Consider the following 57671-nt stretch of genomic DNA (forward strand, 5'->3'; position numbering starts at 1 on the left):
TCCATACAACACAGACAAAAATAAAAAAGTACATTGGCACACTATTGAGTTCTCAGACAACAACCACACCACCATCCATGAAACACAACATTGTTGCGTCCATAAACAAGTGAATGGAAAGTCAAAAAATAATTTTGAATGTCACCGGAGTGTTTTCCTACCGCCATCTCACCAGAACCTCATGCTCTGTGCGGGGCGTTGTCGGTCTCGCTGACTCACATAAAGTTACACGCCACCCACAACCAACACAAATCCCCAGCACAACGCCTAAAAACGTTCGATTCTTAATTGCTTGTTTTGATGCCAAGCCATCGACTCAAGCCATTTGATTGCAGATTGGTTCTCCGCGCCAAGGTTGGAAGCAGAAGCGCGGCGAGGATATATGCGCCTACCGCCACGGCGGCCTGGCGTTGATAGTTCTCAAACCCAATCCCAATAAGTATGTAGCCTTCCAAAGCCAAGCCGGCCACGATTAGCGCGATAGCCCAGATGCTGAATGACAGCGTTCCCAAACCGAGCATCACCAAGGCAATCAGAAGGTAGGCAGAACCCAAAGCGGTAAACCATCGCAGGTTCGGGACACTCAGTCCAATAAGAATCATGAGTCCCGGGATCACCGCATTAATCACAATCGAATAGTGCGCCCAGGTCTTACGCGTTCCGCCAAAGGTGACGTACTCCCGAAGGCTGTCCGACATGACTGGCTCAAAAACGATGAAGAGCGCAACGGAGGCAACAAGAGCCAACATCCGCACTGTCTCTACCCACTCACCGTTAAAGAATGCACCCATAGCACCGGTGATGATCGCACTCACTATAGCAATAGCCAGCATGTAACCCCACGCCCTCACCTGTGGTCCAATAATGAGCTGTCCCTCGATAGTGTTAGGCCACCAACCATCTTTGGTGCGGCCCTCCGACTGATTCAGCAGTTCACCCATCCTCGAGGATGATCGCTCAGGCATCTGGTGCTGAGGAATGATGATTGCTGCGGCAATGATTGGATAAAGCGCGATGAACAGCCAAGGAACCGGTTGGTGTATGAGCAGTATCGCAAAAATGGCCAGTGCAAAGAGCGTGTTTTCTATACGGCGCTGAAGATTCCAGTCGCGCGATGTAAGTCCTAATGATTTGAAGCCATCAACCACCGGTTTATGCGCCGCGAAGAGAATACACACAAAGTAATAAAGCCAGGCCAAGTAGCCTTCGTAGGTGTAGGCAAAAAGTGAAAGCCCTAGAAAACCGAGTGCGATCAAGAGGCGTGGAACCTCGATAAGCTCCCATATCAAGCGCAGACTCATCCCAATCCCTCCTCACCGAGAGCGAGGATGGCTTTTTCTAGGCTGACTTCATTAACACGGACGCCGAGGTCGCCGGCTGCGTCGAAGACATGGTCGGCGCCAAGATCCATCGCATCCACAATCGCCTTATCACCAAGGCTTCCCGATTCCCACTTCAAAGCACTGAGCTGCAAGCGGTTAAGTAGCCGATCGAGGTTTTCAGGATGGCCGGAAATCTCCAAGATACCATCGATAAGCTCAGCCACCTCACCGTGCCGCATGCCGTTGAGCATAAGCACAGTATCCAAATGCCCCGCCAGTTCATTGAGGTGATGGGTAGAAATCACAATGGTGCGGCCGTGCTCCTCACGGAGTACATCATAGAAGACCTGGCGTTTGTGGACGTCAAGTCCCAAATAGGGTTCATCGAGAAGCATCAGCTCACAGCCCGACGCCACCGCCAAGATAATCCCCATCGCTGACTTCTGCCCACGTGAGAGAGAAGAGTAGTTCTTGGACGGCAGCTCAAAGCGATCTTGTAGTTCCTCGGCACGCTCGGTATTCCATGTCGACCAGCGAGCCTGGCCCAGCCGCATCAGCTTTTTGATATTCCATCCATCAATGAGCGGATTATCAATGCCCATCAAGATGGTTCGATCCATGACTTGGCGGTTATCAAAAGGCTTTTGCCCAAAGACTAATAAGCCCGCTGGTTGCTGCTGACCAGCAATCTTTCGCAATAGTGTGGTCTTACCAATGCCATTGGGCCCCACTACACCATGGGTTAAGCCCCGCTCTAACGCGAAATCGGTTGAGCTAATGATTGTTTCCATGTTGTGTTCCCATCCATCGGTCATTTATAGAGGCCTCGGCTTTCTGCGACTCTTTCAATCAAATCCATCAGTGCTTCGCGGGAGTAATTAAGCCGCACTGCTTCATCCACCAAGGGGGCAACATAATCTGCTGCAAACTCACTCCGGCGCCGTTGGCGAATATTCTCCGTCGCGCCATCCGCGACAAACATGCCAATGCCACGGCGTTTATCCAATACACCGACATCAACCAAGAGGTTTAAACCTTTACGGGCGGTTGCCGGGTTGATGGAATGAAAATCAGCCAACTCATTCGTTGATGGCGCGCGTGCGCCTTCAGAGAGCACGCCATCCACGATTGAATCCTCAACCAAAGAGGCAATCTGCCGAAAGAGCGGTTGAGTCGAATTATCCATTGCCATAGTCACATGCCTGTCTCTGTTCCATACGGAGCACCCACCTGGTTGGTTAGTTACTCGTGTAACCAACCGTATAACTATCGCGAGCAGTGCGCAAGGTTTTACTTATGATCGACATAAATTCAAGGACCCTTTGCCGGTCACTTACCGGTTGCAGCGCATTAACCAGCAGATTCAGCGACGGATATCGACGTAGTGTGACAGATGAGGCAAACTAGAAGAATACAAATAAAATTTAGAATCAAATGAACGGAACTTAGGAGCCATGCTTGAACGCACAGTTGTCTTTGTTGACACCTCTTATTTATTGGCCAGCTTTTACAATTCGTGGGAAATCGGTGCCCGCGCCCAATTAGAAATCGACTTACCCGAGGTAGTAAGCACTTTGCGTTCTATGATTGAGAACCAAATTGGCCATCCTGTCCATCGCCAAAACTGGTATGACGGCATTCCGGACACCGGTCCGCACCGCTACCAGCGCGCGCTACGCACCTGTGATGGCGTGCAGCTTCGCACCGGTCAGCTCATCGAATGGGGCGAGCGCCGCACGCAAAAGGCAGTGGATACGCGCCTGGTTGCAGATATGGTCGTCACCGCGATGAATCAGCATTTCACCGACTTTGTGCTGGTCTCCGGTGACGCCGACATGATCCCGGGCGTTACCGAGGCCACCAATAATGGCGTACGCGTGCACCTTTATGGTTTCGGCTGGGATTCCATGTCCTCAGCCCTGCGCCACACTTGTGACACGACCACTATTTTGGATCCCCGCGAAGATTTCCACGACGCGATGGAAATCCAGGTTTTAGAGGGCCCGATTCCGCCGGTCGTCCCAGAGACCGAAGACGTCATCGCGGTTGACGATGAATGCGACGAGCCCTCCGAGGTCGAAGCAGCCTTTTCTTCCACACCAAAAATTCCGGAGGATACGGAAGCGGAGACACTCGCAGAAGCATCGCTTAACGATGCCGAGTTGGCCGAGCAAGGCATCGACTCCACCCCGAGCCCGGTTCCTGGCCCCTCGGCCGCAACACCGAGCCCACAGCCAGCCTCATCACCTGCCGAAGCTGCAGCAGAAACACCTGCACCTTCCGCCGAAGAAGCGGTGCCCTCTTCCGATGCACAATCAGTGGATGAGTCTCCGGCTGAGAAGTCCGCACGTGAAGAATCCACAGCAGACGAATCCTCCGCTAAGAACGAAACCCCGTCTGAGAACAATACCGAAGAGACGACGGAGTCATCTGCAGAAGAAGATGCAACTCCAAAGCCGGGTTCCATACCGAAGCCGGAGGCGCCGAAGCCAGGCGCACCGCCAAAGCCTTCCATGATGGCGCCACGCCGCAAGTTGCGCTCACGCTATGTGCCACTTCCTGAAGAGGTTTGGTCATCATCTGGTTTCCAGACCCCATTCGATGTGGGGCAACAGTATGCCAGCTGGTGGTTTGATAATGCTGCGACCGCTGACCAGCGCGACCAGGCGCATATCCTCTCCGGCGGTGGTCTTCCACCGGAGATCGACCGTCCGCTGCTGCAATTCGCCTGCGAGACGCTACATGAGTACACGTTGACTGAAACTCAGCGGGTCAATCTGCGCGATGGATTCCATTCCGGCATTCGCGGAGTACTCATCAACATCACCCGCAATAGCTAGCACCAGCATAAAAGCAGCGAGGCACCCGACTTACTGGGTATCTCGCTGCTTTTATGTGTTCTTAGGGGGCGGCACGTACTAGCCGAGGGTTACTTCTTATCCCCGGGCTCGTCATTGACTGCCTTCTTGGCTTCAGCCAGCACCTGTTCAATTTCAGCATCGTGTACATCACCGGATGCGGTGTTGTCTGGAGCATCGCTGGCGACCTCCGGCTCAATGGCTTCATCGGAAGGCGCAGCCTTATCAGCCGCCTTAGACTTACCATCTGCCTTGGCCTTGCCATTCTTCTTAGCCTTGTCAGCCACCTTGGACTTGTCATCCGCACTAGCCTTATCGGCTGACTCAGCCTTTGGCGCTGCTCCGTCCTTTCCGGACGCAGCATCCTTACCAGCGGTAAGTTCCTTATCCTTGTTCATGGAGGCACGGATTTCATCCAGACGGGATTTAGCCTGCATATCTTCAGTGGATGCTAGCGCTTCCTGGATACGGCTGCCGCCAGTTGCCTGGTATAGCTCCTGCGCACCAAGCGCATTAGAGTAGCGCTTCTCAATCTTCGCGCGCACCGAATCCAATGACGGCGTGGATCCATCTGGGGTCAGATCCTGCATGGAAGACAAAGCCTCGGAGCTCTTTTCCTGCATGGCCGCCTGGTCAGCCTGCGCCATGAGCTGATCAACTTCTGCCAGCTGCTCGCGCAGACGCATCTCGGACTGCTTCTGCTGCTCCTGCGCCTTGGCGGCTGCCTGGGTAGCAGCCTCGTGCTGGGTCTTCACCTGCTCCAGCTCCTGGTCGGTAGACACCAGCTGGGAAGCGACAACTTCAGCGGCATTATTGTATTCCTGCGCCTTGGTGGAATCGCCCTCAGCGGTGGCCTTATCAGCCAACTCCAGCGCACGTCGCACCTGAGTCTGCAGGTCATCCTGTGACTTGAGCAAACGGTTCATGCGCAGCTCCAGCTGACGCTGATTGCCGATAATCTCCGAAGCCTGCTCAGTAATCTCCTGATGTTGCTTCTTCGCTGAATCTACGGCTTGCTTAATCTGCACCTTCGGATCAGCATTTTCATCGATTTTGTGATCGAAGGAAGCCATCAAATGCTTCCAGCCTTTTGAAAACGGGTTAGCCATAGCTCGTTTCACTCCTTGCGGTCAGAATTTGTTGGGAATATAAAAAAGACGCTTTCTTGCGAGTGTAGCGATACTCACAAGAAAGCGTCGAGCTAAATCAACAATTAGCCCTGATTCTTACGCTGCGCATCCAGCTCGCGGACCTTATCCATATCCAAGTCACGAACCTGCTTGATCAGATCTTCAAATGCTGCAGGAGGCAGAGCACCCGCCTGGTTGAAGACCTCAATGCCATCGCGGTAAACCATCAAGGTCGGGATGGCCTGAATCTGCAATTCACCAGCCAAGTCCTGGTTATTTTCGGTGTCTAGCTTGGCAAAGGTGATGTCCCCATGCTCTTCGGATGCCTTGTCAAAGACGGGCGCGAAGCGCTTGCATGGACCGCACCATTCTGCCCATGCGTCAACGATAACAATGCCGTCGCCGGCGGTGGTGTCTTCAAAGTTGCCCTTGGTTACTTCAACGGTTGCCATGATTGCTCCTTTTTAAAGCCTTGAAGCGTCGTATCACGCTTTAAGGGGTGTTTTCGCTTTCTATGTGGCATCAACGCTACAGAAGTCTCAGCTATTCCCGCCACACACCCCTTGCCAGATACCCTAGGGGGGTATAAGGTTAGAAGTGTAAGGCAATCCATCCACTACTTCCAAGGAGCATCACCGAAATGTCTACCCAGAATTTCACCGTTGAAGGCATGACCTGCGGGCACTGCGAAATGTCCGTCCAGGAAGAAATAGCAGAAATCGCCGGCGTCACGGGCGTAAACGCCGACCACAAGACCGGCCAGGTCACCGTCGAGGGCGACAACTACACCCGCGAGGACATCAACGCTGCGGTCACTGAAGCTGGCTACACACTCGTCTAAACTCCCTCCCACATACAGAAGGTTCGTGATTTTCACATGACCACCCATATTGATCTTGGCGTGACAGGCATGACCTGCACGTCGTGTTCATCTCGAGTGGAGCGCAAGCTCAATAAAGTCGACGGAGTCACCGCCACGGTGAATTACGCAACCGAATCCGCCTCCGTCGACTATGACCCCGCGCTCACCGCACCCGATGACCTCATCAAAGTCATCCAAGGCGCAGGCTACGACGCTTTTGCCGCCGCCGACGACACATCCGATGAGACAAGTGACGGTGCCGCGCCTGCCGATGACAACCCCCGCGACCGCGTCGATGCCGCCCGTGATGAAGAGGCCGCGCACCTCAAGCGCCTGACCATCATGTCCGCCGCGCTGTCACTGCCAATCATGGCCATTTCCATGATTCCTGCTCTGCAATTCGATTATTGGCAGTGGGTCTCCGCCATTTTGGCCACCATCGTCTTCATCAATGGCGGCGCACCGTTCCACAAGGCCACCTGGGTCAACCTCAAGCATGGTTCTTTCACCATGGACACGCTGATTACGATGGGCACCTCGGCGGCTTATTTCTGGTCGCTGTATGTGATGCTCTTCGGCAGCGCCGGCGAGCCCGGCATGCGCATGCACATGGAGTTTTTCTCCAATAATGCCGAGATGGACCACATTTACCTCGAGTCGGTCGGCATGGTGATCACTTTCCTGCTGCTTGGCCGCTATTTTGAGGTCAAGGCCAAGGGCCAGTCCTCCGAAGCGCTGCGCACGCTGTTGAATTTGGGTGCCAAGGAAGCATCCTTGCTTGTCGATGGCAAAGAAACCCGCATCCCAATTTCCGACCTCCAAATCGGAGATGAGTTCATTGTTCGCCCCGGCGAGAAGATCGCCACCGATGGCGAGGTCATAGATGGTTACTCAGCCGTCGATGAATCTATGCTCACGGGCGAATCCGTCCCCGTGGAAGTCGAGCCAGGCCGCAAAGTCACCGGTGCATCTATCAATACCTCGGGCCGTCTCATCGTCCGTGCAACCCGCGTCGGTTCTGATACGACACTGGCACAAATGGCGAAGCTGGTGACCGAAGCTCAATCCACCAAGGCACCAGTTCAGCGCCTGGTCGACCGCATCGCGCAGGTCTTCGTCCCTGCCGTCATCATCATCGCAGCCATCACGCTGATTGCGCATTTGGCGCTGTCTGATGGCGTCGCCCCAGCGTTTGTCGCCGCCGTCGCCGTGCTCATTATTGCGTGTCCTTGCGCCATGGGTCTTGCTACCCCGACCGCAATTTTGGTGGGCACTGGCCGCGGCGCCCAGCTCGGCCTTCTCATCAAGGGTCCGGAAACCTTGGAGTCCACCAAGAAGGTTGACACCATTGTTTTGGACAAGACCGGCACCGTCACCACGGGTGTCATGAGCGTTGATGAGGTTCACGCCGCTCCCGGCTTCGATACCGATGACGTCGCCCAGCTCGCCGCCGCTGTCGAGGCAGGTTCGGAGCATCCGATTGCTCAGGCCATCGTCAAGCATGCGCCCAATCACCCTGCGGTAACGGACTTTTCCTCCCAACCCGGCCACGGTGTCAGCGGCACCGTTGATGGCCACCGCGTCTCCGTCGGTCGGGCTAAGGATTTGGGCACGCTTGCCGATGCCTTCGCCCACGCTGAATCCACCGGCGGCACCCCCATTGCCGTCGAGGTCGATGGCGCCATCGCAGGCATCATTACCGTGCGCGATACCATCAAGGACTCTTCTGCTGAAGCGATTGCCCAGCTCAAGGAGCTTGGCCTCACGCCTTATCTGCTGACTGGTGATAATGAGGGCGCTGCCCGCAACGTGGCCGCACAGGTTGGTATCGACCCTAACAATGTCTTTGCTGGCGTTATGCCCGATGACAAAGTCTCAACCGTCGCTCGCTTGCAGGAAGAAGGAAAGGTCGTGGCCATGGTAGGCGATGGTGTCAATGATGCCGCCGCTCTTGCCCAGTCCGACCTGGGACTCGCGATGGGCGCGGGTACCGACGTTGCCATCGAAGCCTCCGACATCACCCTGATGAACTCGGACCTACGCTCCGCGGCACACTCTATTCGCCTTTCGCGCAAGACTTTCTCGACTATCAAGGGAAATTTATTCTGGGCATTTGCCTACAACGTCATCCTCATCCCGGTCGCGGCACTTGGCTTCCTCAACCCGCTCTTTGCGGGTTTGGCCATGGCGTTTAGCTCCGTGTTCGTGGTTGGCAACTCCCTGCGGCTGCGCGCATTCACCCCCAAGTAGGTATTAGCCCATTGGGCAGAAACTGACCCGCGTGTTTAGTATCAACGCCCATGACGCACACCACATCAACTCCGCTGACACGCAATGAGCGCCTCGACCGCCTGCCCGTGACGCCCAAGCACAAGAAACTCTTGTGGGGCTCCGGCATCGGCTGGGCGCTCGATGCTATGGACGTCGGGCTCATCTCTTTCATCATGGCGGCACTCGCCGTGCATTGGAACTTAGAGTCCTCACAGACGTCATGGATTGCCACTGCCGGATTCGTTGGCATGGCAATCGGTGCAACATTGGGCGGGCTTCTGGCAGATAAATTCGGCCGCCGCCACGTCTTCGCACTCACCCTGTTGGTTTATGGTCTCGCGACCGGTGCATCTGCGCTCGCAACCGGGCTCGGCCTGCTCATTGTGCTGCGTTTTATCGTCGGTCTCGGCCTCGGCGCTGAATTGCCCGTGGCTTCCACGTTGATATCTGAGTTCGCGCCGCGCAAAATCCGCGGCCGCATGGTCGTGCTCCTCGAAGCTTTCTGGGCATTCGGCTGGATTGCCGCCGCGATTATCGGCACCTTCGTGGTGGGTGCCTCCGAATCAGGCTGGCGCTGGGCGCTAGCAATCGGCATGGTTCCAGCGTTCTACGCCCTCTACGTGCGCATGGCACTGCCCGAATCAGTGCGCTTCCTCGAATCGAAGAACCGCCACGAAGAAGCCGAATCGATTGTTTCTTCCTTCGAAGAATCCGCCCAAGACGTTCCGCCCGAAGATGACGAACACGTTGAGGAAGTCTCCGGCGACGTGCGCGAAACCTCTATCTTCTCCCCCACCATGCGCGCACGCACCATCGCGCTGTGGATCGTGTGGTTTTGTATCAATCTTTCCTACTATGGGGCATTCATCTGGATTCCATCGCTTTTGGTTGCCGATGGCTTCACCCTCGTTAAGTCCTTCACCTTCACCCTAATCATCACGCTCGCGCAGCTGCCTGGCTACGCTGTCGCCGCGTGGCTCATCGAAGTCTGGGGCCGACGCATCACGCTCGCCGTCTTCCTTGCCGGCTCCGCCGTCTCCGCTTATGCATTCGGTATGGCCGATACCGAAATGACCATCATCATCGCCGGCTGTTTCCTGTCCTTCTTTAACCTCGGCGCATGGGGCGCGCTGTATGCCATCGGACCTGAGCTCTATCCCACCCACATCCGTGGCGCAGGCACCGGTGCAGCGGCAGGCTTCGGACGCATTGCCTCGATTATCTCGCCGATTATCGTTCCACCGATTCTCGCCGTTGCCGGCGCCGGCTGGCTCTTTGCGCTCTTTGCCTCCGCCTTCGCCATCGCCGCTATCGCGGCATTCACTTTGCCTGAAAACAAAGGAAAAGCCCTCGCCGGCTAAACGACCAGGGCTACCACGCAGGAGCGCTTCAGCCCCGGCGTTTAGTGCATCTGCTGTGCTTTGATCCACGCAGCGCTCATTATTGAAATTATCCGAAAAGTCGCGCGAAGAAGCCTTTACGTGGGGCAAGCTTCGCCAATTCGTTTAGATCACGTGGCATGTTCTGCAAAACAGTGTGCTCGTTCGTACGGGTGACGGTGATGCTCTGATGTGTTGGAGTTTCACGGCGCAGTGTTGGAATACTCATCCCCTTCTCCTTCCCTCTCGTTCTGTGCGTATGAAACTCAGAATGCCACCTCTGAGCAGGGAAATCACCGTTGCATAGCCATTCCTAACTGTGCAGATCCTTAGATAGGTAAGGCTTTGCCAACCGGGTTGAGCTGCATAAATGCAAAAAGTCGCTGCGCAATCGGGGGTTCTTCTCCCCAACCACGCAACGACGTGTGACAAACTCCACAAAGTTCGCCGATTTCTGCTGGATGTTATCCGTGCGCCATGTTCACAAACTTCGAATAGTGCAGCTGGTGTGCCACCTGGACCGTGTCAATCGGTCCGCCACGGTGCTTTGCCAAGATGATGTCCGCCTCACCGGCACGTTCACTATCGCGGTCCTGAGAGTCAGGGCGGTACAGCAGCATAACCATATCGGCGTCCTGCTCCAGCGAGCCTGACTCACGAAGGTCAGCCAATTGCGGCTTTTTATCCGTACGTGATTCCGGACCACGGTTCAGCTGTGAAATCGCAATAACCGGGACTTCCAGCTCTTTAGCCAGAAGCTTCAACTGTCGCGAGAACTCCGAGACCTCTTGCTGACGTGACTCAACCTTCTTACCCGAGCTCATCAGCTGCAGATAGTCCAGCACCACCAAGTCCAGTCCATGCTGTTGCTTCAGACGGCGCGCCTTGGTGCGAATCTCCATCATGGTCAGGTTCGGAGAGTCATCAATAAACAACGGCGCATCCTGAATGCGATTGAGCGTATCCGTGAGCTTCTCCCAGTCCTCATTCGAGACCTTGCCCGAACGCATATCAGACAGCTTGACCTCAGATTCCGCAGAGAGCATACGCATAACAATCTCCGAGGCGCTCATTTCCAACGAGAACACCACTGATGCCTTATTCAAATGTAGCGAGCAGGAGCGCATGAAATCCAACGCCAGCGTGGACTTACCCACACCCGGTCGGGCCGCGATAATAATCATCTGGCCCGCGTGTAAACCATTGGTCAGATTATCCAGATCAATGAAACCTGTTGGCACACCTGATTCCAAGCCACCGTTATTCTGCAGAGCCGTTAGCTCATCGATGGTCGGGATAATCAGGTCACCAATGACCTTGTAGTCCTCAGTCGTCTTCTTCTGAGCAATCTTGAAGACTTCCTGCTGCGCCAGGTCTAGGACTGCCTCAATTTCGGCGTCCTCATCGCCGTTGAAGCCCAACTGCACCACGCGAGTACCAGCATCCACCAGCTTGCGTAGCAGCGCCTTCTCCGCCACGATTTCGGCGTAATAGCGGGCATTCGCTGCCGTCGGCACCGTAGACAACAGCGTGTGCAGATATGGCGCGCCACCGACGCGCTCCAGATTCTGCTGTTTATCCAGACGGCTCGAGACGATGACTGGGTCGATATCCGTGCCGGTAGAGTACAAGTCCAGCATCGCACTATAAATCAGCTGGTGTGCCGGGTAGTAGAAATCCTCAGGGTCTACCTCATCAATGACCTCAATAACCGTCGCCGGCGAGAGCAACATCGCACCCAGCACGCCCTGCTCCGCGTCCTTATCTGAGGGTGGCTGGCGGAACTCTCCATAGCGTTGCGGCGCCTCGAGTTCATCACGCTTGCCATACTTACGCTTTCCCCCGCCATAGTTGCTGCGTGGCGCATCAAAATCTTGCGGTGGCTCCGGGCCGAATTCGGGTGCCGGCTCCTCCGGTGGAAGGTAGCCATCATCAAAACTTGCTCCCATACTTGATGTCATGCCCTGACCTTTCTCATGCCCATCTGCCTTACTTCTTAAAGGCTAATACATCCATCGGACAATGCACTTGTTCAACCACCCTGGGGACAATTGCACACAGTTATCCACAGACCCCTGTGGAATGCGCAGGTGAACAGCACCTTACAGCGAACCGGACCTGGGAATAGATCTGTACCAAAATATCGCTCACCAGCACGTTCAAACATAACACCAGCTCAGCGACTGTTTTGTGAGCAAACGCAAGCAATCAAATGCGCGTAAAAGCCGCGCTGCCTGCTTGTTCCCATGAGGCAAACCTTCAATGAAGGGTCCTGGAACGAGAAATTATCCCCACAAGTTATCCTCAGATTTGCGGAGTTATCCACAGGTATCCACAGCCACCCGTAGAGTGAAAACGCGCACAGGCCCTTGGGATGTCACCACCCACCTCACATAGGTGTGTGACTCCAAGAGCCTGCGCGCAATGCTGTTGTCGTTGGGTCTTTAATTCATTATCGAATTATGACCGTCGAAGCGGCTTTAATTAAGCAGCGACGACCGAGAAATTAATCTTGCCGAGTACGTCGGCGTGCAGCCTGACCTCGACCTGGTAGTTGCCAGTCTTCTTGACAAGACCCTTTGGCAAGTCGATGATTCGCTTGTCCAAGTTAGGGCCGCCAGCGTTCTTGACTGCTGCAACAATGTCATCAGCGGTGACAGAACCGAAGAGCTTGCCCTTGTCAGAGGTCTTAACCTCAACAATGACCTTCTCCAGCTGCTCGAGCTGATTGCGGACCTCACGTGCATGATCCAAGTCGCGGATTGCGCGAGCTTCCTGTGCACGCTTGATGCCTTCGATCTGCTTCTCAGCACCGCGGGTAGCAACAATTGCCAAACCGCGTGGAAGCAGGTAGTTACGTCCGTAACCGTTCTTAACCTCAACGACTTCGCCTGGAGCGCCGAGGTTATCAACGGCAGCGGTGAGGATCAGCTTCATGATCCCTGCCTTTCACTTATATGTGTTCTAAGTTGAATGTTGATTTTCACTAACAGTTTTTAGAACGGGGGCTCGTCGTCTCCACCGAATCCACCAGCTGGTGGGGCAGAGTTCCAAGGGTCATTAGCTGGCGCAGACTGGTTTCCGGATGAATTCTGGTTTCCACCGAATCCACCTTGGTTACCACCTTGTGCTCCGCCGAAGCCGCCAGAGTTGCCTCCACCGGAATTGCCTCCGCCGAAGTTACCGCCGGATCCACCCTCACGTGGGTTCCGGTTTACTTGCGCGGTGGCATAGCGTAGCGATGGCCCGACCTCATCTACGTCTACTTCAAAGACCGTCCGGTTCTCGCCCTCACGGGTCTGGAAAGAGCGCGACTTGAGGCGTCCGGTAACGATAATGCGCATGCCCTTCGAAAGGGTCTCTGCCACATTCTCAGCTGCCTGGCGCCACACGTTGCAGGTCAAAAACATAGCTTCGCCGTCTTCCCACTGATTAGTCTGTGAGTTGAAGCGACGAGGGGTGGACGCTACGCGAAAGTTCGCGACTGGTGCACCCGACGGGGTAAAACGCAGTTCTGGGTCAGCAACGATGTTGCCTACGACCGTGATATTGGTATCGCCCTGTGCCATGGTAGTGCTCTCTCCTTCGAGAATCGGATTATTGAGTTAAGCCCCAGTATCCGCTATTTGCTGTCGGTGCGCAGAACCTTGGTTCGCAGAATAGAGTCGTTCAGGTTCAGGCGACGGTCGAACTCAAGCACGGTCGCAGACTCGCACTCCAGGTTAACGACAGCGTAAACGCCTTCTTCCTTCTTGTTGATTGGGTACAGCAAGCGACGCTTGCCCCACACATCAACGTTCTCGACCTTGCCGCCTTCAGAGCGAACGGTCTCGAGGAACTTGTCTAGGGACGGGGTTACAGTGCGTTCATCTTGGCTCGGATCCAAAATGATCATGACTTCGTAGTGACGCACGGACCTCATCACCTCCTATGGTCTAGTAGTTTCGGCCACATCACCTTTGCGGACATGGCAGGAGGGTACGTTGCGTCAAGCAACCTCACCAGCGTACCGCATGGCCGCACGGATCGAAAATCCCCCTATACCAGCACAAACTTACATCCATGTCATCTGGTCCTAATAGCCATGCGCGGTTGCTGCATAAAACACCGCGCAAATCACGGGGATGATGGTAATAAACAGCAGCGCCAAAAGACCCAGGGCTATCGGCTGGCGGCGATCGGTGCCACGTTGGAAGGTGTAGTAGGCCCCAATCACGCACAAGAAGCCCAACGCAATCGACACAATCCCGATGATGGTCACAACACTCATAATTCCCATTATTACCCATGACATGGAAAAGGCCCCTTTCACCAGCTACAAGATGAAAGGGGCCGAAGTCCTATACGCGCTTATTGAAAGATGTCTTGGAAATCGCCAATGACGTCATCTATCGATGGCGCCTGCGGCACGTCACCGCCGCCGTCACCAGTGTCCCCGCCACCGGCGTCGCCACCAGTATCACCGCCACCGGTATCACCGCCAGCATCATCGCCGTTGCCATTTCCGTTGCCGTCGCCGTCACCGCCTTCAGCGTCATCGGCGGCCTCATCGGAGTCCTCTGCATCGCCGCCACCATCGGTTGGCGCCGGTGCACTGTTCCACGATGGGTCCCAGACGGTCGCATTGGTCATGCTATTGGAGCCATAACGTACTGGCGTTGCGGTCGGGAAGGATTCCCATTCGGCATCAGCCAGCGACGTGTCCAGAACCTGCTTCCAGATTTGGGTTGCCGCGCCCGAGCCGTACATCACGCCGCCCCACGCGTTATTAATCGCCGAGGCATTATCTGCCGTACCAACCCACACCGAGGTCGCCAACTGCGGCGTCGAGCCCACCATCCAGGTGTCCTTATTCAAACCAGTGTCACCCAGCTGGTGCGTACCGGTCTTCGCCGCCGATTCACGGCCGCCCGCCAGCGCACCATTGGACCACGCAGCAATCGGCTTCATGGCCTGAATAACGTTATCCGCAACCTGCTCAGAGACTCGACGCTCACCCTCATCAATTGGGTGCTCATACAGTACTTCGCCGGTATTGGTCTCTACGCGCTCCACGAAGTAGGGGTCATGCCACACGCCACGGTTGGTCAACGTTGCCATCGCCACAGCCATATCCAGTGGGCGGGACTGGTACTGGCCCAAGATGATGCCCTCATAAGGCTGCTCACCATTTTCAGTCAAGGTACGTTCAATGCCCGGCAGGGATTCTGCAACGCCCAACGCATAAGCCATATCAGCGGTGTCCTGGGTGGTATTTTCCAGGTCCGCCTGCAGGCGCATAAACGAGGTGTTGTAGGAGTTCTTCAACGCTTCCTCAATAGAACACACGCCACAGGTGGTGCCGCTGACGTTGCCAATAGTGGCATCGCCAACCTGGTACGGGCCCGAAGAGTAGTTCGTGCTCAGCGGGATACCCTGCTGGAGTGCTGCTGCCAAACCCATGATCTTAAAGACCGAACCGGTCTCGGTCGGGCCATTGGCATAGTCCCAGCCTTCAGCTTCATTACCGCCGAAGTAGCCACGCACCGCGCCTGTCGATGGATCGATCGTCACCGCCGCAGCCCGCGCGTCTTCTTGCAGGGGCGCCAGGTTGGCATCGACTGCTTCGACACTCGCATTCTGCACGTTCGGGTCAATCGTGGTGGTAATCCGCAGACCACGGGTATTGACGTCTTCTTCAGTGATGCCAACTTCTTCGAGTTCCGCCACCACCTGGTTCTTAATGTGCGCATTCGCGCCGGTCGCCTGCGTATAGGCAGAAAAACCGGAGGGCTCTTCGGTGTGCGGGAATTGCATGCCAGAGCGCTCTTCGGCAGGCAAATGATCCATCTCCACCATGCCATCGAGCACGTAATTCCAGCGCTGCTCCGACTGATCCGGGTTCACCGCCGGATCCCAGTTGCTCGGCGCCTGAATAATGCCCGCCAACATGGCGCCCTCTTCAACAGTGAGTTCCTCGACGTCCTTATCGAAGTACGCCACCGATGCCGCCTGGATGCCATAAGCATTACGTCCGAAATACACAGTGTTGAGGTACGCGTTGAGGATGTCTTCCTTCGGCCATTCATTGGTCATCTTGATGGAATACACCAGCTCGCGTGCCTTACGAATATAGGACAGCTCATTGCCCACCAGCGTGTTTTTCACGTATTGCTGCGTGATCGTCGAACCGCCGCCCGCTGTTTCATTACCCGTGATCTGGCCCAGCACCGCACGCATCAGACCAGTGAAGGAAAAGCCCGAGTTCGTCCAAAAATCTCGGTCCTCGGCTGCCAGCACGGCATTTTCCACATGATCCGGGATCGCTTCCAGGCTCACCTGCGTGCGGTTGCCTTCCGGCGGCACAATCCGCGCAATCTGCGTGGTGTTATCGTTGGCGTAGATCGAAGAAATCTGGTTATTCGCCAGCTCTTCCGGCTCCGGCACCTCATACTGCGAGTATGCGTACGCAAACATTCCGCCCGGAATGGCCACTACTAACGCAACAATGATCAGCACAATCCACGGCCACCGACGCTGGGACTTCTTTGCCCGACGTCGACCGCCCTTGGATGGGGCCGATTGACTTTTATCGCTCACCTAAACGCGCCTTACTTCGTCATCTAACTCGTTTTATCTGGTCTAACGTTAACACTTTCTATAGGCCACTTCGGACGTTAGAAGATGGTTCCATCGGCAAGCAAGGCATACTTCTACCGTATGCACGGTAAACTCCAAGCCTTCCGACACAAACTGTGCTATCTCCGTCTCGCTGCGCGCGCTTCCCGCACGCCGGCCTAGCTCCTCGCCATATACCCAGCGTGTGTTGCGCAAAGCGCCATCACACAGCGGGCACGGACGGTTGACCGCAACGCCATGGTGGGTGGCGGCTGCACGCAGCAAGAAATCAGCGTCACACACCTCTTCAGGCGCGATTCGCCCCGCGCGGAGCTCGCGCAAGGTTGCGGCGCGTTCCCATTCGTGCGACACCGTGTGTTTATATGCCACGGATGTTAGACCACTCACCTTTACCACCTTAATATCGTCTTCTTTATCGATCCACCTCGCCGCAAAGTAGCACCATAGAGACCATTGTCCTTAGGGTTAGGAGTTCAAGGATTAACTAAAATCAATCTCCAAGGAGCATGCCCTAATGGCCTCTAAAGTAAAGGTTGCCGTCGTCGGTATTGGCAACTGTGCGACCTCGCTGATTCAAGGCGTGGAGTACTATCGCAACGCTTCAACCGATGAGAAAATTCCCGGGCTCATGCACGCGCAGCTCGGTGACTACCATGTCGGCGATATCGAGTTCGTTGCCGCCTTCGACGTTGATGCGGCCAAGGTGGGCCAAGATCTTTCCGATGCCACCCGTGCCTCCCACAATTGCACCATCACCATCGCCGAGGTCCCGCACCTTGGTGTCACCGTGCAGCGCGGCGTTACTTTGGATGGCTTGGGCACGCACTACCTGCAGTCCATTGAAGAATCCGATGCTGAGCCTGTCGATGTCGCCCAGGCGCTGAAGGATTCCGGCGCCGAGGTTGTCGTGTCCTACCTGCCGGTGGGCTCCGAAGATGCCGATAAGTTCTACGCCCAAGCGGCTATCGATGCCGGCTGTGGCTTCGTCAATGCCCTACCGGTGTTTATTGCTTCCGATCCTGAGTGGGCGCAGAAGTTCACTGATGCTGGATTGCCAATTGTCGGCGATGACATCAAGTCCCAGGTGGGCGCCACCATCACCCACCGCGTGATGGCCAAGCTCTTTGAAGACCGCGGCGTGCGCCTCGATCGCACCATGCAGCTCAATGTCGGCGGCAACATGGATTTCAAGAACATGCTCGACCGCAACCGTCTGGAATCAAAGAAAGTCTCCAAGACTCAGGCTGTGACCTCCAACCTGCAGGATTCCCCGCTGGCGGGCAAGAAGCAGGACCGCAACGTTCACATCGGCCCATCCGACTACGTCGAGTGGCTCGATGACCGTAAGTGGGCGTATGTCCGCCTCGAAGGCTCCGCTTTTGGTGACGTCCCGCTGAACCTGGAGTACAAGCTCGAGGTGTGGGATTCGCCGAACTCCGCCGGCATCATCATCGACGCCGTCCGTGCCGCGAAAATCGCGCTTGACCGTGGTATCGCCGGCCCCATCCTGCCAGCTTCGGCGTACCTGATGAAGTCCCCACCGGTGCAGATGCCTGACGATGAAGCCCGCGCTGCCCTCGAAGCCTTCATCACTGGCTCCGAGTCTTAAACCACTCGCGCGACGCACCTAGCGCGCACGCCGGCCGCACGACGCCACGTGCGCATCGCGCCCTGCGTGCGCATCGCATCTCACGTGCGCACCCCCGCTTAACCCACGCACTTCGGACAGATTCCCACATGGGCAAACCCGTAATTGCGTGGGTTATGTTGTACTTGAAATTATTTAGGGCTCGAAACCTAACGTTTTGGCCAATTAACTACAAATTGCCGTTTGAGGCCGTTATTATAGTTTTATGAACGAACCTAATCAAAACTCCCCATCAACTTTTGACGAAGCCCTCGAGGTTGCATCGCAGATTCAACCCGCGATGAATAAATTAGTCGTGATTTTCCAGCGCACCACCGAAGGTGGATCGTTAACGACGTCGCAGGTCTCCATCATGAACCAACTCAAAGCGCGCGGCGCGGCACGTGTTAGCCAAGTCGCTGCCGCTGAACTTATCCGTATGCCGACCGCCTCGAATGCGCTTTATCAGCTCGAGCAGCGTGGCTATATTGAACGCACCCGGGATGAAAAAGATCGCCGCGGCGTGATGGTGCAGCTGACTAAGAAGGGCACTGCCGAGCTCGAGCGCGTGAGCCAGGAACGTGCTGCGGCCCTCGCGGAGATTCTGCGTTGGTTGGATGCTGATGGGCTGAACACCGCGCGCGAGGTATCTGGGTTGATTAATAAGCTCGCAGAAATCTACCGACCAACTCAGGATTCACCAAAATCTTAAGTGCGTTTGTAGGATAGGAATTATCATCGCCCTTTTACGCGTCGTTTAATTCTTTTCTATGACTCAATCTTCCTCGCGAGCTTTTCGCATCCTGATTTCCTGGACACCTGCATCCGGAGATACCGAGCCGATCCGCTTTGCGGCATGGTTGGCTCGCACCACCGAGATTGAAGTTCGCGTGGTCTCGGCATTTGTGCAGCCCTGGCATGAGGTCTCGCTGCAAAAGCTGGGTGGTAAATACCACGATTGGTTCAAAGAGGAATCCCGCGCCTGCCGCCAGGCAGTCAAGGACACTCTCGTCGCTGCCGGCATTGAGCGTTCGCAGTGGAACGAAACTTATTCGGTGCTCATGGATGGCCCGTCGAAGCCACAGCTGCTGACGCAAGCCGCCGAGGAATTCGACGCCGACCTGATTTTGCTGGGCTCCAACCAAGGCGCGGCCAAAGGCCGCTTTCTGGCCGGATCCACCGCCGATAGTTTACTGCACTACTCCCCCACTCCCGTGGGGTTGAGCCCGCGTGCTGTGAAATTGTCCAAGCACGGCGTGACACGGCTAAACTTCGCGCTGACTGAGGAACAAGACCTAGATGATGTGCCTGCGCTTTTCGATGCCGCCTCCCTCGCCGCCACCTGGAATGTTCCACTGCGTATCGTCGTCTTTTCTTCCAATGGTCTCGTCGCAGCACCCATGAACGCGAACCATGACGTGGCACTTGAACTCACCTCCCAATGGCGGGAACATTCCTTAGGCCTATTGGATGTGGCGCGCGAACGCGTGGTGTCGCAATTTCCGGATCTTGAGATCACCTCAGAGATTGGTTCCGGCAAAGGCTGGCGCGCCGCTGTTGATTCCCTCAAGTGGAAGAAAGGCGACCTCATCTGTATCGGTTCCACCCCGATGGGCCCGATTGAACGGGTCTTTATTGGCTCACGCGCAACGGAGTTATTGCCGCATCTTTCGGTGCCGATCATCGTTTGGCCAAGCAGCGCTTGCCCACAGTAGGGTTATAAACTATGAGCGCACGACGGTTTGATTTCACCGGCCCCGATCATCCAGAAAATGATCTTTCCACGGATGCGGATTTCGCGAATATTCCGCGCCCTGAGCCAGCTGATTTCGACGAGCTTGCCGATGAACCCGATCCCGCCGAAACCGCCGCCCGCAATAGGGCATCGACAAAGCAGGCCGTGTGGTTCTCGGTCATCATCGTAGTTCTAAGTTTCGTTATCGCGCTTGGCTTGGTGTTCATTTTCCGCGCCATGGGTGGACCTTTATGCGACCCAGGCCCCAATACTTGGTTCTGCTCCCCACAGCAGCAACTAACCTGGGTCATCGGTGCATCAATCGTTCCGATCGTCGGCATGCTTGGCTCGGGTTGGATGTTAATCCGCAAACTGCGTAACTATCTGCGCTGGCGCCCGTGGATGGGCGCGTTCTGGTTGCTCACCCCGCACTGCATGTTCTGGATGCTGCAAACGTTGCTCGAGCTATCCAATTACCTCAACGCCTAGCGCAGCGTCCCTAACGCGCCGCTGGACACTCGCCACTTCACGCGTGCCGTCACTAGAGCGCGCCCCGCTAACGCGCCGTTGCCGCTAGGGCGCACCGCCACTAAGACACGCCGATGAGCGACATCGCCCCCAAGTTAGCGTTGTCGTGATCATTGGCTATCAGCTTTCCGGACGGCGAACGGTACCTGACCCGTCCGCGGTGTCTGTCCACTCGCCCGCGCGACCGCTTGCGTCCGCGGAATCCGCGCCGCTCCCGCTGCCGACGCTTTCTCTCGCCTCGTGAGCTATCCGGCCCACCTGCATCTCCCGGGCTTCCTGCCCCACCCGGGGTGCCGGTTTCACCCGGCTCACCCGCTTCACCCGGGCTTTCCCCACCTCCGGGGCCGCCAGGTTGACCCTGGCGGCCCCGTCCTTCAGGGTCATCATCATTGACGCCATTGTGATAGGAACACAACATGGTCAAATTCGAAGGCTCGGTCTGTCCGCCGTGTTTGTGGGCGTCGATGTGGTGGATTTGGCACCTATCGGCAGGCACGCCGCAATCTGGCCACGGGCAGACCAGGTTTTCGGCTTTCGCCAGAATCCGCTGCTTGGCCGACGCAAATCGCGCCTCGTATAGATTCACCGGTCCAGTACTCGGGTGGAAAAGCCCCGCCATGATGTCACTACCCAGCTCTCCGGCAATTGCTGCGGCGACGAGCTCGGCGCCGGTCATGGTGGTGCCATCGGAAAGCCCGACCACCACATCATCACCTTCGCCGCGCAGCACCCGCATGGAGTCTTCCAACCCAATAGCAATCACCGTCTGATACGCAGGGCGCACCGTACTCGCCCCGGAATGCAGGTGCGTCCACCAGCTTTGGCGCAGCGTTTCCCTGCGTTCGCCCTGAAATCCCTGCTCTTGCGTGACCGCGTCGAGGGTCTTTTCTAAATCGGTGACGGCACGCTGGTCATCAGTGATAGTAATCGTGCGCAAACCTTCACGGGTGCGCGAGAACTTCACCCCGGGCGTGCTGGCTTTCGGCCCATTGATCTCTTTCACCCGCGCCCCACCAGCCTTATTGACCTCTTCATAGCTGCCGGTCATGGCAACGAGCTCCGCACGCAATTTCCAGCCCGCCCCGCGCTGTTTGAGCTGCCGCGCATGCCGATTGATCATCACCAGGTGCTCCACCGAATGCCCCATGTGCGCGGCTAGCTCGACCGTCTCGCGCTGAATGCGCGAGGAATCCGCCGGGCCCAGATAGGCTTCGGCTGCCCGCATGTAGTCTTTGGCCTTTTGCAGCGGCATCCCCAATGCCGCCAGCTGGTAGGCATCAAGAGCTAAGCATTCGCGCAACAACTCCATTCCGTTGCGCGAGAGATACTCCAATGCCTGCAATGCGTTCATGATTCATACGCTAATAACCCGCGCAAACATTCAACAGGCACCGTTGAAAACTATCCACAATTTTTTAATGACTCATCACGTAAACGGGGCAGTTATCCACAATCGCCTAGTCAGATTCGCGTGCCGCGAGCGCTGCCGCCACTTCCATGCAATCCTCGCGGCCACAATTAGCGGTCGCAGTATGTGCCGCGCAATCATCGCAGAGCAATACTTGCTGGCGGCAGGTGTCCTCATTGACACAATTGACGAAGGTATTAGTACCCGTTCCGCACTGCACGCAGTGGCCGAGCTGAATATAGCCCGGGTCCTTTGAGCCAGCACCGAATTCATGGTGCATGCGCTTATCAAAGACGTACATGGAGCCTTCCCATAGGCCGTCATTGCCGTACTTTTCGCCATAGCGCACAATTCCGCCATCGATCTGATAGACGTCCTTGAAACCACGGTTCTTCATGAGCACAGAAAGAATCTCGCAGCGGATACCGCCGGTGCAATAAGACACAATCGGGCGGTCTTTCATCCAGTCATATTTGCCGGACTCAATCTCTTTGATGAAATCATGTGTGGTCTCAACATCCGGCACGACGGCGTTTTTAAACTTGCCGATTTCGGCTTCCATCGCGTTGCGGCCATCAAAAAAGACCACGTCATCGCCATGCTTTTCTACCAGCTCATTAACCTGCTCAGGCTTGAGATGCACGCCGCCACCGATGACACCATTTTCATCAACTTTCAGCTCACCCGGCGCGCCAAAAGCCACGATTTCATCGCGCACCTTGACCGACAGGCGTGGGAAATCATCGGCGTCGCCATCCGACCATTTAAAGGACATCTTCTTAAAACCCGGGTATTCCTTGGTTTTGCGCACGTACTTTTTGCACGCGTCCATGTCCCCGCCCACGGTGCCGTTAATGCCGTGTTCGGAGATCAAGATGCGCCCCTTCAGCCCCAGCGACTCACAAAGGTCGCGTTGCCACAACATGATGGCTTCTGGGTCTTTGATAGGGGTAAAGGCGTAGTAGAGAAGAATTTTGCCGATGCTCACGTCCACCAATTCTAATCCCGCAGCTTAAAAAGACCTAACGCTTTTGATAGAGCGCCTTCTTGCGCGCAAAGACCGGGTCAGAGGTCACCAGCACGCCTAAGTTGCGGAAGATAGCTTCATCGACGGAGCCCAAGATGGTGGTGGTGTGAACATCGCAGCCCTGCAGCTGCTTGATCACATCCAGTGCCTTGCGCGCACTGTCATCTTTCGCCGCCGACACGGACAACGCAATCAGCACCTCATCCGTGTGCAGACGCGGGTTGCGCGAACCTAAGTGCTTGGTCTTCAGCGTTTGAATCGGCTCTATAGATTCCGGTGAGAGCAAATAAGTCTCATCATCAATGCCCGCCAAATGCTTGAGTGCGTTGAGTAGCATCGCGGCCGAGCAGCCCAGTAATTCGGAGGTGCGGCCTTGGATGATGGTGCCATCGGCAAGCGCAATGGCGGATGCGGGCCCGCCGGTTTCTTCGGCGCGTTCGCGGGCTAGAAGCACCACGGGCCGGTCGGTTTCTTTGATGCCGGCCTTCGCCATGACGACAGCCGCACGCGATGACCATTCATCATCCAGGCCATTGCGGGCCTCATCCACCAGGGTTTTGAAGTAGCGGCGGATGATCTCCTGCTCGCTGGCCTTGCGGCAGAGCTCATCATCGGTGATGCAATAGCCCACCATGTTCACGCCCATGTCCGTCGGCGACTGATATGGCACATGCCCAGTCATCTTCTCCAGTAGCGCCGACAGCAGCGGGAACGCTTCCACGTCGCGGTTATAGTTCACGGTGGATTCACCATGCGCCTTGAGGTGGAAGTGGTCAATCACATTCGCGTCATTCAAATCCACCGTGGCTGCTTCATAGGCCAGGTTGACGGGGTGTTCCAGCGGCAGATTCCACACGGGGAAGGTCTCAAACTTGGCGTAGCCAGCCTTCTCACCGGCATTGAGCTCGTGATAGACCTGCGACAGCGCCGTTGCCAGCTTGCCGGAACCCGGGCCTGGCGCGGTGACAACCACCAGGTTGCGGGTGACCTCAGCGTATTCATTTAGGCCCATGCCCTCATCAGAGACAATCAGGTCAATATTGGTCGGGTATCCGGGAATGGTTCGGTGTTTGGACACTTTCAGCCCCAGACGCTCTAGGCGCTCCACCACGGCAACGGCCTGCTCATTGCCCTCTTCAAATTGCGTAATCACCACGTGTTCCACCAGGAAACCACGGTCACGGAAGACGTCAATCAGGCGCAGGACGTCATCTTCATACAGGATGCCTAAATCCGCGCGGACTTTTTGCCGCGCAATGTCTTTGGCGTTGATGCACAGCAGGATTTCCACGTCATCTTTGATGCGCTCTAACATCGCAATTTTATTGTCTGGCGTGAAACCGGGTAAAACGCGAGAGGCGTGCATGTCATCGAAGAGTTTGCCGCCCATTTCTAGGTAGAGTCTGCCGCCGATGTCTGCACGCCTGTTGTTGATGTGTTCGGATTGAAGCCGGATGTATTTCTCTCGGTCGAATCCTTGAGCGTGCGTCATAAAGGGCCTTTCTTGAAGCGTCAGGTTTCAATGAATGAATGTACCTGATGAACTAATAAAGTAGATATCATGCCTGAAGGACACGTGATTCACCGTTTAGCCCACACCTTTAATGCCGATTTTCGCGGCCACGCGCTGGAAGTTTCCTCGCCGCAGGGCCGTTTCGCGCGCGAAGCCGCCGCGTTAGATGGCGCGCAACTGGATCGCGCAGAGGCGTGGGGGAAGCATCTCTTTTTGCATTTCGATATCCCCTCGCCCGAACACATTGTGTATGTGCACTTAGGGCTCATTGGGCAGTTTCTATTTGAGAATCCTGAGGTTATGCGCGGGCAGATTCGGCTCCACATTTCTAATGGCGAGATGGCTGCGAATTTGCGTGGCCCGCAATTTTGCCGCCTGATTGATGAGGCGGAGTATGACACGATGCTCAGCAAAGTCGGGTGGGACCCGCTGCGCCCGGGTACAGATCCGGCGCCGTTGCGTAAGAAGGTGCAGGCATCGCGTCGGGCGTTGGGGTCTTTGTTGCTGGACCAGAAGCTTTTTGCCGGAGTGGGCAGTATTTACCGCACCGAAGCGCTGTTTCGGGCGGGCATCCTGCCGGAGCGTGCAGGAGCAATGCTTACCGATGCCCAATTCGACGCCCTGTGGCACGACCTCGTGGAGCTGATGGAGCGCGGTGTGGCGGTGGGCAAGATTGATACTGTCCGCGATGAGCATATGCCGGAAGCCATGGGCCGGGATCCGCGTAAGGATGACCATGGCGGTGAGGTTTATGTGTACCGTCGGGCGGGTCAGCCGTGTCATGTGTGCGGCACGGAAGTTCAAGTGCGTGTGATGGAAGGTCGAAAGGTATTTTGGTGCCCGACATGTCAGCATTAGACCCGGTATATAGCAATCAGCAAGCACGTTCCGCCGAGGACGCGCTACTTGCCAGGCAAGTAGCGCCCGATGAGTTGATGAAGAAGGCCGCGGCGGCCGTCGCGGAGGCGGCAGGCGCGATGGCGCCAGCCGGCACCGTACTGATTGTTGCGGGTCCTGGCGGCAATGGCGGCGATGGGCTCTATGCCGGCGCGCATTTAAGCTTGGCCGGGCACACGGTACATGCGCTGCTCGTGGCCGGTGATGCGCACCAGCCAGCGCTGGACACGTTTCGCGCCGCCGGTGGCGAGCTAACCGCGACAGATGACTATGACCTGGTCATTGACGCGGTGGCTGGTCTGGGTTCCTCGCGGGAGTTGGATGAAGATATAGCCGCGCTGATGGCGCGTGGGCGGCAGGTTCTCGCGATTGATGCGCCCACCGGCGTGGGTACTGCGCGCAGTGTGCGTGCCGATGCCACCATCACCTTCGGCGCCGCCCGCCTCCCGCACGCGGTGTATCCCGAATGCGGCGAGGTCATCATCGCTGATATTGGCCTAGGCGCTGTCTTCGAAGATTATGAGCCGGTGGGATATACCAGCTTCGAGGCAAGCCTGGGGCGCCGCGAGTGGCCGGAGCATCTGCGCCCGCTGGCCGATACTGGTCCACTGCCCGATCTACTTCCGGGGATCACCGATAATAAGTACACCCATGGTGTTACAGGCATCGCGGCCGGCAGTGAGCAATTTCCAGGCGCGGGTATTTTGGCCACGGCCGGGGCGGTCAACACGACGACTTCGATGGTGGTCACCATCGGCGGCTCACGCGAGTTCCCCGAGGTCGTACCGGCGGATGATGTGGCATCGGCACGCAAGGTTGATGCCTGGGTCGTGGGACCTGGTCGCGGCGCCGATGCGCGCGCCCTGAAAGAACTGGAGACCATCCTGGATTCGGGCCTGCCGGTCATCGCGGATGCGGATGCGATCACGCTCATTGCTCACCACCCGCACCTGCAGGCGAAATTGCGCGGGGTGGTACTGACCCCGCATACGGGGGAATTTGCCCGGCTGCAAGGTGAAAGCCAGAAATCTCAGCAAGAACTTTCAGATGCGTGGGGGTGTCATATCTTGCTAAAGGGCCGCATCACGCGGATTACTTCGCCCGGCGCGCTGCCGGTGAGCGTGAATACGGGTAATTCTTTCGCAGCTACCGCCGGATCCGGTGATGTGCTCGCCGGTATCATCGGTGCACTGCTAGCCAAAGATGGTGCTGACGACACCACCGGCGCAACGAAGGGCGCAGATAGCATGCAGCGTCTGCTGCTGTCCGCGGTGGCCATTCACGCGCATGCTGCGGCACACGCCGCCCGGCGCGAGCATGGTTATGCACCGACTCGTGCGATGAAGATCGCTGAAGCAATCAGCAATGCCATTGCTTCAAGGAGTTCTATTTCTTCAAAAAGTACGTCATAGCGGCAAAGACGGACATGAGGCTGACATCGATGATCGCAAGGTTATACGGCCAGGGCGCGATAGATAGGACCGAATGTCCATTGGGGTGCGCGGAGAGAAAACCATAATTGCTGCCCAGGATGCGATTGAGCATCAGCGTTGCGATGGCCCACGCATGCGTTGCCACTGCCGTGAATCCGAAACCTTTCCACGTGAGCTTCGTGCCGGAGGCCAATAGGGCCATCGGAATGGCGAGTGCCACGATGTGGAAGAGCCAATAGGTTGAAATCAGCAACCACTTCGGCTCGAAGTAATACGGCATATCCGGGGTGATGATCGCCTGCGGGTTGAGCACAATCCCCCAGTAGATAGATAACTGCAAGCCATAAGAATTGCCGGTGACAAGCGCCAGCGCCATCATCGGGCGCAACACATCGCATAAGTGCAGCGGCAGTGTTTCGCGCACTTCGCGCTGTTTCTTATCCAGCGATAACCCCGCCCATAGTCCACCCAGCACACCGAGTACCCACCCGGTCGCGCGGCGGGCCTTGTCAAATTTGCCCAGGCTTTCTAGGTCTTTCGCCGCCACCATAAAAATCCCGGTGGCGATAATCGCCGTCACCAGCATGGAAAAATGCTGCGCCCCAAATTGCGGCATGCGCTCATAGCGCGACTCCAAGGGGCGTGCCCAGGCAAGCTTGCGCCAAGGCTCCTGTGGGCGCGCACCATTTGTGTGCGCCAATGCTGGTCGAATCATCAACGCAACAGTGTATCTAATAGCCGACGCGCCCACATTATTAAGCCTTCATAGCAACCTGGTGCGCAACACCATCGTGAACTTCCACGGCCGCGTCCGCGTAGGCAAGCAGGCTGCGGTCGTGGGTGACCATCACCGTCGCTAGGTTCAGCTCCGTGGTCAGCTGCGTAATCAGCGCCATGATGTCCTGGGTGAGGGCGGAGTCGAGGGCGGAGGTCGGTTCATCGGCAAGCAAAAGCTCTGGGTCGGCCATCAAGGCGCGCGCGATATTCACGCGCTGGCGTTGCCCGCCGGATAACTGCGCCATGCGTCGGGTGCCCATGCCGCCCAGACCAACGAGGTCCAGGAGCTCATCGGCGCGGTGCGGGCGCAGGCGCACGCCGCGAATATGGTCCATCATCAGCAGCTGCTCACGCACCGTGAGCGAAGCAATGAGGTTAGCCTGCTGGAAAATGATGCCAATATTATTGCGGCGGACACTCGAGCGCGTCTTTTCATCAGCGCCGGTCATATCGTGTCCGGCAACGTGCACGGTGCCGGAATCAGGCACTACCAGCCCCGCGGCCACAGACAGCAAGGTGGATTTACCGGAACCGGATTCGCCGATAATCGCGGTCAGCTCGCCCGCGCGTGCCTGCAGATTCGCGCTATCAAGTGCGGTGATGGTGGATTCACCATCGGGGTATGTCACGGTCGCGTGTGAGATGTCAAGGGTGGTCATTAGGCATGTCCTCCTAGTGCAATCATGGGGTCGGTATTTTTCACGTGGCGGGTGGCAAGCAGGGCGCCGAGCATGCCGAGCACCCAGATGCCGATGGCCGGTGCCAGGACGGTGGCCGCCGAGAGTTCGAAGGGCAGCACCCCGGCAGCCAGGGTGCCGAGCCCCCAGCCGATCAGCCCGCCGAGACCCACGCCGACGGTGAGCACGATGGCGGCTTGGCCCAGTGCGTCTTTGAGCAAATAGCTTGCCGATGCCCCCAGCGCCCGCAAGATAGACAAATCCCTGGTGCGTTGGATGGTCCATACGGATAAAAATGCGATGGTCACCAACGCTGAGATGGCATAGAGGAATCCTTGCATGGTGACCAACGAGCCTTGCTCTGAGGAATAGGAGGCGAGCCCGGCGAAGGACTCTGACAGGGAGACGGCGTCCGGGCTGTCTTCATCAGTGAGCATCACGGTGCCGCGGGTTCCGGCGGGCGCGTGGGTGATATCCGCCCAGGTGCTGGTGCTGGTCCACACCACGGGTGAGTGCGAGTAATAAAGGTCCGGCGCAATGGCCGTGACTTCTTGTTCCTGGCCGGCCAGCGTCACTATGTCGCCGGGCTTAAGGTTCAAGTCGGCGGCGGTGCCTTCGGCCACAGCGATGCCGTCGGATACAGCAACATCAGTGCCGGGGATGATGCTCCCGGTGGGCAGGCCGAAGATGCCCACACCGGCAGCAATCCCGCCAGCGGCTTCGCTTACTTCCATGCGGGTTTGGCCCACACCGAGCGGGATGCCGGAGTAGTTGCGCAGGTCCTCGGTGGTGATGGTGGATTCGGTAAATGAAGGCTGCTCGGAGGTGAAGATGACACCTTCTGGGTCGAGCGCTTCAAGGGCGGAGGTATTTTGTTTGCCCAGGCCACCGGTGAGCCCAGACAACATGACCAATAACAGGGTAATCAGTCCCACGACGCCGGCCATGAGAGTGAAGCGACCGCGGGCGAATGCGATATCTCGAATACTTAAGAACATGACCTTCATTGTGGTTTGCACAGGCCAGGAAGAAATCGGGTGGCGGGTTGGTTTCTAAATCAACCATGTGGTTGATGACGTCACCACCCCGGTTCGCACTAGCCTAGACAGGGTGAGTGAAGTACATGTGAATCCGCTGCTGCGCGTTCTGGACTTTCTACGCGTGGGCCTGCACGTAATGTTTGCGTTCCTGCTGGGATTCGGGGTGCTGCGCTCACTCATTGCCGCGCCGTTGGCTTTTCATGTGCCACTGATGGCGGCTGCGCTCGCGGCGTTATACGTCACCGGCACGGTGTATGAACGCAACCAGGCGCGCAAGGGCGCAACCATTGATAGCTGGCAGCAATACGCGTGGCTGGGCGGCATCACCGTGTTATGGCTGGGGCTTTTGACGCACTCGCAGGATTTTCTGTGGTTGGAGTTCCCGCTGGTTTTTCTAACGTTGCACATCATGGTGCGCACGCGGCAGGTGCTGCTGGCGCTTATCACCGTGGCGGGGCTATGGGCGATTGCAGCATTTGTGCCTTTGTGGCTGCATCCGGACACCTGGTCGGTGGCAGCGGCGATTGGCCCGCTCATTGGCACGGCACTCGCGGTCGCCATCTTTTTCGCCTACCGAGCGCTCCATGCGGAGATTCAGCACCATCGGCGCATCGCGCAACAATTGCGCGCTACCCAAGCCGAGCTGGCCGCCAGCGAGCACCAGGCCGGCAGGTTAGAAGAACGCGAGCGGTTATCGCGCGAGATTCATGACACCGTCGCGCAGGGTTTAAGCTCCATAGTGCTTTTAGCACGCGCTGCGAAAAGCACCGATGACGCGCATGCGCAGCTGACAACCATTGAGAAGGTTGCCGCGGATAATCTCGCTGAAGCCCGGCGCTTTGTGCGCGATTTGGCTGCACCTGATGTGGAAGTACCTGAGGCGCTGCGCCAGATTCTGATTCGTATGCGGGAGCGCGGCCAGGCACTGGGCGAAAAGACAGTCTTCCAGCTGGAATTCGCTGGTGATCATAATGCGCAGATACCGCAGCCGATTGCCGCCGCTGTCATCCGGTGCGCGCAGGAGGGGCTTAATAACGTGGTCAAACACGCACACGCTGACCGTGCGGTTGTCACCTACGGCGTATTCGAGGAGGCGGTGACGATTGATGTGGTGGATGATGGCATCGGCAAGCAAGGCTCCGACGGTTTCGGCCTGGGTGGTCTGCGCCGCCGCATTGCGGATGTGGGTGGCACGATGGAGCTGGAATCTGGCGATGGCACCGCACTATCGGCCAGGCTGCCGCTGACCAGCATGAAGGAGAGCTAAATGATTCGCGTGATGCTCATAGATGACCACCCGGTGGTGCGCGCAGGGCTGCGCACGATTTTAGATAGCTTTGCCGATATTACTGTGGTTGCTGAAAGCGACACTGGTGCGGCGGTTGAGCAGCTTGCCGATGACTCCCTCGCAGTCGACGTGGTGGTCTGCGATATTCAGATGCCCGAGGTAGACGGCATCTCGGCCACGCGCAGACTGCGCGAGATGGGCGGGCCGCCCGTGCTGATTTTGACGACCTATGACACCGAGGCCGACATTGTGGCCGCGGTGGAGGCTGGCGCATTGGGGTATTTGCTCAAAGATTCGCCGGAGCAAGCACTGCATGATGCTGTCATTGCTACCGCTGCGGGGCGCCGCACGCTATCGCCGGAGGTTGCGGGCCTGCTGGCTGAACGGGTGGGCCGGCCGCAGCAAGCGTTGTCGGGGCGTGAAATTGAGATTCTGCAGGCATTAGCGACGGGCGCGTCGAATAAAGCACTGGCGAAGCAGATGTTTATCTCCGCAGCGACAGTGAAAACTCATTTGATTCACATCTATCAAAAATTGGGCGTGGATAATCGCACGGCGGCAGTAACCGTAGCACGGGAGCGGAAACTGATTTAGGCACACGGGTTTCACTAGTTAAGCGAGAAAAGAAAAACGGGGCTAAAGTGGCCTTACATGAGCATTCGACAAAGTCTAATCAGTATAGGCGGGGGTCTCACTAACGCTGTGGGCTCTGCAGTAGCGTCCCGAAGCGTAGATTTTGAAGAAGTTGTACCCGTCGGTTGGCACCAGCATGAGCAGGGCGTGGCCCGGCTGGTGGATAGCTTTAAGAATGTGCCGGCTGGCCAGCGCGTTCGGTTGGCGAAGAAGACCTCGAATCTTTTTCGCGGCCGTTCGGGAAAGTCCGCAGGGTTAGATGTCAGCGGGCTGGCCGGGGTCATCGAGGTAGACCCTGTTGCGCGCACCGCCGATGTGCAGGGCATGTGCACGTATGAAGACTTAGTGGATGCGACACTTGCACATAAGCTGGCGCCGCTGGTGATTCCGCAGCTCAAAACCATTACGTTGGGCGGCGCGGTAACCGGCATGGGCGTGGAGTCAACCTCTTTTCGCAATGGGCTGCCGCATGAATCGGTCCTGGAGATGGATATTCTCACCGGCACCGGTGAGATCATTACCTGCTCGCGCGAGAAGAACGTGGACCTGTTTCGGTCTTTCCCGAACTCTTATGGCTCACTCGGCTACGCGGTGCGGCTGAAAATTGAACTCGAGGAAGTCAAAGACTTCGTGGAGCTAAACCACATTCGCTGCGATGACCTGACCAGCTATCAGGAAACCGTGGCGCACTACGTGGATACCCAAGAATTTGACGGCCAGCCGCTGCACGGCATTGATGGTGTCTCCTTCTCACCTACCGAGTCCTACCTCGTGCTGGCAGTCAATACCGATGAGCCGGGTCCGGTATCGGATTACACGCGCGAGCAGATTTACTACCGCTCGCTGCACCACCCGGAAGGCATTAAGCGCGATAGGTTGACCATCCGTGATTACATCTGGCGCTGGGATACAGACTGGTTCTGGTGTTCGCGGGCTTTTGGGGCGCAGGAGGCATCGGTAAGAAAGCTCTGGCCCCGCGAACTGCGACGCAGCGCGTTTTATTGGAAGCTTATTGGTATCGACCGCAAGTACAACGTCGAGCACAATCTGACCAACCGGCGAAAAGGCCTGCCGCACCGTGAGCGCGTGGTGCAAGACGTGGAAGTCACCGTCGAGCACATCGAAGACTGGCTGGCGTGGTTCTTTGATGCCTGCGATATCCAGCCGGTCTGGCTATGCCCGATTCGCCTGCGTGCACAATCGGCGGAGCTTATCGGCACGGGCGACGCTACCGCAGATGCCTCGGTACCGTGGCCACTATATCCACTCGGTATGGAAAGGACGTGGATTAACTTCGGATTCTGGTCGGCTGTGCCAGGTGACCACGTCTCACCGGAGGCTAAGCCCGGCGCATTTAACCGCGTGATTGAAAAGCAAGTATCGGAGCTCGGTGGGCATAAATCGCTGTATTCGGAAGCGTTTTATAGCCGCGAGGAATTCGAAAGTCTCTACGGTGGAGATATGCCGGAAAAACTCAAGAGCGTCTACGACCCGGATGGACGGTTCCCGGGTCTTTATGAAAAGACCGTCACCGGCGCTTAAAAATAAAAATAAGGAAAGGACAAAATAAGTTGAATACCACAGCGTTTGAGCCCATGACTGTTGGTGAGATCATCGACGCGATGCTCATCGGTGAAAGCCCCTTTTATTGGAAGGCCTTCGATGGCTCGACGGCCGGTTCGCCAGATGTGAAGTACACGGTCAATATCAACTCCGTGGAAGGACTGTCCTATATTGTGACCGCGCCTGGTGATGTGGGCTTGGCTCGTGCGTATGTGACCGAAGGCATCACCGTCGAAGGTGAACACCTGGCGCATCCTTATGGCATTTTTGACTCCTTGCGGGACCTGTACAACAAGTACCGCAAGCCGGAATTTACAGTCATGGCGAAAATTCTGCGCTCCCTGGGCACGATGGGCGCCATCCAATCGCAGCCCGTGCCATCGGTGGAGCGCGCATCCTGGCTGGAGCGCACCATACGCAGCGGCCTCGCGCGCCACTCCAAAGAGCGCGACGCGGCGGTCATCTCCGACCACTATGACGTGGGCAATGACTTCTACGAGCTGTTTTTGGGCGACGCCATGACTTATACCTGCGCCTACTACCCCACCGAAGACGCCACCTTGGATGAGGCTCAGGAAAATAAGTACCGCCTGGTTTTTGAGAAACTTAACCTCAAACCTGGTGATACGCACTTGGATGTCGGCTGCGGCTGGGGCGGCATGGTCCGCTTTGCTGCCCGCCACGGTGTGAAGTCCCTGGGCGTAACGCTCTCGAAGGAACAGGCCGAGTGGGCACAGGCCAAGATTGTCGAGGAAGGCCTGTCTGATTTGGCCGAGGTCCGTTTCTTGGATTACCGCGACGTGACCGAAACCGGCTTTGATGGCATCTCCGCCATCGGTTTGCTTGAGCACATCGGCGTGGCCAATTACAAGGACTTCTTCACGTTCATGCATGACAAATTGCGCCCAGGCGGCATCATGCTCAACCACTGCATCACCTACCCGGATAATCACAAGACGGCCAAAGGCACGTTCATTGACCGCTATATCTTCCCCGATGGTGAGCTCACAGGTTCGGGCACGATTACCAAGTCCATGCAGGATATCGGCTTTGAAGTCGTGCACACGGAATCGCTGCGCTTTGATTACATGCGCACGCTGCGTGATTGGTGCGAGAACCTCAAAGCCAATTGGGAACGCGGCGTGGAATTAGTCGGCCTGCCTACGGCGAAGCTCTGGGGCATGTACATGGCCGGCTCCGAGTGGGGTTTTGAGCATAACGTGGTCAACCTCTACCAGTTCGTCGGCATCAAATTAGATGAAGAAGGTGGCCGCGCTGGTATGCCCGAGCGCCGCTGGTGGAATGACTCGGTCTTCTAAAACGCTGCGCCTTCCACTGCGCTAAACGTGGTACTTCAGGCCCAAGACCGCCATGCCAGCGAGCAAGATGGTGAGCAGGATGGCGGTCAGTCGCATCCAGCCGGCATGCTCGCGGCGCGGCAGCAACGCCATGGCACCCGCGCCGGCGACACCGCCCAAGGTGTTGAAGAAGACATCATCGATATCGGAATAGCCCAGCGCAAACACGTATTGCGTAATTTCAATACCCACTGACGCGAAGAGGCTTAACAGCACCGCGGTGACAAAGCTGCGGGTGCGCGCAAAAATGGCAGCCCCAAAAGGCATAAAGAGCAGCACGTTACCGATGGAGTTAGTCCACGGGGCGTACCAGTAGGTGGGGCGGTCAAAGCCATCGAAAAGCTGAAAGTCAACGCTGCGTATCGCGTGCGCCGAGCTATTGACCACGCCGGGGATGTCAATGAATGGTTTGCCCAGCGTTACCAGCGCAATCACCACGATTGACAGTGCGATCACCAAAGCCGCCGCCAGGGAGCGAGGACGCTTTTGTGGCGGGCGGGATTCAATCACCTGTGGTGGTCGTGTGGTTATTGGGGTCATAGCCCACTTAACGTAACAGGCGGATCTTAAAGGTGGCTGGCAGATAGGTAACGAGTTGGCAAGCTGGATGTGTGTAGGGTGACAATCATGGATGTCATCATTGTGGGAGGTGGACAATCGGCGCTGGCCACGGCCTATTATGTGCAAAAGCAAGGGCTGGATTTTGTGATTTTAGACGCACAGGAAGGCCCAGGTGGGATGTGGCCTAATACGTGGCCTTCGCTCACGCTTTTCTCGCCTGCCGATGCCTCCAGCCTGCCCGGCAAATTCATGCCTTCTTATCCCGGTTTCCCACCGGCATCGCATGTGGTGCAGTACTTATCCGACTATGAGGCGCGCTATGGCTTTCCGATAATTCGCCCGGTGCGCGTCACTGATGTCTCACACGACGGTGAGCAATTTGTGGTGGCAGCGGGTGAACGTACCTGGCGGGCTCGCGCGGTGGTGGCGGCAACGGGCACGTGGGATGCACCTTTTGTGCCGTATTATCCGGGTGAGTTTCGTGGTTCGCAGTGGCATACGCAGACCTATCCAGGCCCTGAGCCTTTTGCCGGGCAGCGCGTTGCCGTGGTGGGCGGCGGGGATTCGGGTGCGCAGATTGCGGCGGACTTGGCGCTGGCTGGGGTGGATACGCAGTGGCTGACGCGGAAAGAACCTGAATTTCTGCCGGATGATGTGGATGGCCGGGTGCTCTTCCGACGCTCGCGGGCTCAGATTTTGGGCCAGGGTGAAGCACCGGCAAAGATCCACGGGGATATCGTGGCGGTGCCGCCGGTGCGCAAGGCGCGTGATGCGGGCCTGCTGGCCGCGCAGCCCATGGTTGCGCATCTGGGTGCGATTGACGCTGATCACCTGGTGTGGGCGACGGGCTTTCGCCCCGCATTGCAGCCTTTTCGTCGGCTGTTGGATAAAAATAACCAACCAGAGGTGGAAGGACTCCACTTGGTTGGTTATGGAAATTGGACCGGTGCGGCTTCAGCCACGCTGGCGGGCGTCGGGCCTTTTGCCAAAGCTACTGCTCAGGCGATCGCCGAAGCAATCGCCTGAGTAGTGCTGAACCTGATGGAACTAGGCGTGCAGGTCTTTATCCTGGATGCCGTTCGGAACCAAGAGCACACCGATGAGCGAGACGAGGGTGATACCTACGCTGTAGGCGGCAATCGCCATCGAGGTTCCGTAGGTGGTGTAGAGGATTTCTGCAAGCATCGGGGCGAAAGCACCGCCGATGATGGAGCCGATAGCGTAACCAATCGACACGCCGGACAGACGAACCTTAACCGGGAACATCTCAGCGAATAGCGCACACATCGGGCCATAGGTAGGGCCAAGCATCGCGCCGGTAACAATAACAGTGACGTAGAACATTGCGATGTTGCCGGTGTCAATCAACAGCCACATCGGCACGCACCATATCGCGAGCGCAATGTATCCGATGAGGAAGGTGCGCTTGCGGCCGACGGTATCGGAAAGCTTGCCGAACAAGAGGGTGGATGCGAGCCAGAAACCAGCACCGACCAGGGACGCGCCCAGCACGTCAGTACGTTCATAGCCGACGTAGGTGGTGCCGTAGGAGATGAAATACGCGATAACGAAGTAGCCGATAGCGTTATTCGCAGCGAAGATCAGCGCGCACTTCAAGACGGTGCGCCAGTGGTCGCGGAAAAGGATCGCCAGTGGTGCGGAAGAATCCTTCTTCAGCTCCTGCATCTCTTCGAAAGCTGGGGACTCTTCAACGGAGCGACGAATGAAGTAGCCCACGATGATCAAGATGACCGAGGACAAGAATGGGATGCGCCAGCCCCAATCGAGGAATTGCTCAGTGGTAAGTACAGCAGAGAGCACCAGCATGAAGATGGTGGCCAGTGCCATACCCGCTGGAACACCAATCTGTGGGAAGGAGCCAAAGAATCCGCGGCGACCATTCGGGGCGTGCTCAACGGTCAGCAAGGCTGCGCCGCCCCACTCGCCACCGGCGGACATACCCTGAAGGATACGCAGCAGCACCAGCAGGATTGGCGCAGCGATGCCGATGGCTTGATAGGTCGGCAAAAGACCCATCAGCATGGTTGCAAGACCCATACCCAGTAGCGTGATGACCAGGACTGGCTTGCGGCCCATGCGGTCACCAAGGTGGCCCGCGAGGATGGCGCCGAGTGGTCGGAAAAGGAATGAAATACCCAATGATGCCCAGGAAATGATCTGCGCCAGCGAAGGGTTTTCATTGCTGACCGGGTCAAAGAATTGCGCGGCGAAAATCAGGCCCGCTGCCTGAGCGTAGATGAAGAAGTCGAACCACTCGATGGTGGTGCCAGCCATCGATCCGGCGAGCACGCGTTTGTGCTCAGAGGTCATTGCTTGTGGAGCTTGCGGTGTGCTGTGTTGGGTTGAAGCAGTCATGTGCTTTCAGCCTCCGGGGTATCGGCGGCGAGCATCTTGAGATGCCCGCCGAGGACAATATAGGAATTGTGGGTCTTGCTGAGGGTCTCTTACTGATTGCGGTTGTCGATGAGGCGCTTGGCTTTGCCATCGCCGGAATCAACCTGGTCTTGAATGCTGACTTCGACGGTGACGCCGATGCGCTGCTTGATCTGCTTGCCTAGCCAGTCACGCACTTCTTCAATGTCATTTTCGGTCGTCGCTGGGTCGCGCTCAACCAGAAGGGTGAGGTGATCCATGCGGCCCTTCTTCGACAGTACGCACTGGTAACGCGGGCGCAGTCGAGGTTCTTCGGTGATGATTTCTTCGAATTGCGAAGGGAAGCAGTTAACGCCGCGGAGAATGATCATGTCATCATTACGCGCCGAGATACGGTCCAGGCGGCGCATGGAGCGCGCGGTGCCCGGCAAGATGCGGGTAAGATCGTGGGTGCGGTACCGGATGATGGGTAGTGCTTCTTTGGTGAGCGTGGTGATCACCAGCTCGCCGTATTCACCATCAGGTACCGGCTGCAGGGTTTCAGGGTCGATGATTTCTGGGTAGAAGTGGTCTTCCCAGACAGTGAGGCCGTCTTTGGTTTCCACGCATTCTTGCGCCACGCCTGGGCCCATGACCTCGGAGAGGCCATAGATGTCGGTGGCGTCGATACCGAAACCGGCCTCGAGCTCTTGACGCATGCCTTCGGTCCACGGCTCGGCGCCGAAGACACCGACGCGCAGCGAGGTCTCCCGTGGATCGATGCCTTCCTTCTTCATACGGTCCAACAAGGTCAGCATGTAGGAGGGAGTGCCCAGGATGGCGTCCGGCTGGAAATCTTGCATGAGCTGGATTTGGCGCTCGGTCTGGCCACCGGAAGTCGGAATGGCGGTAGCACCCAGTGCTTCCACGCCATAGTGCGCGCCGAGGCCGCCGGTAAATAGGCCATAACCGAAAGTTACCTGGACTTTATCGGAGGGACGCAGGCCACCAGCACGGAAAGAACGGGCGACGAGCTCAGCCCAAATCTTGATGTCATTGTGCGTATATCCCACCACGGTTGGACGGCCGGTGGTGCCGGATGAGGCGTGGATGCGCGCGATCTGGTGCTGGCCCACAGCCATCATGCCGAATGGGTAATTGGAGCGCAGGGTGGACTTATCAGTAAATGGGAACTTCGCCATGTCGGCGAGTTCCTTGAAATCATCCGGGTGTACGCCGATTTCATCAAAAGCGCGGCGGTAATGCGGAACGTTGTAGTACGCATGGCGCAGCTCATTTTTCGCGCGGTGGGTTTGCAGCGCGATGATTTCATCGCGCGATGCGTACTCGATACCCATCTGGGGGCCGTGGTTATCTGAGAAGATATCAATCGTGGCGGTCAACGTAAGGTGCCTTTCTCAACGGGGAAAAGTTCGGGGCGAGTCCACACACACCCTTATTCAAACCAAGCTTCCCTGTGTCAGGGTGCCGCGCAGAATAGTGGCGCTTAAAGTTCAAATCATTTACTGACTTACCAATCGGTCAGGTAAATCATGTGATGTAGCGTACCCACCAACCTTGTTAACTGCAACACATTCGCGAAAACTTTTAGAAGTACATCACATAATGGGGGGTGATGAAGGCATAAAAACATCGCGCTCACTGGGAGATTTGTGAGCGCGATGAGACTAAGACTCGATGCCGTGGAAGACTAGCTCCACCGCATGCCGAGCGATTTCTTCCGGCGATAGACGCCCGCCGGGCTCATACCACTCGATAACAGAGTTGATGAGACCAAAGATGAGACGCGCAAGCACGCCAGCATCCAAGTCGGTACGGATTTCCCCAGCAGATTGCGCGGAATCAATCAGCGGCATGATGCGTCGGGTAAATTCGCGGCGACGCTTGAGGGCACGGAGTTCCAATTCCGAGTTGCCGCGCAGGCGAAGCAGCAATGTGACGGCTTCTTGGTCATGGCAGAGCACGTCAATAGCGCCGAAAATCAGCTCGCGAATTTGCTCGCCCGCGGTGAGGCCTTTTGCCGTGGCGGCATCAACCACCGCATCGAGCGAATCCTGCGCACGGGTCACCGCGGAGTCCAGGATTTCCTCTTTCGAAGAAATGTGGTGATAAAGCGCCGATTTGGAAATCCCCAGCACGCTGGCAACATGCCCCATGCTGGTGGCCTCATATCCGCGTTGATTGAATTCGCGAACTGCGGCGTCGATGACATCCTCACGTGAATAGCCAGGACGCCCCCGCGTTGCGCCATGGGAGGAAGCTTCCTCGGAGGCGGAGTTTTGGACTTTAACAGTTGGGTTCACACGTGCTATTCAAGCAAATATTTTTGAAAATGAATAGGCGCAAACAGAATCAACACAGCAAAGCCACTGGCAGAAGAGTTAAACTTACCGACCGGAAAGTCAGAAATGTGTGTATGATAGCCATCACCACACACGCTTTTTATCACGCCAAGTTGCCCGCGCAGCACCGTCTGCAAGGAGCAATAATGCACCAGATTCTCGCCCCTGGGGTTGCCCAGGAACCAGAATTTACTCACGTCCGCGACATGTTCGCCGATGACTACGCCACCGCCCACCTCGGAATTTCCATCACTCAGCTGAGCCTGGGGCGCTGCGAGGGAAATTTCACCATCCGCCCAGAAATGTGCAATGGGCATGGAACTGCCCAAGGCGGATTCTTGTATACGTTCGCAGATTCCCTCTTCGCCGGCGCGTGCAACTCCCCCGGCGAAGTCGCCGTGGCAGTCCACAACTCGATTCACTACATGGCACCTGCCTTCGACGGCGATGAAATTCACGGCACCGCCGTCATCAAACAGCAATGGGGCCGCAATGGAATCGTCGATGTGGAATTGACCAAGAACGGTAAGACCATCGCTGAGTTTCGCGGCACGTTCCGGCAATTGCCCGGGAAACCAGAGGCGCGCGGTTAAGTATCGCGTGACAAAAAATCACTAAAGGTTGACGTGCATCACATTTAGCCATATACTGACCAACCATTCAGTAAGTATTTGGATATTCGTTATTTTTCACCCCGCACATGAGGAGGGTTGCCCACCATGACAACCGCACAATCATCCCCAAGCCCGCATCTGGCTTCTGTTGATGCTGATGACGTGGCTGGCCAGAAACTTTTTGATGAGATCATTGCCGCTGATTCCCGCATCGAGCCCACGGACTGGATGCCCAAGGCATACCGCAAGACGCTGGTGCGTCAGGTCTCACAGCATGCTCACTCAGAGATCATCGGCATGCAGCCGGAAGCCAATTGGATTACCCGCGCACCATCGCTAAAGCGCAAGTCCATTTTGATGGCCAAGGTCCAGGATGAGGCCGGACACGGCCTGTACCTGTACTCGGCGGCAGAAACCCTGGGCACCTCACGCGACGAGATGGTCCAGCAGTTGCTCGACGGCACCGCGAAGTACTCATCCATCTTCAATTACCCGGCGCGCACCTGGGCTGATATCGGCGCGATTGGCTGGCTGGTGGATGGCGCAGCGATTTGTAACCAGGTGCCACTGTGCCGCGCTAGCTACGCCCCTTATGGCCGCGCGATGGTGCGTATCTGTAAGGAAGAGTCTTTCCACCAGCGCCAGGGCTGGGAGATTCTTTATGAATTGGCTCATGGCACCGAGGCACAAAAGCAGATGGCGCAGGAAGCCATCAACCGCTTCTACGGCCCGGCACTGCAGATGTTCGGCCCACCAGATACGGATTCCCCGAACTCACAGCAGTCCATGGAATGGAATATCAAGCGCTTTTCCAATGATGAACTGCGTCAGCGCTTCGTGGACATGATCGTTCCGCAGGCAGAGGCCCTGGGCTTGAGCTTTGAAGACCCAGACCTGAAGTGGAATGAAGAGCGCGGCCACTATGACTTTGGTGAACTGGACTGGGATGAGTTCAAGCAGGTCATCAAGGGCGAAGGCCCCTGCAATGTGCAGCGTATGCAGCGCCGCCGCCAGGCCCATGAAGATGGCGCGTGGGTGCGTGAAGCAGCCGCAGAATTTGCCAAGAAGTACCACGGCGCCGACGCAGCGCTCACCGCCTAAACCCAACTGAAAAAGGAGTCAATCCCCATGACTGAAAACCAATGGCCAATGTGGGAGGTCTTTGTTCGTTCCTCCCGCGGGCTTTCACACGTTCACGCCGGTTCTTTGCACGCACCTGATGCCACGATGGCACTGCGCAATGGCCGCGATCTGTATACCCGCCGCAATGAGGGCAGCTCCGTGTGGGTTGTGCCATCGGAAGCAATCTCTGCAACCGACCCGGATTCTAAGGGCGGTTTCTTCGAATCGGCCAAGGGTAAGGCCTACCGCCACGCTACGTACTACAACAAGAGCGAAGGGGTGCCGCACCTATGAGTAGTTTCGCTGCTTCAGATTCAGCCACGACCCAGTCGTTGGGCACGGCGATTTCCGCCGAAGATATCCGCAACTCTGGGGTCAAGGCATCAGAAGAGGTTGCGCAATATGCGCTCATGCTTGCCGATGACGCCCTGATCCTCGCCCAGCGCCTCGGCTGGTGGATTTCACGCGCACCAGAGATGGAAGAAGATATTGCACTGGGCAATATCGCACTCGATCTCATCGGTCACGCCCGTTTCCTTTTCACCTACGCGGGCACCGCGTGGGATAAGAGTGAAGATGACCTGGCCTATTTCCGCAATGAGGAAGAGTTCCGCAGTGTGCGCCTGGTCGAGCAAGAAAATGGCGACTTCGGTCAGACCATCGCTAGGCAATTGCTCTTTAGCCACTACCAGTACGCGCTCTATGAGAAGCTGCAGGAATCAGCGGATGAGACTCTGGCTGCAATTGCGGCTAAGGCTCTGAAGGAAGTGGAGTACCACGTTGACCACTCTAATCAGTGGATGCTGCGTTTGGGCCTTGGTACCGAAGAATCGCACCGTCGCATTAGCGAGGGCATCTATTTCATGTGGCCATACCTCGCTGAGCTCTTTGAGGATTTAGAGGTGCATGAGAAGTTGGCATCGGCAGGCATTGCTGTGCTGCCTTCTTCCCTGCGCGATGAGGTCACCGCGCGCATCGAACACGTGCTGGAAAAATCCAACGTTGAGGTACCGAATGTAAAACCCGCGCGTTCTTCACAGCGCACCGGAAAATTCTCCGAGCAGCGCGGATACATTCTGGCAGAAATGCAATCGCTGGCGCGCCAGCATCCTGGCGCGACCTGGTAAAAGGAGGTTTGGTGATGTCTGCTGTCTCTCTTCCCCACCCTTTTGATAAGCCCACGGTCAAGCCTTCTGAGCATGAGCTTCGACCATCGGCAAGCGCGGATGCTCGCGTCTGGGATATTGCGGCGCAAGTACCAGATCCGGAAATCCCCGTCATTTCGATTGCGGACTTAGGGATTTTGCGCGCGGCCAAAGACGATAATGGCGCTGCGGTGGTAACTATCACGCCAACGTATTCGGGCTGCCCGGCGATGGACCATATCACCGGCGATGTCGCAGATGCGCTCAAAGCCGCAGGCTACGAGGACGTCCATGTGGACCTGGTGCTGCAACCGGCATGGACGACGGACTGGATTACTGAAGAAGGCCGGAAGAACCTGCGGGACTACGGCATCGCCCCACCTACTGGTAAGGCCGCTGCGGGCGGCCCGGTACCGCTCACACTGGCGCCGCCTAAACCTGTTGAATGCCCACGCTGTGGCTCCAAAGATACTTCTAAGCTTGCCCAATTCGGTTCAACTTCATGCAAGGCACTGTATAGCTGCAAGAGCTGTTTTGAACCTTTCGACTACTTCAAGGTGCACTAATGACTACTTCGATGACCAAGAAAAAGGCCACCTTCAACACGCTGACGGTATCGAAGGTTCGCCCGCTTACCGATAACGCGGTTGAGGTATCTTTCGATATCCCGGAAGAGCTGCAGGCGGATTATGACTATGTGCCCGGCCAATACGTGGCGCTGCGCGCAACCATTGATGGCCAGGAGCATCGCCGGTCCTACTCAATTTGTGATGTCCCACGCCCGGGCCGACTGCGCGTAGCGATTAAGCGTGACCGCGGCGGCATCTTCTCCACGTGGGCAAATGACACGTTGGAAGCCGGCATGGAGATTGACGTGATGAACCCGCAGGGTGCTTTCGTGTCCAAGACGCACCTGACGGGGTTGAATAACCCGGATGCGATTCGTGATGAGATTGCGCGGATTTCCAACCCTCACTTGGTCGCGATTGCCGCGGGTTCCGGTATTACTCCGATTATGGCGATTGCGCAGACCGTCCTGGCGGAAAGCGAAGACAGCACCTTTGAGCTGATTTTTGCCAATAAGGGCGGCTCGGAAGTGATGTTCGCTGAAGAAATCGGCGATTTGAAAGATAAGTACCCGACGCGATTCGCAGTTCACCATGTGCTCTCGCGCGAGCAGCGTGTCAACCCACTATTTTCCGGACGTATTGATGCAGAGAAGCTGCAGCTTCTGCTGGATAATGTTGTCCGTACGAATGCGGTGGATGAATGGTTCCTCTGTGGACCATTCGAGCTCGTGCAGCTGGTGCGCGATGAGCTCAATGGCCGCAAGATCGATGAACAAGCGGTGCGCTATGAGCTCTTTACCACCGGCAAGCCAACCGGTTCGCAGCAGCAGACCGGCCGCCACGTGGAGGCAGACCCGGATGGAAAGAATGTGGAAATCACATTCAACTTGGATGGGTTGAGCGGAAAGATTGAATCACCAGAGTCCGCGAATGAGACCTTGCTGAATGCAACGTTGCGCGCCCGTCCTGATGTTCCTTTCGCTTGCGCTGGCGGTGTGTGCGGTACCTGCCGCGCCAAGCTGGTTGAAGGTGAAGTAGATATGGCGGAGAACTTCGCGCTGGAAAAGGATGAGATTGAAAAGGGCTACATTTTGACCTGCCAGTCACGTCCGAAGACGCCTTCTATCAAGCTCGATTTCGACGCTTAAGCCTGGGAGGATTTCGATGATTGACGTACATATTGATAATGAATCCGGCGTTGCTGAGGTAGTACTCAATAATCCGAAGGCGATGAACGCGCTGGCGCCGGAAGATCTACAGGAGTTATCGCAGGCATATACTCAAGCCGCCGATGCGGGCGTACGGGCGCTGATTCTGCGCGGCGAAGGTCGCGGTTTTAGTGCTGGCCGCAACATCAAGGGCCTGGACCCGCGCGATGATGATGCAACGGATTATCTGGCTAATAAGGTCACGCCGGTACTCAAGCAAATGGCGGAGTTCCCAGCGCCTACCTTCGCCGCAGTGCATGGAGTATGCCTGGGCGTGGGCTTGGGTCTCGCGCTGGCCACCGACATTGTTTATGTTGCCGAGGATGCGAAGTTCGGTTCCCCTTTTGCGAATTTGGGTGCGACCCTTGATTCCGGTGGGCACGCGCTTTTTGTTGAACGTCTCGGCGCGCACCGGGCGATGGATTTGATTGTCACCGGCGACATGATTTCTGGTGCAGAAGCCGTAACAGCAGGCCTCTTCTCACGCGCAGTGCCAGCAGAGGAACTCTTGGACTTTACCCGCGAGAAAGCACAGAATGCGGCACGTGGTGCGACCCAGGCATTTTTGGCGTCCAAGAGGTTGGTGGCTGATATCCGCGATAACGGCACCGGTCTGTGGGATTCGGTACATGATGAGAACTTTGCCCAAGGCGCGCTGTGCACCTCCGAGGACTACCTCGAGGGTTTTGCAGCCTTCAATGAGAAACGCCAACCAACGTTTAACGGCCGTTAGATTCACTTAAGTTTTAAGGACACTACATGACTGCTACTGATTCCAGCGCATACTTAGTCTCTGGGTTTAGAACCCCGGTGGGTAAATATGGTGGTGCGCTCTCATCGGTTCGTCCCGATGACATGATGGCACTGACAATCAAAAAGACCGTGGAGGAAGCCGGGCTGGATCCATCGATGGTGGATGAAGTCATCATCGGCAATGCCAATGGTGCCGGTGAAGAAAACCGCAATGTGGCACGCATGGCATGGCTGCTCGCAGGGTTTCCGGATACGGTGCCGGGAATTACCGTCAACCGTTTGTGTGCATCGGGAATGTCAGCGATTGCGCTGGCTACCGCGATGGTGGAATCAGGACAGGCCGATATCGTGGTCGCTGGTGGCGTGGAATCCATGTCGCGCGCACCGTGGGTAATGGAAAAGCCGAAGAAAGCATTTGCGCAGCCGGGTGAGGTTTTTGATACCTCCATCGGCTGGCGTTTTGTAAATCAGAAGTTCGCGGGCATGGAGAAGATGACGTACTCGATGCCGGAGACGGCAGAGGAAGTCGCGCGAGTCTTCAATATCAGCCGCGAGGATGCTGATGCTTTTGCGGTGCGCTCGCATGAACGCGCACTGGCAGCGATTTCGGACGGTAAATTTGCTCCGGAAATTGTGCCGGTGGACGTCACTGACCGCAAAGGTAATGTGACCGTGGTTGATACTGATGAAGGCCCACGGCCTGGCTCCACGCCGGAGGTATTAGGCAAGCTGCGCCCGGTAACCAAGCTGGGTGATGTGACCACGGCTGGTAATTCTTCGACGCTTAATGATGGTGCGTCGGCGGTGATTGTGGCTTCGCAAAGGGGAATCGACAAGCTGGGGCTTAAATCCCGCGCCCGCGTGGTGGCCAATGCGGCACGCGGACTGCAACCCGAAATCATGGGCATGGGCCCGGTGTTAGCCACCCGCGAGATTCTGGAGCGCACCGGCTGGAACCTCGCTGATGTGGATGCAGTGGAACTCAATGAGGCTTTTGCGACCCAGTCTTTGGCATGCATCCGCGAGCTCGGCCTAGATGAAGAAAAGACTAACGCCTGGGGTGGCGCGATTGCTCTGGGACACCCGCTGGGATCCTCGGGCTCACGCATCACGTTGACGCTGCTCAACCGCCTGGAAACCGATGGCGGCACGCGCGGTATTGCCACGATGTGCATCGGTGTTGGTCAAGGCACAGCTATTGCGATTGAGAGGGTGTAAAAGATGACGACTGCCCTGGAAATTAGCCAAGAAGAGGGTTATGTTCTGGCACGGATGAACCGGCCAGAAGTACGTAATGCGATTGATGAAACGATGGTCGCTGAATTCCACGAGCTGTGTCAGCAGCTGGAGAATGAACCACAGATTCTGGTGATTACTGGGTGTGTGGCCGAGACATCAAAAGGCCCACGCGGCATTTTTGCCTCCGGTGCGGATATTGCGCAGCTGCGTGAGCGCCGCCGCGAGGATGCGCTGCGGGGGATTAACTCGGGCGTGTTTCATCGGATAGCAAAATTACCGGCACCGGTGATTGCGGCGATTGACGGTTTCGCGCTCGGTGGTGGCCTGGAGATGGCACTGGCTGCGGATTTTCGGATTGCTACGCCCGGCGCGAAATTCGGCCAGCCGGAGGCAAACCTGGGCATCATCGCTGGCGCGGGTGCTTTGTGGCGGCTGAAGGAAGCCGTGGGTAATCCGCTGGCGAAGGAAATTCTCATCGCTGGACGCGTGCTCTCCGGTGAGGAAGCCTTGCAATCACACCTGGTCAATGAGCTTTATGAGCCTGAAGAATTGGATGCGGGTGCACAGGCATGGGCGGAAAAGATTGCGGCCTTGGATCCTTTGGCTGTCCGTTTGTCCAAGCAGCTCTTTGACATGCCAGCGGAGGTTCACCCCGCGGTGGACAATATCGCGCAGGCGGTGCTCTTTGAATCCGAAGCCAAGTTTGACCGCATGCAGGCCTTTTTAGACCGCAAGAAGAAATAGCTCGTAGAACATCGACGTAGGAATTAAAGGAAAAGGGCAAAGATATGGCTGTACCTGAAAAAGTTGGGGTGCTCGGCGGTGGACGCATGGGCGCGGGAATTGCGCACGCGTTCTTAGCAGCTGGCGCGGATGTCCACGTTGTGGACATCAATGAAGATGCCGTTACTGCGGCCAAAGGCCGGGTGGAAAAAGCAATTCAAGGTTCCATCGACCGTGGCGCAGAGGGCACATTTGAATCATGGTCGAAGCGTTTGACATTGTCCACCGATGTTTCGGATTTTGCTGGCATTGACCTGGTGGTTGAAGCGGTACCGGAATCGATGGAGCTCAAAGAAAAGGCCTTTGGCGATATCGCGGCAGCGGCACCGGAAGCAGTGATTGCGACGAATACGTCATCGCTGTCGGTGTCAGAGCTGGCGCAGACTGTTGCTAATGACGTGATTGGGCTGCATTTCTTCAACCCAGTTCCGGCGTCGAAGCTGGTGGAAGTGGTGGTGGCATCCTCAACCCCGGAGGAGCTGATGAATACCGCCCGCACGTGGGTTGATGCGCTGGGCAAGACCGCCGTAGTTGTCAAGGATGCTCCGGGCTTTGCCTCGTCACGGCTGGGTGTAGCGATTGCGCTGGAAGCCATTCGAATGGTCGAGGAGGGTGTAGCGGACCCACGCGATATCGATAACGCAATGGTGCTGGGCTATAAATTCCCGATTGGTCCGCTGGAGCTGACTGATGTCGTCGGCCTCGACGTCAGGCTGGGTATTGCCGAGTATCTGGAATCCACGCTCGGTGAGCGTTTTGCTCCGCCGCAGCTCATGCGCGATATGGTCGCGCGCGGCGAGCTGGGCCGGAAATCCGGGAAAGGCTTCTATGACTACTCATAGAAGTCTTGGTAGAGAAGATATTTCATGATTTCTTCTCTACCAAGGCGTTGGTGATACGAGCCGTGCACAAGCGGCGGCCAGATTCATCTTCAATGACAATCTCATGACTGGTCATGGTGCGCCCCAAGCGAATAGCGGTGGCGGTGGCAGTGACCAATCCGGTTCGACCCGAAGCATGATGCGTGGCGTTGATATCCACACCGACGGCCACTTTGCCCATGGTGGAGGCATGAATGACAGCAGCCCAGCTACCTACCGCTTCCGCCAGGCACGCCATGGCTCCACCATGAAGCAGTCCGAGAGACTGGCGGTTGCCATCGATAGGCATGGTGGCAACAACCTTGGTGGCTGATTGCTCAATCACCTTCACCCCCATCTTTTCATCAAGTTCACCCAACACAATTGTCCACGGTTCAAAATTTTCCATAATTCCCCTCTTTACTTCTTATGCGTGACTTCCATTCTAGGGTCGCAACGCTTTCAGAAAGGCAGAAAATGACTACAACAATCGTTCCCAGCTTTCTTTCCGGCAAGTGGATTAGCCCCGAGAATCCTTCGCGCGTTGTCGATGTCGCGGACCCTTCAACGGGTGAGCTAGTCGCTCAAGTATCGGCCGAAGGTTTAGATATCGCCGGCGCTATTGAATATGCACGTGAGGTGGGCCGGAAGAACCTGCAGGAGCTCACCATTCATGAGCGTTCCTTGAAGGTCAAAGAGTTGGCGTTGTATTTGCAAGAACACCGCGATGAGTTGAACACCCTGGCGCACAAGACCGGTGCCAATAAGCGCGATAACTTCGTGGATGTGGATGGTGGTATTTCCACGATGTTCACGATTTCCTCCAAGGGACGCCGTGAAATGCCGAATGCGCACGTGGTGGTTGATGGTGAGCCGGAGAATTTCTCCAAGGATGGTTCCTTTATTGGCCGGCATGTCTACACCTCCATTCCGGGTGTGGCCGTGCAGATTAATGCTTTCAACTTCCCGGTATGGGGCATGCTAGAGAAATTTGCGCCGGCATTTATTGCGGGTATTCCCACGATTGTTAAGCCAGCAACTCCAACCGGTTTTGTGACCCAGGCTTTGGTAAGGCTGATGTTGGAATCCGGAATCATGCCCGAGGGTGCGCTGCAGTTTATCTCCGGTTCGGCGCGCGATTTGCTGGATCATTTGGATTTCCGTGATCATGTGGCGTTTACGGGCTCGGCGGCGACAGCGAATGCGCTGCGTGCGCACAAGAATATCCTCGAAGGCGGCATTCAGTTCTCGGCGGAAGCTGACTCTTTGAATGCGGCGATTCTGGGCACCGATGTCACTGAGGATGCGCCCGAGTTTGATGCGTATATCAAGGCTGTATTCAATGAGATGACGTCCAAGGCGGGACAGAAATGTACAGCGATTCGCCGCGCGATTGTCCCGAATGCGCTGGTGGAGCCAGTAATTAAGGCACTGTCTGCGCGGTTGGATGACAAGGTTGTCGCTGGTGACCCACGCGATGCGAATGCGACGATGGGTCCGCTGGTCTCTGCTGAGCAGCGTGACGATGTCGCGGCAGCCGTTGAGACGCTCTCGGCTGCTGGCGGCGAAGTAGTCTTCGGCGGTGCCGATAAGTTGGAAGGCGCATTCTTCGCACCAACTATCATTCGCTTCGCCGATGCGGAGACTCAAGCAGTGCACGAAACGGAGGCTTTCGGGCCGGTCGTATCGGTTATCGGATATGACGCACCAGAGGACGCAGTTCGGCTGGCGGCTAAGGGCGCGGGTTCATTGGTGGCATCAGTGATTACGAACGATAATGGGCTTGCTGCGCTCTATGGTCGCGGGATTGCTGCATATCACGGTCGCGTGCACTTCTTGGACCGCGTGGATGCGAAGACATCGACCGGCCACGGCTCTCCCCTGCCGCACCTCGTGCATGGCGGTCCTGGTCGTGCTGGTGGTGGCGAGGAACTTGGCGGTGTGCGCGGTATCTTGCACTTCATGCAGCGCACCGCAATCCAGGGCAGCCCCGATCACCTCACGGCTGTCACAGGTCAGTGGCACCGTGGTGCCGAGGTTAATCGGGTGACCCGCGCAGATGTCGAAGCAGGTACAGGCGTACACCCATTCCGCAAAGACTTGGCAACGTTGAAGATCGGTGACCAATTTGCTTCCGATCTGCGCAAGGTGTCCCTGGAGGAAATCTTGGCCTTCGCAAAGGAAACCGGTGATACGTTCTATGCGCACACCGATGAAGAGGCCGCTATGGCCAATCCTTTCTTCCCACGCCGGGTAGCGCATGGTTACCTGCTGGTGTCCTGGGCTGCCGGACTCTTTGTGGAACCAGCACCAGGTCCGGTTCTGGCGAATTATGGTCTGGAGAACCTGCGCTTCATCGAGCCGGTGACCTATGATGACTCGATTCGGATTGAGCTCACCGCCAAACGCATCACCCCACGCGTGACTGATGAATACGGCGAGGTGTGCTGGGACGCAGCGCTGTATAACCAGAATGATGTGCTCGTCGCGTCCTATGATGTGCTGACCCTGGTTGAGAAGGTAGATACCATCTACGCCGAAAAGTAGTAGTGCGCTGAGAAACAATTAACCTGCACTAAACACCCTCCAAGATGGAGTGAACTAGCTTACATTAGGAAATGAAGTTGGTTCAATGCACACCTTTGGAGGGTTCATGTTTGATTACATCATTGTTGGCGCAGGCTCGGCAGGTTCTGTTATTGCCCGACGCCTAGTTGATGCGGGGAAGAAGGTCGCAGTCATCGAAGCCGGTGACTATGACACCAACCCAGACATTGAGAAGGTCTATGACCTGGGCAAGCTCTGGCACAGTGAGCAAGACTGGAATTACCGCACCACACCGCAGGAAAGCGCACAAGGCCGAGAATTGCACATTCCGCGCGGTAAAGTGATGGGTGGCTCTCACGCGCTCAACGCAACGATTTGGGTACGTGGCGCTCAGCAGGACTATGACACCTGGGCGTATCTGGGCAATGACGGCTGGTCCTGGAATGATGTCTTGCCGGTATTCAAGGCAATTGAAAACTATCCCGCTGGTGATCCAGAAACCCGCGGGCATGATGGCCTATTGGATGTCCGCAGTGACTATGAAACCAATCCCCTGCAGGATGCGATGCTAGAAGCTGGCCAACAAGCAGGCATTCCGCTCAATGAGGACTATAACTCCGGCAATCCCGAAGGCATTGGCCGGATTCAGGCGAATGTGCGCGATGGAAACCGCTTCAACACCTGGCATGCATATCTACAACCCGTCGCAGAGGCAGACAACCTCACCATCATCGCGGGGCGAAAAGTACTTCGTGTCATTGTGGAAGATGACGCAGTGCAGGGTGTGGAGCTGCGCGGTGAAGGGGGCATCGAAAAGCATGAAGCTCAAGAGACCATTCTTTGTGCCGGTGCGATCAACTCCCCTGAAATTTTGCTGCGTTCAGGCATCGGTCCAGCCGATGAACTTCAGGAACTCGGGATACCCGTGGCACTAGATGTGCCCGGCGTGGGTAAGAATCTCCATGATCACGTGCTCTCTCCGGTCATTTTTGAAGCAACGAAGAAGGAAGTACCCGCTTCCCCGGTGCTTCCGGCAGAGGTTCATGTATTTTCCAAGTCCACACCTGAAAAGGCTGTGCCAGATACGCAACCGCTGTACTTCTCGATTCCGATGTATAACGAAGACATGGAAGGCCCCGCGAATGCTTTTACCTTGATGGGTGGAATCGTGCGTCCAGCCTCACGCGGATCGCTCACGCTTACCGGTGCCGGCGACGAGGATCCGATTGCGCTGGATTTGGGTGCGCTAAAGGTGCAGGCTGATGTGGATGCTCTGGTGGCATCGGTCAAGCAATCACGGGAAGTTGGACGCCAAGAAGCGCTCGCTCCATGGGGGCCGGTGGAGATCTACCCTGGCCCGGAGGTCTCCGACGATGACTTAGAAGACTACGTCCGGGGTTCCGTCATTACCTATCACCACCAGGTTGGCACCTGCAAAATGGGTATCGACGACATGGCTGTGGTCTCGCCTCATACCCTGCGCGTTGAGGGACTTTCAGGATTACGTGTGGCTGATGCTTCGGTGATGCCGCTGGTTCCCACCGGTAACACGAACGCACCAAGCATCATGATTGGTGAAAAGGCTGCCGATTTTATCCTTACTCAGGATTAAACTCTGGCAACGACTAGAGAGATAAATAAAGGTATCCCGCTTTCTCACCCAATTTCTGGGCAATGAAAGCGGGATACCTTGCGCACGTTTGCTTACACGCTTACCTAGCTGTGTGGATAGTTAGCTTTACTCACGGGATGAACCAACATTAATCCCCTCACCGGTTCCCTGGGCGGTGCCTTCGGCAGAGATTCCAGCAGATGAACCATCCGATGATGACTCTGAATCAGGAGCACATGCCGCGGCAACGGTACCCAGTACCAGCAGGGATACGGCAGAGAGCGCTGCGCCGCCGGCGAGACGAGATGCATCTGGTCCGAGTTGGCGAAGAGCTGCTTCAACCTGAGCAGAAAGCTGCGGGTTCAGCACTCCGAGCTGGTTCTGCAAACCAGTATTCAGTTCACGAACTCGAGCATTCAAGTTATCGGGGTGCACGCCTGCTTGGCGTAAGAAGGAATCCACACCAGGCATTCCAACAGAAACCGCCAGGCCCAATGGCAATAGTGCAAGCAGCGGAATACCAGCGCCGAGCAGCAATGGAACACAACGTTCATGAATCAAACCTGAGGAACCACCAGCAGTGGAACCAGCAATAACCGAGGATGCCCCGTCATCGATTGGTTCACCAGCATCTGGTTCTTCTTCGACAGTGACGTCGATGGTGTCGACTACATTTCCTTCCGCATCTTCAACGGTAATCGTGATGATGTCACCATCTTCAGCATCATCGTCTGCAGCGACAGTGATGGACCCATCGGGGTTCAGAACCGCGGCCCCAGGACCATCGGTATTCACCGATGTGCCCGGAGTGACTTCGCCGCCCACGTTTGGCAGGTTAACGGAGTCACCTGGGGACACAGTGTCATCATTCCAGTCTGGAGCATCAACCACTTCTTCCGGCTTGTCGTCCGGGTCGAATGGGTTCGTACCAGCCTCGATTTCATCTTCATCTAAAACGCCATCATTGTCCCAGTCATCATCGTCATCCTCAGTCAACGGACGACCATCACGGTCAAGCAACACGAATGCTGCGAGAGCAGAATCAATAGAGCCATCGGAGTAGCTAACCTCCACTGGGGCATCTTGACCGAAGTAAGCAACCATTGCTGCAGCCACCTGACGTGAGGTGAGACCTTCAGCCTTCAGTTCCTTGACAATGGCACCCAACTCATCAATCGATGGCGCTGTTGCAGAAACCGCACCATTGGTATCGACGCCATTGATAGTCCAACCATCGATGGCCTCTAGCGCATCAGTGATGGAGAAAGTCGCATTATCCGGCTGTTGATTATCAGCCCAGATGATGTCCGATACTTCAGTTGCACCGTATTCAACCTGGACCTCATCATAGGAAGGATCGAAGAGGGATGCTTCAGATTCAGGTTCTTGAACCGTGATGGTCAATTCATCAGTGTCTGTCGATCCATCCGGATAAGTGATGGTGACTTCAACGTCATACTCGCCCGGTACTGCAGTTTCCGGGATTGCGACAGAGACATCGCCGTTCTCATCTACTTCGAACTCAAAGCCAGGTACTGAATCAGTTGGCACAATCTCCGATCCAGCTGGGATTGGGTCACCAATATTGGCAACCGGTCTTACGTCGCCTGGAAGACCGGCAACATCTTGCAGATCGGGATCAATCTGTTCGCTAATCGGTGGGGTTGGCTCAGTTGGCTTGGAGTCCGGATCCTTTGGATTGGTGCCAGCCTCGATTTCTTCCTCATCGGTGTAGCCATCGCCGTCATCATCCTCATCGGTGACATCAGGATTGCCATCGCCATCTGTATCCAGTTGGAATGGGACCAAAACCTTGTCATCTTCCGAACCCTCATGGTTCGGGTAGGAGACAATTACCGGAACGTCGAATTCCTCAATGGTGTCCTTGTCCAGAAAATCTGGTGCGTTGACGGTTACTTCACCGGTCTCTGCATTGATCTCAACCGAGTAGCCTTCAGGGGTTTCATACCCCTCTTCAATTGCGAATACTGGAGCCTCCGGTTCTTCACCCTCGAAGGTGATAGCAGGAGATACGGCAGGTTCAGTTGGCTCCACCAGGGTCACCGCTGGCGCAACCGGCTGGAAGTCAACAATAACCAGGTCAATGCCAACGGTGATGTCGATGATTTCAGTACCAGTGGAACCATCTGGATAAGTGATGGTCACCTCAACGGGGTACGCACCTTCAGCAGCGTCCTCCGGTATACGAACCTCGACGTCACCTTCACCATCAACGGTGAACTCAAACGCCGGCTGATCCTCATTCGGATTCTGAGCAATCTCCGAACCCGCAGGAACCGCATCACCAGTGTTTTCTACTGGCTTTACTTCACCAGGCTTGCCCTCGACAGGTTCAAACTCCGGGTCTATTAGTTCAGCATAAGGAATGAGCTGGAATAGGGCATCAACTGTGTCGGAAACAGAACCAGGGTCATGTGGATAAGAAACAATGACCGGAACAGTAAAGCTCTTGACTGTCTCACCATCTACCTGCTCTAGTGCCACTACAGTGACAACCCCTGTTTCCGGGTTGATCTCTACCGAGTAGCCCTCAGGAACCTCAAAATCCGCATCAATCGCGAACGCAGGATTATCCGGTTTATCGTCGCTAGCAAACGTGATCGGTGCCGACTCCACTGTGTCGCCAGGGCGCACGCGAGAAGCATCTAGTTCTTCCGGCACGAAGTCCAAAATGAATACGTTGATGTTAAAAGCATCCGTATCAGTAGAACCATCTGGGTAAGTGATGGTCACCTCAACTGGGTAATCTTCCGCTGCCGCGCCTTCCGGGATGAGGACCTTAACGTTGCCGTCCTCATCTACGGTGAACGTAAATTCAGGCTGGTCTCCATTTGGATTCAGAGTAATCTCCGAGCCCGCAGCAATCGGGCCGCCGGTGTAGTCCACTGGATGTTCTTCAGTCGGACGACCTGAAACATCTGCAAAGTCAGGATCGATGAGAGCAGCATCAGTTTCCAGCTCGAATGGGACGTCAACTGTGTCATCAGCAGAACCTGGGTTATGTGGATAAGACACAACGACCGGAACATCAAAATCCATCACGGTGCCATCATTGACCTGGCCTGGTCCCACTACCGTGACAACACCAGTCTGAGGATTTACCTCGACCGAGTACCCCACGGGAATCTCAAACTCCGGAGCAAGCTCGAATAGTGGATCAATAGGCCGCAGAGATTCATCCTCATCGGCACCTATAAACTCAATTGGAGCAGTCTCCACGGTTTCACCTGGGCGCACACGAGAGCCCTCAGGTGCGATTGGTTTAAAATCAATCACCGGCGCAACGTTATAGGTGGCATGAGCCTCACCAGTGGAATTGTCGCGGTAAGTTGCGATAACTGGGAATACAACCGCGGAATCCGCCTGTCGAAGCCCTGGGATATAGGTGATGGTGCCCGTAGCTGCGTCAATGTAGACTTGGCCGTTGTTGCGCTCATCTTCGTCTTCTACTAGGTCTTCCAAAGCGTCGACCTCGTCAACGCCCTCAGGCAGCTGACCAAGCTCAAAGGAAGTACCTTCTGGCATGTCAGCTGCCGACTCATCAAGAGTGAATTCAAATGCTGGTTCAAGAATCGCAGGGGTACCAACAACTGCATCGGTCTCTGCATAGTCAACACCCAGCGCTTCGCCGAAGGTCATCACCATGAGGGAGTCAGCTGAGATTTCTTCACCGTCGACTACGAGCACTACGGAGAATTCATCACCGACTTCTGCATCAGCTGGAATATCAAAGGTGCAGGCTGCGACTTGATCCTCATAGGACTGAGCAGGGGACAATTCACAAGTCTTGTGAACCACACCGGCTGCATCACGCCACTCCACAACCGTTGGGAGCTCTGTTAGCGAACCGCCAAATGCCGGGATAGCGGTGGCTCCTGGGTATGCAGGACGACCGTTGATGTCATTATCAAAGTTCGTGATATTCACCGAGCCAGCGTGGGTTGATTGACCCACAATCGCATAGTTCACCCACTTCAGGTTTCTGTCTTGCCGTGGCTCAATATATTCTGGCTCGCGCTGTGGGAAATAGTATTGCCCCCGGTCGAAGACCTGGAAGATCGGACGCTGGAAACCGGTGTAGCCGGATTGAACGACACCTTCACTATTCTCGACCCACAAGAACACATGATTTTCGTTCAATGCACCCTCATCGAATCGCAAAGTGTAGCGTCCTTCAGAATCCGTCGTGCCGCGGACGGTTTGGCGAATGTACTGAGGGTTTGCCTCCAGCATCAGCCTTGTTTGCCGAGCCAGCTCATCGGGATCACCAGCGTAGCGATCGAGTAGAGCCTGGTTAGAGGCAGCACCATCTGCAGTGAGCGTCGAAGCATAAACCATATACTCACGTGCTGGATAATCTTGGCGGTCTGCAGCACTAGGCGCGACATCGTACTTTGGAGGAATTCGGTTATCGTGATCGACGAAAGCCCCACCACGCTCATGCCATACGCGGCCAGAAATCGTATCTGAATACTCGGAGGAATTCACCGGAATGTCCGCAAAACCTGCGGAGTCATCCTTCAAGTTGGCACTACTTGCCGCCATATATGACGTTTCATGGTTCGGAGCATGCTCTTGGATGAATACCGCGGTCTGGCGCAGGTGGTCTGGTCCCCAAACTGAGCCAATCGCCTTCGAACCGACTTCAACGAATGCGCCCGGAAGGTAGCCTCCCGCCTGACGGATTGGGTACATGGTGGTGCCATGAGCTGTCTCGAATGGCTCCGTCCAAATACGGTATTTTTGGCCACTTTCGGCTGTAAATTCCCGAACATCCCCCTTGGAATCGGTCCACTTAATACCGCCATTACCATCCTCGTCCTGACCCTGGCCTGGCATACCAAAGACGAACATGCCATTGCCTTCATGGGTCCACGTACCGCCCGGTAGTGGATGCGATTGCGCACGATAGATTGGGGAATACGATCCCCCATCAAAGAACTGTGCGTAGACAGTGACACCATTTTGCTCGACATTCATGCCGCGGGTGTCTGGGTTTGGATATCCATCCGGGTGAGTGGCGTATACGTGCCCGGAAATTAAGCCATAACTGAGCAAGTCATCGGCGCTAGTAATGACTCCGCTAGCGATCGCATCCGCATCAATAGGGTCATTGTTGACGGCTTGTTGTGCCATCGCAGCATCAGCAGCCTGCTGGGTTTCAATCTGCCAGTTTGCTTCTTGGGCTACCGCCGAAGCTGTGGTTCCGAGGACTTGCGGAACGGTGATCGCTCCAGTCGCAACAAGGGCCACGGTGGCACCGCCTGCGATCAGAGTCCTGGCGCGGTTTTGGAACCTTAACCCCAGTACAGCACGTGCAGACGCGCTGCGGGGCTTCCGCGCAGAGTTGAAATTGAACTTCAATGTGCTTCCAATCTTGTGGGTAATCAACAAACAGCTCGAATTCTCATTCCCTGTCACAAAGGCCTAGACAATGTATAGATACAAGTTGGATCCGACGAGCCTGAGAGAAGCCTAGCAATGGCACGCATGTTCCGCTAGGCAATTATTTATACATTCTGAAAATATTTCATCTTAACTGCTATAGCTTAAGAAATAAACAAGCTATAACCTGCACTTACTCGACTTTATCGCTCTATACAATATCCGTCATTTCAGCGATATCTCGTCCACCATTTCGGAGGGTGTATATTTTTATATAATGTCTATGCAATATCTTCTACAGGCGAGCAGGCGGCTTTGACCTTAGACTTAAACCATGATGGAAAAGGAATATGCCGCAGTCGGATTCGCCTACGATAGCTTCGATGATTTGATGTATGACCTCATGGAGGAAACCGGCGGAAAGGCGACAATCGTGCCGGAATATGAAGGCGTGGTGGTCTACCAAGACCCCACCGGTCCGCGTATGTCTGCATTCAAGAATGACGAAGGATGGCGCACCAATCCGGGCTTTTTGTGCGACAACCCGATTGACGCCTCGGCATACCGGGCTG

General features: G+C 56.2%; 53 protein-coding genes (1 of these 53 running past the window's edge). 28 read left to right on the plus strand and 25 right to left on the minus strand.

Annotation, left to right across the window (positions count from 1 at the left end):
• Positions 1-284 precede the first annotated feature (284 nt).
• The 3 genes from ACG98I_RS07195 to ACG98I_RS07205 are packed head-to-tail and all read right to left on the minus strand — an operon-like array spanning position 285 to position 2508.
• Positions 285-1301 carry an ABC transporter permease gene (locus ACG98I_RS07195; protein ID WP_394719593.1) on the minus strand — a complete coding sequence of 339 codons (1017 nt, stop codon included), beginning with the start codon at positions 1299-1301 and terminating at the stop codon, positions 285-287.
• A complete protein-coding gene (locus ACG98I_RS07200; RefSeq protein ID WP_394719595.1) occupies positions 1298-2137 on the minus strand; it encodes an ATP-binding cassette domain-containing protein in 840 nt (279 codons plus the stop codon). The genes ACG98I_RS07195 and ACG98I_RS07200 overlap by 4 nt, the downstream gene beginning before the upstream one ends.
• Positions 2134-2508 carry a GntR family transcriptional regulator gene (locus tag ACG98I_RS07205; RefSeq protein WP_394719597.1) on the minus strand — a complete coding sequence of 125 codons (375 nt, stop codon included), beginning with the start codon at positions 2506-2508 and terminating at the stop codon, positions 2134-2136. Before ACG98I_RS07205 ends, ACG98I_RS07200 begins: the two co-directional genes overlap by 4 nt.
• Before the next feature lie 268 nt (positions 2509-2776).
• Here ACG98I_RS07205 and ACG98I_RS07210 point away from each other — a divergent pair, with 268 nt between their 5' ends.
• A complete protein-coding gene (locus ACG98I_RS07210; RefSeq protein ID WP_394719598.1) occupies positions 2777-4162 on the plus strand; it encodes an NYN domain-containing protein in 1386 nt (461 codons plus the stop codon).
• An 89-nt stretch (positions 4163-4251) separates the two neighbouring features.
• Here the strand turns inward: ACG98I_RS07210 and ACG98I_RS07215 are convergent, their stop codons facing one another.
• Positions 4252-5289, minus strand: coding sequence for a PspA/IM30 family protein (locus ACG98I_RS07215; RefSeq protein WP_394719600.1), 1038 nt, complete (start codon positions 5287-5289; stop codon positions 4252-4254).
• A gap of 104 nt (positions 5290-5393) precedes the next feature.
• Entirely contained in the window at positions 5394-5762 is a 369-nt protein-coding gene (gene trxA, locus ACG98I_RS07220; protein WP_394719602.1) for a thioredoxin, read from the minus strand.
• A 188-nt stretch (positions 5763-5950) separates the two neighbouring features.
• On the opposite strand from trxA, the gene ACG98I_RS07225 reads away from it, so the two are divergent.
• The 3 genes from ACG98I_RS07225 to ACG98I_RS07235 are packed head-to-tail and all read left to right on the plus strand — an operon-like array spanning position 5951 to position 9804.
• Entirely contained in the window at positions 5951-6151 is a 201-nt protein-coding gene (locus tag ACG98I_RS07225) for a heavy-metal-associated domain-containing protein (protein WP_394719604.1), read from the plus strand.
• A gap of 36 nt (positions 6152-6187) precedes the next feature.
• Positions 6188-8422: a heavy metal translocating P-type ATPase gene (locus ACG98I_RS07230; protein ID WP_394719606.1), complete on the plus strand. Its 2235-nt coding sequence runs from the start codon at positions 6188-6190 to the stop codon at positions 8420-8422.
• A gap of 50 nt (positions 8423-8472) precedes the next feature.
• Complete coding sequence (locus ACG98I_RS07235; RefSeq protein ID WP_394719607.1) at positions 8473-9804, plus strand: MFS transporter; 1332 nt, start codon at positions 8473-8475, stop codon at positions 9802-9804.
• A gap of 88 nt (positions 9805-9892) precedes the next feature.
• Here ACG98I_RS07235 and ACG98I_RS07240 read toward each other — a convergent pair whose 3' ends face one another.
• The 8 genes from ACG98I_RS07240 to ACG98I_RS07275 all read right to left on the minus strand — a co-directional run bounded on the left by ACG98I_RS07240 (position 9893) and on the right by ACG98I_RS07275 (position 16827).
• A complete protein-coding gene (locus ACG98I_RS07240) occupies positions 9893-10051 on the minus strand; it encodes a hypothetical protein (protein ID WP_394719609.1) in 159 nt (52 codons plus the stop codon).
• A 235-nt stretch (positions 10052-10286) separates the two neighbouring features.
• Positions 10287-11783 (minus strand): replicative DNA helicase, encoded by a 1497-nt coding sequence (gene dnaB / locus ACG98I_RS07245; RefSeq protein ID WP_394719611.1) that lies wholly within the window; start codon positions 11781-11783, stop codon positions 10287-10289.
• Positions 11784-12306: 523 nt separating this feature from the next.
• On the minus strand, positions 12307-12759 hold the full coding sequence (gene rplI / locus ACG98I_RS07250; RefSeq protein ID WP_394719613.1) for a 50S ribosomal protein L9: 453 nt from the start codon (positions 12757-12759) through the stop codon (positions 12307-12309).
• 59 nt (positions 12760-12818) lie between these two features.
• Complete coding sequence (locus ACG98I_RS07255; protein ID WP_394719614.1) at positions 12819-13391, minus strand: single-stranded DNA-binding protein; 573 nt, start codon at positions 13389-13391, stop codon at positions 12819-12821.
• 53 nt (positions 13392-13444) lie between these two features.
• A complete protein-coding gene (gene rpsF, locus ACG98I_RS07260) occupies positions 13445-13735 on the minus strand; it encodes a 30S ribosomal protein S6 (RefSeq protein WP_394719616.1) in 291 nt (96 codons plus the stop codon).
• Between the two features lie 162 nt (positions 13736-13897).
• The gene (locus ACG98I_RS07265; protein ID WP_394719618.1) at positions 13898-14092 is read right to left on the minus strand and encodes a hypothetical protein; all 195 of its coding nucleotides are present in this window, start codon (positions 14090-14092) and stop codon (positions 13898-13900) included.
• Positions 14093-14172: 80 nt separating this feature from the next.
• Positions 14173-16278, minus strand: coding sequence for a transglycosylase domain-containing protein (locus ACG98I_RS07270; protein WP_394719929.1), 2106 nt, complete (start codon positions 16276-16278; stop codon positions 14173-14175).
• Between the two features lie 171 nt (positions 16279-16449).
• Positions 16450-16827: a DUF5318 family protein gene (locus ACG98I_RS07275; RefSeq protein ID WP_394719620.1), complete on the minus strand. Its 378-nt coding sequence runs from the start codon at positions 16825-16827 to the stop codon at positions 16450-16452.
• Positions 16828-16954: 127 nt separating this feature from the next.
• Here ACG98I_RS07275 and ACG98I_RS07280 point away from each other — a divergent pair, with 127 nt between their 5' ends.
• The 4 genes from ACG98I_RS07280 (at position 16955) to ACG98I_RS07295 (ending at position 20291) form a co-directional block, all read left to right on the plus strand.
• The gene (locus tag ACG98I_RS07280; protein ID WP_394719622.1) at positions 16955-18049 is read left to right on the plus strand and encodes an inositol-3-phosphate synthase; all 1095 of its coding nucleotides are present in this window, start codon (positions 16955-16957) and stop codon (positions 18047-18049) included.
• 244 nt (positions 18050-18293) lie between these two features.
• Positions 18294-18779 carry a MarR family winged helix-turn-helix transcriptional regulator gene (locus ACG98I_RS07285; protein ID WP_394719624.1) on the plus strand — a complete coding sequence of 162 codons (486 nt, stop codon included), beginning with the start codon at positions 18294-18296 and terminating at the stop codon, positions 18777-18779.
• Positions 18780-18837: 58 nt separating this feature from the next.
• On the plus strand, positions 18838-19782 hold the full coding sequence (locus tag ACG98I_RS07290) for a universal stress protein (RefSeq protein WP_394719626.1): 945 nt from the start codon (positions 18838-18840) through the stop codon (positions 19780-19782).
• Between the two features lie 11 nt (positions 19783-19793).
• A complete protein-coding gene (locus tag ACG98I_RS07295; protein WP_394719628.1) occupies positions 19794-20291 on the plus strand; it encodes a hypothetical protein in 498 nt (165 codons plus the stop codon).
• Positions 20292-20391: 100 nt separating this feature from the next.
• Here the strand turns inward: ACG98I_RS07295 and ACG98I_RS07300 are convergent, their stop codons facing one another.
• The 3 genes from ACG98I_RS07300 to ACG98I_RS07310 all read right to left on the minus strand — a co-directional run bounded on the left by ACG98I_RS07300 (position 20392) and on the right by ACG98I_RS07310 (position 24257).
• Positions 20392-21681 (minus strand): HNH endonuclease, encoded by a 1290-nt coding sequence (locus tag ACG98I_RS07300; RefSeq protein WP_394719630.1) that lies wholly within the window; start codon positions 21679-21681, stop codon positions 20392-20394.
• 106 nt (positions 21682-21787) lie between these two features.
• Positions 21788-22726, minus strand: a complete 939-nt coding sequence (locus tag ACG98I_RS07305; protein WP_394719632.1) for a rhodanese-related sulfurtransferase — start codon at positions 22724-22726, stop codon at positions 21788-21790.
• Positions 22727-22760: 34 nt separating this feature from the next.
• Positions 22761-24257, minus strand: coding sequence for a DUF1846 domain-containing protein (locus ACG98I_RS07310; RefSeq protein ID WP_394719633.1), 1497 nt, complete (start codon positions 24255-24257; stop codon positions 22761-22763).
• A gap of 69 nt (positions 24258-24326) precedes the next feature.
• On the opposite strand from ACG98I_RS07310, the gene ACG98I_RS07315 reads away from it, so the two are divergent.
• Together ACG98I_RS07315 and ACG98I_RS07320 are read left to right on the plus strand one after the other, a co-directional pair.
• On the plus strand, positions 24327-25136 hold the full coding sequence (locus ACG98I_RS07315) for an Fpg/Nei family DNA glycosylase (protein WP_394719635.1): 810 nt from the start codon (positions 24327-24329) through the stop codon (positions 25134-25136).
• The gene (locus ACG98I_RS07320) at positions 25124-26587 is read left to right on the plus strand and encodes a bifunctional ADP-dependent NAD(P)H-hydrate dehydratase/NAD(P)H-hydrate epimerase (RefSeq protein ID WP_394719637.1); all 1464 of its coding nucleotides are present in this window, start codon (positions 25124-25126) and stop codon (positions 26585-26587) included. Before ACG98I_RS07315 ends, ACG98I_RS07320 begins: the two co-directional genes overlap by 13 nt.
• On the opposite strand, the gene ACG98I_RS07325 is transcribed toward ACG98I_RS07320, so the two are convergent.
• Genes ACG98I_RS07325 through ACG98I_RS07335 form a run of 3 tightly spaced genes read right to left on the minus strand, consistent with a single transcriptional unit; the run spans position 26562 to position 29060 of the window.
• Complete coding sequence (locus ACG98I_RS07325; RefSeq protein ID WP_394719639.1) at positions 26562-27323, minus strand: TIGR02206 family membrane protein; 762 nt, start codon at positions 27321-27323, stop codon at positions 26562-26564. The genes ACG98I_RS07320 and ACG98I_RS07325 overlap by 26 nt on opposite strands.
• A gap of 40 nt (positions 27324-27363) precedes the next feature.
• A complete protein-coding gene (locus ACG98I_RS07330; RefSeq protein ID WP_394719641.1) occupies positions 27364-28044 on the minus strand; it encodes an ABC transporter ATP-binding protein in 681 nt (226 codons plus the stop codon).
• Positions 28044-29060, minus strand: coding sequence for an ABC transporter permease (locus ACG98I_RS07335; RefSeq protein ID WP_394719643.1), 1017 nt, complete (start codon positions 29058-29060; stop codon positions 28044-28046). The genes ACG98I_RS07330 and ACG98I_RS07335 overlap by 1 nt, the downstream gene beginning before the upstream one ends.
• Positions 29061-29238: 178 nt before the next feature.
• Here ACG98I_RS07335 and ACG98I_RS07340 point away from each other — a divergent pair, with 178 nt between their 5' ends.
• Genes ACG98I_RS07340 through ACG98I_RS07355 form a run of 4 tightly spaced genes read left to right on the plus strand, consistent with a single transcriptional unit; the run spans position 29239 to position 33905 of the window.
• Entirely contained in the window at positions 29239-30369 is a 1131-nt protein-coding gene (locus ACG98I_RS07340) for a sensor histidine kinase (protein ID WP_394719931.1), read from the plus strand.
• Positions 30370-30984, plus strand: a complete 615-nt coding sequence (locus ACG98I_RS07345) for a response regulator (RefSeq protein ID WP_394719645.1) — start codon at positions 30370-30372, stop codon at positions 30982-30984. It abuts the gene before it with no gap.
• A 57-nt stretch (positions 30985-31041) separates the two neighbouring features.
• Positions 31042-32565 (plus strand): FAD-binding protein, encoded by a 1524-nt coding sequence (locus ACG98I_RS07350; protein WP_394719646.1) that lies wholly within the window; start codon positions 31042-31044, stop codon positions 32563-32565.
• Between the two features lie 53 nt (positions 32566-32618).
• Positions 32619-33905 carry a class I SAM-dependent methyltransferase gene (locus tag ACG98I_RS07355; RefSeq protein ID WP_394719933.1) on the plus strand — a complete coding sequence of 429 codons (1287 nt, stop codon included), beginning with the start codon at positions 32619-32621 and terminating at the stop codon, positions 33903-33905.
• A gap of 21 nt (positions 33906-33926) precedes the next feature.
• Here ACG98I_RS07355 and ACG98I_RS07360 read toward each other — a convergent pair whose 3' ends face one another.
• Positions 33927-34484 (minus strand): VanZ family protein, encoded by a 558-nt coding sequence (locus ACG98I_RS07360; RefSeq protein WP_394732552.1) that lies wholly within the window; start codon positions 34482-34484, stop codon positions 33927-33929.
• 87 nt (positions 34485-34571) lie between these two features.
• On the opposite strand from ACG98I_RS07360, the gene ACG98I_RS07365 reads away from it, so the two are divergent.
• A complete protein-coding gene (locus ACG98I_RS07365; protein ID WP_394719650.1) occupies positions 34572-35531 on the plus strand; it encodes an NAD(P)-binding domain-containing protein in 960 nt (319 codons plus the stop codon).
• Between the two features lie 21 nt (positions 35532-35552).
• On the opposite strand, the gene ACG98I_RS07370 is transcribed toward ACG98I_RS07365, so the two are convergent.
• The 3 genes from ACG98I_RS07370 to ACG98I_RS07380 all read right to left on the minus strand — a co-directional run bounded on the left by ACG98I_RS07370 (position 35553) and on the right by ACG98I_RS07380 (position 39202).
• Positions 35553-36881 (minus strand): MFS transporter, encoded by a 1329-nt coding sequence (locus tag ACG98I_RS07370; protein ID WP_394719652.1) that lies wholly within the window; start codon positions 36879-36881, stop codon positions 35553-35555.
• 89 nt (positions 36882-36970) lie between these two features.
• Positions 36971-38236 (minus strand): AMP-binding protein, encoded by a 1266-nt coding sequence (locus tag ACG98I_RS07375; RefSeq protein ID WP_394719935.1) that lies wholly within the window; start codon positions 38234-38236, stop codon positions 36971-36973.
• Between the two features lie 330 nt (positions 38237-38566).
• Positions 38567-39202, minus strand: coding sequence for a TetR/AcrR family transcriptional regulator (locus ACG98I_RS07380; RefSeq protein ID WP_394719653.1), 636 nt, complete (start codon positions 39200-39202; stop codon positions 38567-38569).
• Between the two features lie 185 nt (positions 39203-39387).
• Here ACG98I_RS07380 and paaI point away from each other — a divergent pair, with 185 nt between their 5' ends.
• From paaI to ACG98I_RS07430, 10 genes are all read left to right on the plus strand, one after another.
• Complete coding sequence (paaI, locus tag ACG98I_RS07385) at positions 39388-39834, plus strand: hydroxyphenylacetyl-CoA thioesterase PaaI (protein WP_394719655.1); 447 nt, start codon at positions 39388-39390, stop codon at positions 39832-39834.
• Between the two features lie 126 nt (positions 39835-39960).
• On the plus strand, positions 39961-40956 hold the full coding sequence (gene paaA, locus ACG98I_RS07390; RefSeq protein WP_394719656.1) for a 1,2-phenylacetyl-CoA epoxidase subunit PaaA: 996 nt from the start codon (positions 39961-39963) through the stop codon (positions 40954-40956).
• Positions 40957-40983: 27 nt separating this feature from the next.
• Complete coding sequence (paaB, locus tag ACG98I_RS07395; RefSeq protein ID WP_003846891.1) at positions 40984-41271, plus strand: 1,2-phenylacetyl-CoA epoxidase subunit PaaB; 288 nt, start codon at positions 40984-40986, stop codon at positions 41269-41271.
• Complete coding sequence (gene paaC, locus ACG98I_RS07400) at positions 41268-42104, plus strand: 1,2-phenylacetyl-CoA epoxidase subunit PaaC (protein ID WP_394719657.1); 837 nt, start codon at positions 41268-41270, stop codon at positions 42102-42104. Before paaB ends, paaC begins: the two co-directional genes overlap by 4 nt.
• Before the next feature lie 14 nt (positions 42105-42118).
• Positions 42119-42688, plus strand: a complete 570-nt coding sequence (gene paaD / locus ACG98I_RS07405; RefSeq protein WP_394719659.1) for a 1,2-phenylacetyl-CoA epoxidase subunit PaaD — start codon at positions 42119-42121, stop codon at positions 42686-42688.
• Complete coding sequence (gene paaE, locus ACG98I_RS07410; RefSeq protein WP_394719661.1) at positions 42688-43839, plus strand: 1,2-phenylacetyl-CoA epoxidase subunit PaaE; 1152 nt, start codon at positions 42688-42690, stop codon at positions 43837-43839. Before paaD ends, paaE begins: the two co-directional genes overlap by 1 nt.
• A gap of 16 nt (positions 43840-43855) precedes the next feature.
• The gene (locus tag ACG98I_RS07415; RefSeq protein ID WP_394719663.1) at positions 43856-44632 is read left to right on the plus strand and encodes an enoyl-CoA hydratase/isomerase family protein; all 777 of its coding nucleotides are present in this window, start codon (positions 43856-43858) and stop codon (positions 44630-44632) included.
• A gap of 26 nt (positions 44633-44658) precedes the next feature.
• A complete protein-coding gene (locus ACG98I_RS07420) occupies positions 44659-45870 on the plus strand; it encodes a thiolase family protein (protein ID WP_394719665.1) in 1212 nt (403 codons plus the stop codon).
• 3 nt (positions 45871-45873) lie between these two features.
• Positions 45874-46635 (plus strand): enoyl-CoA hydratase/isomerase family protein, encoded by a 762-nt coding sequence (locus tag ACG98I_RS07425; RefSeq protein ID WP_394719666.1) that lies wholly within the window; start codon positions 45874-45876, stop codon positions 46633-46635.
• A gap of 44 nt (positions 46636-46679) precedes the next feature.
• On the plus strand, positions 46680-47516 hold the full coding sequence (locus ACG98I_RS07430; protein WP_394719668.1) for a 3-hydroxyacyl-CoA dehydrogenase family protein: 837 nt from the start codon (positions 46680-46682) through the stop codon (positions 47514-47516).
• Positions 47517-47538: 22 nt separating this feature from the next.
• On the opposite strand, the gene ACG98I_RS07435 is transcribed toward ACG98I_RS07430, so the two are convergent.
• Positions 47539-47943: a PaaI family thioesterase gene (locus ACG98I_RS07435; protein ID WP_394719670.1), complete on the minus strand. Its 405-nt coding sequence runs from the start codon at positions 47941-47943 to the stop codon at positions 47539-47541.
• A gap of 68 nt (positions 47944-48011) precedes the next feature.
• Between ACG98I_RS07435 and paaZ the strand changes: the two genes are divergently transcribed.
• Together paaZ and ACG98I_RS07445 are read left to right on the plus strand one after the other, a co-directional pair.
• On the plus strand, positions 48012-50081 hold the full coding sequence (paaZ, locus tag ACG98I_RS07440) for a phenylacetic acid degradation bifunctional protein PaaZ (protein WP_394719672.1): 2070 nt from the start codon (positions 48012-48014) through the stop codon (positions 50079-50081).
• A gap of 106 nt (positions 50082-50187) precedes the next feature.
• Positions 50188-51693 (plus strand): GMC family oxidoreductase, encoded by a 1506-nt coding sequence (locus tag ACG98I_RS07445; protein WP_394719673.1) that lies wholly within the window; start codon positions 50188-50190, stop codon positions 51691-51693.
• A gap of 126 nt (positions 51694-51819) precedes the next feature.
• Here ACG98I_RS07445 and ACG98I_RS07450 read toward each other — a convergent pair whose 3' ends face one another.
• Positions 51820-56967, minus strand: coding sequence for a YPDG domain-containing protein (locus ACG98I_RS07450; RefSeq protein WP_394719674.1), 5148 nt, complete (start codon positions 56965-56967; stop codon positions 51820-51822).
• Between the two features lie 466 nt (positions 56968-57433).
• On the opposite strand from ACG98I_RS07450, the gene ACG98I_RS07455 reads away from it, so the two are divergent.
• Positions 57434-57671, plus strand: partial view of a hypothetical protein gene (locus ACG98I_RS07455; RefSeq protein WP_394719676.1) — the 5' end (the start) only. Its footprint extends 533 nt past the window's final position; the window shows 238 of its 771 coding nt (coding positions 1-238); the start codon lies at positions 57434-57436; its stop codon lies off the right edge, out of view.

This window comes from Corynebacterium sp. L4757 (assembly GCF_043673995.1).
Classification (GTDB): domain Bacteria; phylum Actinomycetota; class Actinomycetes; order Mycobacteriales; family Mycobacteriaceae; genus Corynebacterium.

Coding starts and splice junctions, on each gene's coding strand:
- ACG98I_RS07195 (WP_394719593.1), bottom strand. CDS start 1,301: ATGAGTCTGCGCTTGATATGGGAGCTTATCGAGGTTCCACGCCTCTTG.
- ACG98I_RS07200 (WP_394719595.1), bottom strand. CDS start 2,137: ATGACCGATGGATGGGAACACAACATGGAAACAATCATTAGCTCAACC.
- ACG98I_RS07205 (WP_394719597.1), bottom strand. CDS start 2,508: ATGGATAATTCGACTCAACCGCTCTTTCGGCAGATTGCCTCTTTGGTT.
- ACG98I_RS07210 (WP_394719598.1), top strand. CDS start 2,777: ATGCTTGAACGCACAGTTGTCTTTGTTGACACCTCTTATTTATTGGCC.
- ACG98I_RS07215 (WP_394719600.1), bottom strand. CDS start 5,289: ATGGCTAACCCGTTTTCAAAAGGCTGGAAGCATTTGATGGCTTCCTTC.
- trxA (WP_394719602.1), bottom strand. CDS start 5,762: ATGGCAACCGTTGAAGTAACCAAGGGCAACTTTGAAGACACCACCGCC.
- ACG98I_RS07225 (WP_394719604.1), top strand. CDS start 5,951: ATGTCTACCCAGAATTTCACCGTTGAAGGCATGACCTGCGGGCACTGC.
- ACG98I_RS07230 (WP_394719606.1), top strand. CDS start 6,188: ATGACCACCCATATTGATCTTGGCGTGACAGGCATGACCTGCACGTCG.
- ACG98I_RS07235 (WP_394719607.1), top strand. CDS start 8,473: ATGACGCACACCACATCAACTCCGCTGACACGCAATGAGCGCCTCGAC.
- ACG98I_RS07240 (WP_394719609.1), bottom strand. CDS start 10,051: ATGAGTATTCCAACACTGCGCCGTGAAACTCCAACACATCAGAGCATC.
- dnaB (WP_394719611.1), bottom strand. CDS start 11,783: ATGACATCAAGTATGGGAGCAAGTTTTGATGATGGCTACCTTCCACCG.
- rplI (WP_394719613.1), bottom strand. CDS start 12,759: ATGAAGCTGATCCTCACCGCTGCCGTTGATAACCTCGGCGCTCCAGGC.
- ACG98I_RS07255 (WP_394719614.1), bottom strand. CDS start 13,391: ATGGCACAGGGCGATACCAATATCACGGTCGTAGGCAACATCGTTGCT.
- ACG98I_RS07265 (WP_394719618.1), bottom strand. CDS start 14,092: ATGAGTGTTGTGACCATCATCGGGATTGTGTCGATTGCGTTGGGCTTC.
- ACG98I_RS07270 (WP_394719929.1), bottom strand. CDS start 16,278: ATGTTTGCGTACGCATACTCGCAGTATGAGGTGCCGGAGCCGGAAGAG.
- ACG98I_RS07280 (WP_394719622.1), top strand. CDS start 16,955: ATGGCCTCTAAAGTAAAGGTTGCCGTCGTCGGTATTGGCAACTGTGCG.
- ACG98I_RS07285 (WP_394719624.1), top strand. CDS start 18,294: ATGAACGAACCTAATCAAAACTCCCCATCAACTTTTGACGAAGCCCTC.
- ACG98I_RS07290 (WP_394719626.1), top strand. CDS start 18,838: ATGACTCAATCTTCCTCGCGAGCTTTTCGCATCCTGATTTCCTGGACA.
- ACG98I_RS07295 (WP_394719628.1), top strand. CDS start 19,794: ATGAGCGCACGACGGTTTGATTTCACCGGCCCCGATCATCCAGAAAAT.
- ACG98I_RS07300 (WP_394719630.1), bottom strand. CDS start 21,681: ATGAACGCATTGCAGGCATTGGAGTATCTCTCGCGCAACGGAATGGAG.
- ACG98I_RS07310 (WP_394719633.1), bottom strand. CDS start 24,257: ATGACGCACGCTCAAGGATTCGACCGAGAGAAATACATCCGGCTTCAA.
- ACG98I_RS07315 (WP_394719635.1), top strand. CDS start 24,327: ATGCCTGAAGGACACGTGATTCACCGTTTAGCCCACACCTTTAATGCC.
- ACG98I_RS07320 (WP_394719637.1), top strand. CDS start 25,124: ATGTCAGCATTAGACCCGGTATATAGCAATCAGCAAGCACGTTCCGCC.
- ACG98I_RS07325 (WP_394719639.1), bottom strand. CDS start 27,323: ATGATTCGACCAGCATTGGCGCACACAAATGGTGCGCGCCCACAGGAG.
- ACG98I_RS07330 (WP_394719641.1), bottom strand. CDS start 28,044: ATGACCACCCTTGACATCTCACACGCGACCGTGACATACCCCGATGGT.
- ACG98I_RS07335 (WP_394719643.1), bottom strand. CDS start 29,060: ATGTTCTTAAGTATTCGAGATATCGCATTCGCCCGCGGTCGCTTCACT.
- ACG98I_RS07340 (WP_394719931.1), top strand. CDS start 29,239: ATGTTTGCGTTCCTGCTGGGATTCGGGGTGCTGCGCTCACTCATTGCC.
- ACG98I_RS07345 (WP_394719645.1), top strand. CDS start 30,370: ATGATTCGCGTGATGCTCATAGATGACCACCCGGTGGTGCGCGCAGGG.
- ACG98I_RS07350 (WP_394719646.1), top strand. CDS start 31,042: ATGAGCATTCGACAAAGTCTAATCAGTATAGGCGGGGGTCTCACTAAC.
- ACG98I_RS07355 (WP_394719933.1), top strand. CDS start 32,619: ATGACTGTTGGTGAGATCATCGACGCGATGCTCATCGGTGAAAGCCCC.
- ACG98I_RS07360 (WP_394732552.1), bottom strand. CDS start 34,484: ATGACCCCAATAACCACACGACCACCACAGGTGATTGAATCCCGCCCG.
- ACG98I_RS07365 (WP_394719650.1), top strand. CDS start 34,572: ATGGATGTCATCATTGTGGGAGGTGGACAATCGGCGCTGGCCACGGCC.
- ACG98I_RS07370 (WP_394719652.1), bottom strand. CDS start 36,881: ATGACTGCTTCAACCCAACACAGCACACCGCAAGCTCCACAAGCAATG.
- ACG98I_RS07375 (WP_394719935.1), bottom strand. CDS start 38,236: ATGGGTATCGAGTACGCATCGCGCGATGAAATCATCGCGCTGCAAACC.
- paaI (WP_394719655.1), top strand. CDS start 39,388: ATGCACCAGATTCTCGCCCCTGGGGTTGCCCAGGAACCAGAATTTACT.
- paaA (WP_394719656.1), top strand. CDS start 39,961: ATGACAACCGCACAATCATCCCCAAGCCCGCATCTGGCTTCTGTTGAT.
- paaB (WP_003846891.1), top strand. CDS start 40,984: ATGACTGAAAACCAATGGCCAATGTGGGAGGTCTTTGTTCGTTCCTCC.
- paaC (WP_394719657.1), top strand. CDS start 41,268: ATGAGTAGTTTCGCTGCTTCAGATTCAGCCACGACCCAGTCGTTGGGC.
- paaD (WP_394719659.1), top strand. CDS start 42,119: ATGTCTGCTGTCTCTCTTCCCCACCCTTTTGATAAGCCCACGGTCAAG.
- paaE (WP_394719661.1), top strand. CDS start 42,688: ATGACTACTTCGATGACCAAGAAAAAGGCCACCTTCAACACGCTGACG.
- ACG98I_RS07415 (WP_394719663.1), top strand. CDS start 43,856: ATGATTGACGTACATATTGATAATGAATCCGGCGTTGCTGAGGTAGTA.
- ACG98I_RS07420 (WP_394719665.1), top strand. CDS start 44,659: ATGACTGCTACTGATTCCAGCGCATACTTAGTCTCTGGGTTTAGAACC.
- ACG98I_RS07425 (WP_394719666.1), top strand. CDS start 45,874: ATGACGACTGCCCTGGAAATTAGCCAAGAAGAGGGTTATGTTCTGGCA.
- ACG98I_RS07430 (WP_394719668.1), top strand. CDS start 46,680: ATGGCTGTACCTGAAAAAGTTGGGGTGCTCGGCGGTGGACGCATGGGC.
- ACG98I_RS07435 (WP_394719670.1), bottom strand. CDS start 47,943: ATGGAAAATTTTGAACCGTGGACAATTGTGTTGGGTGAACTTGATGAA.
- paaZ (WP_394719672.1), top strand. CDS start 48,012: ATGACTACAACAATCGTTCCCAGCTTTCTTTCCGGCAAGTGGATTAGC.
- ACG98I_RS07445 (WP_394719673.1), top strand. CDS start 50,188: ATGTTTGATTACATCATTGTTGGCGCAGGCTCGGCAGGTTCTGTTATT.